Source organism: Nocardia sp. NPDC058058 (assembly GCF_042885355.1).
Classification (GTDB): domain Bacteria; phylum Actinomycetota; class Actinomycetes; order Mycobacteriales; family Mycobacteriaceae; genus Nocardia.
On the sequence record NZ_JBHVSA010000001.1, the window covers coordinates 978,824 to 1,034,232 of the forward strand.

60 protein-coding genes (2 of these 60 running past the window's edge) are annotated in these 55,409 nt (G+C 65.8%); 33 read left to right on the plus strand and 27 right to left on the minus strand.

Annotated elements, in window-relative coordinates; all coding sequences use genetic code 11:
- Positions 1-1,134, minus strand: the 5' portion of a protein-coding gene (locus ACFVUS_RS04415; protein WP_387761738.1) for an alkaline phosphatase. 369 nt of this gene lie to the left of the window's left edge; 1,134 of the gene's 1,503 nt are visible here — the first part of the coding sequence; it begins with the start codon at positions 1,132-1,134; its stop codon lies beyond the left edge, outside the window.
- A gap of 427 nt (positions 1,135-1,561) precedes the next feature.
- Here ACFVUS_RS04415 and ACFVUS_RS04420 point away from each other — a divergent pair, with 427 nt between their 5' ends.
- The 7 genes from ACFVUS_RS04420 (at position 1,562) to ACFVUS_RS04450 (ending at position 9,004) form a co-directional block, all read left to right on the plus strand.
- On the plus strand, positions 1,562-4,003 hold the full coding sequence (locus ACFVUS_RS04420; protein WP_387761739.1) for a nitrate- and nitrite sensing domain-containing protein: 2,442 nt from the start codon (positions 1,562-1,564) through the stop codon (positions 4,001-4,003).
- Positions 3,981-4,388, plus strand: coding sequence for a roadblock/LC7 domain-containing protein (locus ACFVUS_RS04425; protein ID WP_364634349.1), 408 nt, complete (start codon positions 3,981-3,983; stop codon positions 4,386-4,388). Before ACFVUS_RS04420 ends, ACFVUS_RS04425 begins: the two co-directional genes overlap by 23 nt.
- Positions 4,389-4,396: 8 nt before the next feature.
- The gene (locus ACFVUS_RS04430) at positions 4,397-4,969 is read left to right on the plus strand and encodes an ATP/GTP-binding protein (RefSeq protein WP_387761740.1); all 573 of its coding nucleotides are present in this window, start codon (positions 4,397-4,399) and stop codon (positions 4,967-4,969) included.
- Positions 4,970-5,070: 101 nt separating this feature from the next.
- Positions 5,071-7,653, plus strand: coding sequence for a nitrate- and nitrite sensing domain-containing protein (locus tag ACFVUS_RS04435; protein ID WP_387761741.1), 2,583 nt, complete (start codon positions 5,071-5,073; stop codon positions 7,651-7,653).
- A complete protein-coding gene (locus ACFVUS_RS04440; RefSeq protein ID WP_067563521.1) occupies positions 7,631-8,056 on the plus strand; it encodes a roadblock/LC7 domain-containing protein in 426 nt (141 codons plus the stop codon). Before ACFVUS_RS04435 ends, ACFVUS_RS04440 begins: the two co-directional genes overlap by 23 nt.
- Positions 8,056-8,430 (plus strand): DUF742 domain-containing protein, encoded by a 375-nt coding sequence (locus tag ACFVUS_RS04445; RefSeq protein ID WP_364634358.1) that lies wholly within the window; start codon positions 8,056-8,058, stop codon positions 8,428-8,430. The genes ACFVUS_RS04440 and ACFVUS_RS04445 overlap by 1 nt, the downstream gene beginning before the upstream one ends.
- Complete coding sequence (locus tag ACFVUS_RS04450) at positions 8,411-9,004, plus strand: ATP/GTP-binding protein (protein WP_364634361.1); 594 nt, start codon at positions 8,411-8,413, stop codon at positions 9,002-9,004. The genes ACFVUS_RS04445 and ACFVUS_RS04450 overlap by 20 nt, the downstream gene beginning before the upstream one ends.
- 69 nt (positions 9,005-9,073) lie before the next feature.
- Here the strand turns inward: ACFVUS_RS04450 and ACFVUS_RS04455 are convergent, their stop codons facing one another.
- Together ACFVUS_RS04455 and ACFVUS_RS04460 are read right to left on the minus strand one after the other, a co-directional pair.
- A complete protein-coding gene (locus tag ACFVUS_RS04455; RefSeq protein WP_387761742.1) occupies positions 9,074-9,829 on the minus strand; it encodes a phosphotransferase in 756 nt (251 codons plus the stop codon).
- 24 nt (positions 9,830-9,853) lie between these two features.
- Positions 9,854-10,420 carry a TetR/AcrR family transcriptional regulator gene (locus ACFVUS_RS04460; protein WP_387761743.1) on the minus strand — a complete coding sequence of 189 codons (567 nt, stop codon included), beginning with the start codon at positions 10,418-10,420 and terminating at the stop codon, positions 9,854-9,856.
- A 93-nt stretch (positions 10,421-10,513) separates the two neighbouring features.
- Between ACFVUS_RS04460 and ACFVUS_RS04465 the strand changes: the two genes are divergently transcribed.
- Positions 10,514-10,912: a nuclear transport factor 2 family protein gene (locus ACFVUS_RS04465; RefSeq protein ID WP_387761744.1), complete on the plus strand. Its 399-nt coding sequence runs from the start codon at positions 10,514-10,516 to the stop codon at positions 10,910-10,912.
- 17 nt (positions 10,913-10,929) lie between these two features.
- Here ACFVUS_RS04465 and ACFVUS_RS04470 read toward each other — a convergent pair whose 3' ends face one another.
- Complete coding sequence (locus tag ACFVUS_RS04470; RefSeq protein WP_387761745.1) at positions 10,930-11,517, minus strand: DinB family protein; 588 nt, start codon at positions 11,515-11,517, stop codon at positions 10,930-10,932.
- A gap of 63 nt (positions 11,518-11,580) precedes the next feature.
- Here ACFVUS_RS04470 and ACFVUS_RS04475 point away from each other — a divergent pair, with 63 nt between their 5' ends.
- From ACFVUS_RS04475 to ACFVUS_RS04485, 3 genes are all read left to right on the plus strand, one after another.
- Positions 11,581-12,597, plus strand: coding sequence for a helix-turn-helix transcriptional regulator (locus ACFVUS_RS04475; RefSeq protein WP_387761746.1), 1,017 nt, complete (start codon positions 11,581-11,583; stop codon positions 12,595-12,597).
- A gap of 145 nt (positions 12,598-12,742) precedes the next feature.
- Positions 12,743-13,927, plus strand: coding sequence for a 4-hydroxybenzoate 3-monooxygenase (locus ACFVUS_RS04480; RefSeq protein ID WP_387761747.1), 1,185 nt, complete (start codon positions 12,743-12,745; stop codon positions 13,925-13,927).
- A 14-nt stretch (positions 13,928-13,941) separates the two neighbouring features.
- Positions 13,942-15,618 (plus strand): methyltransferase, encoded by a 1,677-nt coding sequence (locus ACFVUS_RS04485; RefSeq protein WP_387761748.1) that lies wholly within the window; start codon positions 13,942-13,944, stop codon positions 15,616-15,618.
- A gap of 130 nt (positions 15,619-15,748) precedes the next feature.
- Here the strand turns inward: ACFVUS_RS04485 and mtnC are convergent, their stop codons facing one another.
- The 3 genes from mtnC to mtnA are packed head-to-tail and all read right to left on the minus strand — an operon-like array spanning position 15,749 to position 18,643.
- Positions 15,749-16,432: an acireductone synthase gene (gene mtnC / locus ACFVUS_RS04490; protein ID WP_387761749.1), complete on the minus strand. Its 684-nt coding sequence runs from the start codon at positions 16,430-16,432 to the stop codon at positions 15,749-15,751.
- Positions 16,429-17,004: an acireductone dioxygenase gene (locus tag ACFVUS_RS04495; protein WP_375967230.1), complete on the minus strand. Its 576-nt coding sequence runs from the start codon at positions 17,002-17,004 to the stop codon at positions 16,429-16,431. Before ACFVUS_RS04495 ends, mtnC begins: the two co-directional genes overlap by 4 nt.
- Before the next feature lie 19 nt (positions 17,005-17,023).
- Positions 17,024-18,643, minus strand: a complete 1,620-nt coding sequence (gene mtnA, locus ACFVUS_RS04500; RefSeq protein WP_387761750.1) for an S-methyl-5-thioribose-1-phosphate isomerase — start codon at positions 18,641-18,643, stop codon at positions 17,024-17,026.
- 210 nt (positions 18,644-18,853) lie between these two features.
- Between mtnA and ACFVUS_RS04505 the strand changes: the two genes are divergently transcribed.
- A complete protein-coding gene (locus ACFVUS_RS04505) occupies positions 18,854-19,135 on the plus strand; it encodes a hypothetical protein (protein WP_387761751.1) in 282 nt (93 codons plus the stop codon).
- Positions 19,132-19,545 (plus strand): hypothetical protein, encoded by a 414-nt coding sequence (locus ACFVUS_RS04510; RefSeq protein ID WP_387761752.1) that lies wholly within the window; start codon positions 19,132-19,134, stop codon positions 19,543-19,545. Before ACFVUS_RS04505 ends, ACFVUS_RS04510 begins: the two co-directional genes overlap by 4 nt.
- Position 19,546: 1 nt before the next feature.
- Here the strand turns inward: ACFVUS_RS04510 and ACFVUS_RS04515 are convergent, their stop codons facing one another.
- Positions 19,547-20,233, minus strand: coding sequence for a response regulator transcription factor (locus tag ACFVUS_RS04515; RefSeq protein WP_387761753.1), 687 nt, complete (start codon positions 20,231-20,233; stop codon positions 19,547-19,549).
- A 116-nt stretch (positions 20,234-20,349) separates the two neighbouring features.
- Between ACFVUS_RS04515 and ACFVUS_RS04520 the strand changes: the two genes are divergently transcribed.
- Complete coding sequence (locus tag ACFVUS_RS04520) at positions 20,350-21,036, plus strand: phosphatase PAP2 family protein (protein WP_387761754.1); 687 nt, start codon at positions 20,350-20,352, stop codon at positions 21,034-21,036.
- 9 nt (positions 21,037-21,045) lie between these two features.
- On the opposite strand, the gene ACFVUS_RS04525 is transcribed toward ACFVUS_RS04520, so the two are convergent.
- Entirely contained in the window at positions 21,046-22,287 is a 1,242-nt protein-coding gene (locus tag ACFVUS_RS04525) for a KasA/KasB family beta-ketoacyl-ACP synthase (RefSeq protein ID WP_387761755.1), read from the minus strand.
- A 39-nt stretch (positions 22,288-22,326) separates the two neighbouring features.
- Between ACFVUS_RS04525 and ACFVUS_RS04530 the strand changes: the two genes are divergently transcribed.
- The 5 genes from ACFVUS_RS04530 (at position 22,327) to ACFVUS_RS04550 (ending at position 25,877) form a co-directional block, all read left to right on the plus strand.
- A complete protein-coding gene (locus tag ACFVUS_RS04530; RefSeq protein WP_387761756.1) occupies positions 22,327-22,884 on the plus strand; it encodes a TetR/AcrR family transcriptional regulator in 558 nt (185 codons plus the stop codon).
- 14 nt (positions 22,885-22,898) lie between these two features.
- On the plus strand, positions 22,899-23,318 hold the full coding sequence (locus ACFVUS_RS04535; protein WP_387761757.1) for an NUDIX domain-containing protein: 420 nt from the start codon (positions 22,899-22,901) through the stop codon (positions 23,316-23,318).
- A 119-nt stretch (positions 23,319-23,437) separates the two neighbouring features.
- Entirely contained in the window at positions 23,438-24,559 is a 1,122-nt protein-coding gene (locus ACFVUS_RS04540) for an NAD(P)H-dependent flavin oxidoreductase (RefSeq protein ID WP_375967217.1), read from the plus strand.
- A gap of 269 nt (positions 24,560-24,828) precedes the next feature.
- Positions 24,829-25,617, plus strand: a complete 789-nt coding sequence (locus ACFVUS_RS04545) for an HNH endonuclease family protein (RefSeq protein WP_387761758.1) — start codon at positions 24,829-24,831, stop codon at positions 25,615-25,617.
- Positions 25,618-25,652: 35 nt separating this feature from the next.
- On the plus strand, positions 25,653-25,877 hold the full coding sequence (locus ACFVUS_RS04550; protein WP_387761759.1) for a hypothetical protein: 225 nt from the start codon (positions 25,653-25,655) through the stop codon (positions 25,875-25,877).
- 29 nt (positions 25,878-25,906) lie between these two features.
- Here the strand turns inward: ACFVUS_RS04550 and ACFVUS_RS04555 are convergent, their stop codons facing one another.
- Positions 25,907-26,356 (minus strand): SRPBCC family protein, encoded by a 450-nt coding sequence (locus ACFVUS_RS04555; RefSeq protein WP_387761760.1) that lies wholly within the window; start codon positions 26,354-26,356, stop codon positions 25,907-25,909.
- A 115-nt stretch (positions 26,357-26,471) separates the two neighbouring features.
- On the opposite strand from ACFVUS_RS04555, the gene ACFVUS_RS04560 reads away from it, so the two are divergent.
- A complete protein-coding gene (locus ACFVUS_RS04560) occupies positions 26,472-27,599 on the plus strand; it encodes a DUF418 domain-containing protein (protein ID WP_387761761.1) in 1,128 nt (375 codons plus the stop codon).
- Here ACFVUS_RS04560 and ACFVUS_RS04565 read toward each other — a convergent pair.
- Together ACFVUS_RS04565 and ACFVUS_RS04570 are read right to left on the minus strand one after the other, a co-directional pair.
- The gene (locus ACFVUS_RS04565) at positions 27,565-28,704 is read right to left on the minus strand and encodes a serine hydrolase domain-containing protein (RefSeq protein WP_387761762.1); all 1,140 of its coding nucleotides are present in this window, start codon (positions 28,702-28,704) and stop codon (positions 27,565-27,567) included. The genes ACFVUS_RS04560 and ACFVUS_RS04565 overlap by 35 nt on opposite strands.
- Positions 28,705-28,832: 128 nt before the next feature.
- Positions 28,833-30,227, minus strand: coding sequence for an MFS transporter (locus tag ACFVUS_RS04570; protein ID WP_387761763.1), 1,395 nt, complete (start codon positions 30,225-30,227; stop codon positions 28,833-28,835).
- 100 nt (positions 30,228-30,327) lie between these two features.
- Here ACFVUS_RS04570 and ACFVUS_RS04575 point away from each other — a divergent pair, with 100 nt between their 5' ends.
- Complete coding sequence (locus ACFVUS_RS04575) at positions 30,328-30,807, plus strand: winged helix-turn-helix transcriptional regulator (RefSeq protein ID WP_387761764.1); 480 nt, start codon at positions 30,328-30,330, stop codon at positions 30,805-30,807.
- A gap of 8 nt (positions 30,808-30,815) precedes the next feature.
- Here the strand turns inward: ACFVUS_RS04575 and ACFVUS_RS04580 are convergent, their stop codons facing one another.
- Both ACFVUS_RS04580 and ACFVUS_RS04585 read right to left on the minus strand, forming a co-directional pair.
- Positions 30,816-31,925, minus strand: coding sequence for a winged helix DNA-binding domain-containing protein (locus tag ACFVUS_RS04580; RefSeq protein ID WP_387761765.1), 1,110 nt, complete (start codon positions 31,923-31,925; stop codon positions 30,816-30,818).
- 81 nt (positions 31,926-32,006) lie between these two features.
- Positions 32,007-33,173 (minus strand): thiolase family protein, encoded by a 1,167-nt coding sequence (locus ACFVUS_RS04585; protein WP_387761766.1) that lies wholly within the window; start codon positions 33,171-33,173, stop codon positions 32,007-32,009.
- A gap of 137 nt (positions 33,174-33,310) precedes the next feature.
- Between ACFVUS_RS04585 and ACFVUS_RS04590 the strand changes: the two genes are divergently transcribed.
- Both ACFVUS_RS04590 and ACFVUS_RS04595 read left to right on the plus strand, forming a co-directional pair.
- Positions 33,311-34,078 carry a YoaK family protein gene (locus ACFVUS_RS04590; protein WP_387761767.1) on the plus strand — a complete coding sequence of 256 codons (768 nt, stop codon included), beginning with the start codon at positions 33,311-33,313 and terminating at the stop codon, positions 34,076-34,078.
- A gap of 25 nt (positions 34,079-34,103) precedes the next feature.
- Complete coding sequence (locus ACFVUS_RS04595; RefSeq protein ID WP_387761768.1) at positions 34,104-34,706, plus strand: HdeD family acid-resistance protein; 603 nt, start codon at positions 34,104-34,106, stop codon at positions 34,704-34,706.
- 74 nt (positions 34,707-34,780) lie between these two features.
- Here the strand turns inward: ACFVUS_RS04595 and ACFVUS_RS04600 are convergent, their stop codons facing one another.
- The 5 genes from ACFVUS_RS04600 to ACFVUS_RS04620 are packed head-to-tail and all read right to left on the minus strand — an operon-like array spanning position 34,781 to position 39,765.
- Positions 34,781-35,659 (minus strand): phosphoribulokinase, encoded by an 879-nt coding sequence (locus ACFVUS_RS04600; RefSeq protein WP_387761769.1) that lies wholly within the window; start codon positions 35,657-35,659, stop codon positions 34,781-34,783.
- Between the two features lie 36 nt (positions 35,660-35,695).
- Complete coding sequence (locus ACFVUS_RS04605; RefSeq protein WP_387761770.1) at positions 35,696-36,769, minus strand: class 1 fructose-bisphosphatase; 1,074 nt, start codon at positions 36,767-36,769, stop codon at positions 35,696-35,698.
- A gap of 16 nt (positions 36,770-36,785) precedes the next feature.
- A complete protein-coding gene (locus ACFVUS_RS04610; protein ID WP_387761771.1) occupies positions 36,786-37,844 on the minus strand; it encodes an AAA family ATPase in 1,059 nt (352 codons plus the stop codon).
- A gap of 27 nt (positions 37,845-37,871) precedes the next feature.
- Positions 37,872-38,294, minus strand: coding sequence for a ribulose bisphosphate carboxylase small subunit (locus tag ACFVUS_RS04615; protein WP_387761772.1), 423 nt, complete (start codon positions 38,292-38,294; stop codon positions 37,872-37,874).
- A gap of 16 nt (positions 38,295-38,310) precedes the next feature.
- Positions 38,311-39,765 carry a form I ribulose bisphosphate carboxylase large subunit gene (locus tag ACFVUS_RS04620; RefSeq protein WP_387761773.1) on the minus strand — a complete coding sequence of 485 codons (1,455 nt, stop codon included), beginning with the start codon at positions 39,763-39,765 and terminating at the stop codon, positions 38,311-38,313.
- Positions 39,766-39,889: 124 nt separating this feature from the next.
- Here ACFVUS_RS04620 and ACFVUS_RS04625 point away from each other — a divergent pair, with 124 nt between their 5' ends.
- The gene (locus ACFVUS_RS04625) at positions 39,890-40,765 is read left to right on the plus strand and encodes a LysR family transcriptional regulator (RefSeq protein WP_387761774.1); all 876 of its coding nucleotides are present in this window, start codon (positions 39,890-39,892) and stop codon (positions 40,763-40,765) included.
- On the opposite strand, the gene ACFVUS_RS04630 is transcribed toward ACFVUS_RS04625, so the two are convergent.
- Positions 40,766-41,575 carry an amidohydrolase family protein gene (locus ACFVUS_RS04630; RefSeq protein ID WP_387761775.1) on the minus strand — a complete coding sequence of 270 codons (810 nt, stop codon included), beginning with the start codon at positions 41,573-41,575 and terminating at the stop codon, positions 40,766-40,768.
- 127 nt (positions 41,576-41,702) lie between these two features.
- On the opposite strand from ACFVUS_RS04630, the gene ACFVUS_RS04635 reads away from it, so the two are divergent.
- Positions 41,703-42,110 (plus strand): DUF1707 domain-containing protein, encoded by a 408-nt coding sequence (locus tag ACFVUS_RS04635; protein WP_387761776.1) that lies wholly within the window; start codon positions 41,703-41,705, stop codon positions 42,108-42,110.
- Here the strand turns inward: ACFVUS_RS04635 and ACFVUS_RS04640 are convergent.
- Positions 42,085-42,435 carry a winged helix-turn-helix transcriptional regulator gene (locus ACFVUS_RS04640; RefSeq protein WP_387761777.1) on the minus strand — a complete coding sequence of 117 codons (351 nt, stop codon included), beginning with the start codon at positions 42,433-42,435 and terminating at the stop codon, positions 42,085-42,087. The genes ACFVUS_RS04635 and ACFVUS_RS04640 overlap by 26 nt on opposite strands.
- Before the next feature lie 104 nt (positions 42,436-42,539).
- On the opposite strand from ACFVUS_RS04640, the gene ACFVUS_RS04645 reads away from it, so the two are divergent.
- Positions 42,540-43,379, plus strand: a complete 840-nt coding sequence (locus ACFVUS_RS04645) for an SDR family NAD(P)-dependent oxidoreductase (RefSeq protein ID WP_387761778.1) — start codon at positions 42,540-42,542, stop codon at positions 43,377-43,379.
- Positions 43,380-43,403: 24 nt separating this feature from the next.
- Here the strand turns inward: ACFVUS_RS04645 and ACFVUS_RS04650 are convergent, their stop codons facing one another.
- The gene (locus ACFVUS_RS04650) at positions 43,404-43,853 is read right to left on the minus strand and encodes a hypothetical protein (RefSeq protein WP_387761779.1); all 450 of its coding nucleotides are present in this window, start codon (positions 43,851-43,853) and stop codon (positions 43,404-43,406) included.
- 534 nt (positions 43,854-44,387) lie between these two features.
- Between ACFVUS_RS04650 and ACFVUS_RS04655 the strand changes: the two genes are divergently transcribed.
- On the plus strand, positions 44,388-45,653 hold the full coding sequence (locus ACFVUS_RS04655; protein WP_387761780.1) for a hypothetical protein: 1,266 nt from the start codon (positions 44,388-44,390) through the stop codon (positions 45,651-45,653).
- Here the strand turns inward: ACFVUS_RS04655 and ACFVUS_RS04660 are convergent.
- The 4 genes from ACFVUS_RS04660 to ACFVUS_RS04675 form a co-directional block, all read right to left on the minus strand.
- On the minus strand, positions 45,639-46,304 hold the full coding sequence (locus ACFVUS_RS04660; RefSeq protein ID WP_387761781.1) for an HAD family hydrolase: 666 nt from the start codon (positions 46,302-46,304) through the stop codon (positions 45,639-45,641). The genes ACFVUS_RS04655 and ACFVUS_RS04660 overlap by 15 nt on opposite strands.
- A gap of 47 nt (positions 46,305-46,351) precedes the next feature.
- Positions 46,352-46,738 (minus strand): Imm49 family immunity protein, encoded by a 387-nt coding sequence (locus tag ACFVUS_RS04665; RefSeq protein WP_387765398.1) that lies wholly within the window; start codon positions 46,736-46,738, stop codon positions 46,352-46,354.
- 169 nt (positions 46,739-46,907) lie between these two features.
- Positions 46,908-47,774 (minus strand): Imm49 family immunity protein, encoded by an 867-nt coding sequence (locus ACFVUS_RS04670; protein WP_387761782.1) that lies wholly within the window; start codon positions 47,772-47,774, stop codon positions 46,908-46,910.
- Positions 47,775-47,865: 91 nt separating this feature from the next.
- Positions 47,866-49,599 (minus strand): Imm49 family immunity protein, encoded by a 1,734-nt coding sequence (locus tag ACFVUS_RS04675; protein ID WP_387761783.1) that lies wholly within the window; start codon positions 49,597-49,599, stop codon positions 47,866-47,868.
- A gap of 122 nt (positions 49,600-49,721) precedes the next feature.
- On the opposite strand from ACFVUS_RS04675, the gene tsaA reads away from it, so the two are divergent.
- The 6 genes from tsaA to ACFVUS_RS04705 all read left to right on the plus strand — a co-directional run bounded on the left by tsaA (position 49,722) and on the right by ACFVUS_RS04705 (position 54,930).
- Positions 49,722-50,132: a tRNA (N6-threonylcarbamoyladenosine(37)-N6)-methyltransferase TrmO gene (gene tsaA, locus ACFVUS_RS04680; RefSeq protein ID WP_387761784.1), complete on the plus strand. Its 411-nt coding sequence runs from the start codon at positions 49,722-49,724 to the stop codon at positions 50,130-50,132.
- Between the two features lie 58 nt (positions 50,133-50,190).
- Positions 50,191-50,499 carry a hypothetical protein gene (locus tag ACFVUS_RS04685; protein WP_387761785.1) on the plus strand — a complete coding sequence of 103 codons (309 nt, stop codon included), beginning with the start codon at positions 50,191-50,193 and terminating at the stop codon, positions 50,497-50,499.
- Positions 50,500-50,649: 150 nt separating this feature from the next.
- On the plus strand, positions 50,650-52,413 hold the full coding sequence (locus ACFVUS_RS04690; RefSeq protein WP_387761786.1) for an MFS transporter: 1,764 nt from the start codon (positions 50,650-50,652) through the stop codon (positions 52,411-52,413).
- A 3-nt stretch (positions 52,414-52,416) separates the two neighbouring features.
- On the plus strand, positions 52,417-52,896 hold the full coding sequence (locus tag ACFVUS_RS04695) for a MarR family winged helix-turn-helix transcriptional regulator (protein WP_387761787.1): 480 nt from the start codon (positions 52,417-52,419) through the stop codon (positions 52,894-52,896).
- A gap of 115 nt (positions 52,897-53,011) precedes the next feature.
- Positions 53,012-54,196, plus strand: coding sequence for an MFS transporter (locus ACFVUS_RS04700; protein WP_387761788.1), 1,185 nt, complete (start codon positions 53,012-53,014; stop codon positions 54,194-54,196).
- Positions 54,197-54,537: 341 nt separating this feature from the next.
- The gene (locus ACFVUS_RS04705) at positions 54,538-54,930 is read left to right on the plus strand and encodes a DUF4352 domain-containing protein (RefSeq protein WP_387761789.1); all 393 of its coding nucleotides are present in this window, start codon (positions 54,538-54,540) and stop codon (positions 54,928-54,930) included.
- A gap of 60 nt (positions 54,931-54,990) precedes the next feature.
- Here ACFVUS_RS04705 and ACFVUS_RS04710 read toward each other — a convergent pair whose 3' ends face one another.
- Positions 54,991-55,409: the 3' portion of a VOC family protein gene (locus ACFVUS_RS04710; RefSeq protein WP_387761790.1), read on the minus strand. The gene runs 40 nt beyond the window's last position; 419 of the gene's 459 nt are visible here — the last part of the coding sequence; its start codon lies beyond the right edge, outside the window; the stop codon is at positions 54,991-54,993.

The following is a 55,409-nucleotide window of genomic DNA, read 5'->3' on the forward strand; positions in this document are numbered from 1 at the left end:
GTTCTTCTCGATGATGTTGAAGCCCGCGCACTCGTGGTCGGCGGTGACGATGACCAGGGTGTGCTTATCCTTCTTGGCGAAGTCCATGGCCGCGGCGACGGCGTCGTCGAACGCCTTCATCTCGTCGAGGGTCTGGGCCGCGTCATTGGCGTGCGAGCGCTTGTCGATCTGCGCGCCCTCGATCTGCAGCAGGAAGCCCTTGCTGTCCTTGCGGTTCGACAGCAGGTCGATGGCCTTGGTCGCCATGGCGGCCAGGGTCGGCTCCTGCTTCTGCGGCGCGGAGTCCGGCAGCAGGTTGCGGGCCGCGGTGACGGTCAGGTTGCTGCGGTTGAACAGGCCGATCACCTTGTCGCTCTTGGTCGCGGTCAGGTCCGCGGCGGTGGCGACCTTCTGGCTGTCGGCGGTCTGCGCCTTGAGCGCGGGATCGCCCATGCTGCCCAGCACCTGATAACCCTTGTCGGTCAAGGACTTCTGGTCATCGGGCTCGAAACGGGCCAGGCCGCCGCCGAAGATGACGTCGGCGGTGCCGTTGCGCGCGATCTGCTCCGCGATCGGGGTCACCAGCGTCTTGTCCGCGGGCGCGGCTTCGAAGCTGCCGTCCGACTTCTTGGGCAGGCAGGTGGCCTCGGTGAACGTCGGTCCCTGGCAGCCGCGCAGCAGTGCGTGGCTGAACATGCCCGCCGGGGTGGCGTCGGTGATCTCGGCGGTGCTCACATTGCCGGTGGCGAAACCGGCCGCCTTGGCCTGTTCCATCAGCGTGGGCACGGATTTGCCGTAGGCGTCGACGCCGATGGCGGCGTTGTAGGTCTTGACGCCCGATGCCCAGGCGGTGGCCGCGGACGCGGAGTCCGTCACCAGCGCGGGCTTATCGCTGTTCGGCTCCACCGCGTAGGTGGCGACCGCGCCCACGTACGGCAGCTGCTCCATGTTCAGGCGCCCGTTGGCCCCGACGAAGCGCTCGCGGGCCGCGGTGATGTGGCTGCGCCCCATACCGTCGCCGAGCAGGTAGATGATGTTGTGCACTTCGTTGTCGGCTTTTTTGTCCGAGCCACAACCCGCGACCAGGGTCGAGCCCACGAACGCGGCGGTGATGGCCGCGACCGCGCCGAGCCAGGCGCGCTTCTTGTGCTGCACTTCGTTCCCTCCAACCTTCGCGACACGGGGTCTCCGTGCGCGACCCGCTGTACCCCGGGCGCGGCGAACGTATCTCTGGACGGTTGCCCGAATCCGACGCGGAGCTGTCGATCCGGTGAACGTATGTCATGACAACTGACACGGGGTGCATGACACGGGCACTATTTCCGGGTCCCGCGAACCGGCTACACGCGCGGGAATGCGGGGCTATTCTCTGGTCACCAGGCTCAGAACGCATAGCGCAGGTGGTGATCCGGGAGTGGCCGGACCGTGGGCGAGAAATACTCTCGCACAACGGATTCAACGATTGTTCCGGCGTCTCCGCGCCCGCGATCGCATACCGGACGGCCGGTCTTCGAGTCAAATCCCGTCCCGCTCAAAAGGACTCGCGTGGGTGTTCCGGCCACCGGATGGCTACCCTCGGGCAATGCTCACCAGGCGGCTCGGGGTGCGGACCCGGATTCTGGCCATCGCACTCGTGCCCAGTCTGGCGCTGGTGGTGATCGGCGTCGGCGCGACCGGATACCTCGTGGACCGCTCCAATACCGCCCAGAATTGGGCCGATGAGATGCGCGACGGCGTCGCACCCACCCGCGAACTCATCGAGGCGCTCGAATCCGAACGCCGAATCACGTTCTGGCGCATCGCCGGAACCGATACCGATCTGCACGCTCTGGCCGCCGCGCGCCAGCGCCTGGATATCGCGCTGACCCAGCTCGCTCCCGCGCAATCGCGGTTGAGCAGCATCGGGCCCCGGGCCATGGGCGACACCACTTCCGCCCTCACCGATCTGGGCAAGCGGCTCACGCTGATTCGCGCCGGATTGGACGCGGGCACCCTCGCCCTCGGTGACGCGGACGCCTTCTACAGCTCCATGCCCCAGCTCGTGCTGGCCGGGGTGCGGATCGCCCAGCAGACCGCACCCGATGCGCCCACCGCCATCGAACTCGCCTCCGCCAGTGAGGTATTGCAGAGCCTCGAGGCCATGAGCCGCGCGAACGCGCTGGGCGCGACGCTGCTGGACGGCGGCGGCGGGCTCACCCCCGACCTGGCCAACGAGTATCTGCGCCTGCTCGGCTTCTATCACAATCGCGTCGATCGGCTCATCGGCGACGGCGACCCGCGACAGGCGACCGCAGCGAAAGCCCTTGTCTCCGGGGCGGCCTGGCAGCGACTGGGTGCCATGGAGGTCTCGCTGTCGCAGCGCGCGGTGCCGCGCGCCGAGGGCGCGACATTCAAACCCGCCCCGCTGCCGCTGACCATCGCCGAATGGGAACGCGCCGCCGACGAGGTCAACAAGGCGCTCGCCGATCTGTGGCAGGCGCAGAATATCGAGGCGCAGCGGCTCGCCGGTGACGCCGCCGCCGACACCACCCGCAATTCCCTGCTCACCGGTGCGGCCATGGTGGTCACCGCGCTCGGCGCGATCCTGGTGGCGCTGGCGCTGGCCAATCGAATCATCGGGCGGCTGCGGCGACTTCGCGACGAGACCATCGCCCTCGCGGACGAACAACTACCCGAGACCATGCGGCGGCTCGCGGACGGCGAACAGGTCGATATCGATACCGCCTCCCCCGCACTGAAATTCGGCGGCGATGAAATCGGCCAGGTGGCAGACGCTTTCAGCCACGCGCACACCGCCGCCATCTCGGCCGCGGTCACCGAATCGCGCACCCGCGAGGGCGTCAAGGCGGTCTTCCTCAATATCGCGCACCGCAGCCAGATCGTGGTGCACCGTCAGCTGGAGCTACTGGACGAGGCCGAATCCAAACAGGAGGATCCGGTACTGCTGGAAACCTTCTTCCTGCTCGACCATCTGGCCACGCGTGAGCGCCGCAATGCCGAGAACCTGGTCATCCTGGCCGGTGGCCGCCCGGGTCGCCAATGGCGCAATCCGGTGCCGCTGATGGAGCTGGTGCGCAGCGCGGTCGGCGAGACCGTCGACTACAAACGGGTCCGAACCGCCAAGCTGCCCAACACCTTCCTGGTCGGCGTCGCGGTGGGCGACCTCATCCACCTGCTGGCCGAACTCATCGACAATGCCGCGCATTTCTCGCCGCCGCAGTCGCACGTGCAGATCTCCGGCAACGCGGTCGGCCGCGGTGTCGCCCTGGAGATCATCGACCAGGGCGTCGGCGTCACCGAGGAAGAGCTCGAGCGCATCAACGCCCTGCTCGCCACCGCCGCGGACATCGGCCTCACCACCTTCTCCGGCGACTCCCGCCTGGGCCTGTTCGTGGTCTCGCAACTCGCTGCCCGCCACGGCATTTCGGTTCGCCTCTCCGAATCCGACTACGGCGGTCTGCGCGCCATCGTGCTCATCCCGGCCGCCCTCATCGCCGGTGAGACCCCCTCCCCGGAATACAGCTCGGGCCAGCTCCCGATCCCACGCCGCGCCGAATTCCGCCCGGACACCGGCGAACTCCCGGTGCTGGACGCTGCCCCGGGGCGCGACGGCGGCCGATCGCGACCGGATCAGCACAGCGCCATCGGTCGCGATACGAGCCACGGACCCCGAGGTGCGAATGGGGTGCGACCGGGCGACACCGGCCGTCACGCCGCGCATCCCGTCTCCCGCCGCCCCGACGACGCCCGCCCGTCGCTGCCCAAGCGCCGCCGACAGGAAAGCCTCGCACCGGAATTGGCGCACGATCCCGTGCCGGAGACATCCGGCACCGGATGGGACGCCATCGGCCCCGGTGCGGGCGCGCCGCCCGCGCTGCCCGAGCGCAGTCCCGAACAGGCCCGAGACCTCATGTCCGCCATCGAGAACGGCACCCGGCAGGGTCGTCGCTCCGATCCGGGCATCCTCCCCCCATCCGACAACAATCGACAGGAAGGCGACGGTGAGTACTTCTCCCGCCGGTGACCTCGACTGGCTGCTCGACGATCTCGTCGACAAACTCGCCGGTGTGCGTCACGCCGTTGTTCATTCGACCGACGGTCTGCTGCTCGGCCGCTCCACCCGCATGCTGCGCGAGGATGCCGAACATTTCTCCGCCATGTCCTCCACGCTGTACGGGCTCTCCCGCAGTGCCGGACACCGTTTCGACGGCGGCGGCGTGCGCCAGGCGGTGATCGAACTCGATCGCGCGGTCTTATTCGTGACCGCCGCGGGCGCGAACGCGTGCCTCGCGCTGCAGGCGGGCGCGGACGCGAATCTGGGCATGGTGGCCTATGAGATGAACCTGACCGTGCAGCGGGTGGGTTCGTTCCTGTCGACCGCCGCCCGGCGTTCCGGCGAATTCGGCTGAGCCCCCGCATGACCGGGTTCGAGACGGACACCCCGCTCGCGCAGTCGGTGAAGATCCTGATCGCGGGCGGTTTCGGCGTCGGCAAGACCACCATGGTCGGATCGATCAGCGAGATCACCCCGCTGCGCACCGAGGAGATCATCACCGAACGCTCCGCGGGCATAGACGATCTCACCGGTGTGGAGGGTAAGACCACCACCACGGTGGGCCTGGATTTCGGCCGCATCACCATCGACGCCGGACTGGTGCTGTACCTGTTCGGCACCCCCGGCCAGGACCGATTCTGGTTCCTGTGGGACGAATTGGCGCGCGGGGCGCTGGGCGCGGTGATCCTGGTCGACACCCGCAGACTGGAGAATTCGTTCGCCGCGATCGACTTCTTCGAGCGTCGCGGCATCGGATTCACCATCGGCGTCAACTGTTTCGAGGGTGCGCCGGTATATGCGCCCGAGGAGATTCGCGATGCCTTGGACCTGGACGAACACGTGCCGATCCTGCTCTGCGACGCCCGCGACCGCAGCTCCTGCAAACAGGTGCTGACCACCCTCGCCGAATATCTCATCACCCGCGCCCTGGCGTGAGGGTTTCATACCGGTGCATGCATGAGAACCTGTGTCAATCCTGTTCCCGCTCAATGAGATCAGCTTGACGAATGTGACGTTCATCCCGTTACGTTGCGCAGATGTTCAGAGCGAGACTCGGGGTCCGGACCCGTGTTCTCGCCATCGCATTGGTTCCGAGCCTCGCGCTGCTCGTTATCGGTGTGGGTGGCGCGGGATACTTGGTGGTGGAAGGCAAGAACGCGCGAGAGTGGGCGGACGCACTCACCGCCGCCACTCCGCTTTCCAAGGAGCTGGTCAGCTCGGTGCAGCTGGAACGCCAGCTCACCATGGCCCAGCTGGCCGGTGACGAACCCAATCCGAAGGCGCTGACCCAGGCCAGGACTCGCCTCGACAACGCGCTGCGCGGAATGTCGGGCACCACCAAGGATATGGAGGCGCTCGGCCCGCAGGAGGTCACCGGCGATGTCGGCGGCTTCCTCACCCTGACCCGCTCGCTCGCGGCCGTGCGCACCCAGATCGACGGCAACGCACTGCCGTTGACCGACGCCTACAACTTCTACGGGCATCTGCTCGACCTCATCTCCGTCGGCACCCGCGCCGTGGAGACCACCGCGCCCAATCCGGAAGTCGCGATCGAGACCGGCGTGACCCTGGAGATCGTCTCCGCGTCCGAAATGCTCTCGCGGGCAAACTCATTGGCCGAGGTACTGCTGCGGGACGGCACCCTCGCACCGGATCTGGCGATCGAATTCTCGCGCGTGCTCGGCGCGTACCGCGTCAATATCGGCGTGCTCTCGGGAGCGGACGGCAGCAAGGGCAAGCCCGCCTTCCAGGCCGTGGTCAATGACCCGAACTGGCAGAAGCTGATCATGATGGAGAATGTGCTGCTGTCCCGCGCACTCGATCCCATGACCGCCGCGCCCGTCAAAGCCGGTGCCACACCGGCGATCGCCCCGTTGACCTTCACCCCGCAGGAATGGCGCGATACCGTCGCCGCGGTCAACAAGGCGCTGCTGGACATGTGGGACGCGCAGAGCCGGTACGCCCTCGGCAAGGCCGGTGAGGCCGCCGACAAGAATGCCCGCAACTCGGCCATCGCCGGTGGCGCGATGCTGCTGGTATCGCTGTCCGCGTTCCTGGTGGCGCTGCTGCTCGCGAACCGAATCATCGGGCGGCTCAAGCGACTTCGCAATCAGACCTTCCTGCTCGCCGATGAGCGACTACCCGAGATCATGTCGCAGCTGCGCGACGGCAAGACCGTCGAAGTCTCCACCGAGACAACGGAAATGGACTTCGGCTCCGATGAGATCGGCCAGGTGGCAAAGGCTTTCGGTCACGCGCACAGCGCCGCCGTCGCCGCCGCGGTCACCGAGGCGCGCACCCGCGAGGGTGTGAAGGCCGTGTTCCTCAATATCGCGCACCGCAGCCAGGTCGTGGTGCACCGCCAGCTCGAGGTGCTCGACGAGGCCGAGGCCAAGCAGGAGGATCCGGCGCTGCTGGAGATCTTCTTCCGCCTGGACCACCTCGCCACCCGCGAACGCCGCAACGCCGAGAACCTGATCATTCTCGCGGGCGGTCAGCCCGGGCGGCAGTGGCGAAATCCGGTGCAGCTCATCGAGGTCGTGCGAAGCGGCGTCGGCGAGGCGCTGGACTACACCCGCGTCAAGATCACTCGACTGCCCGAGGTCGCGGTCGCCGGCAGCGCCGTGGCCGACCTCGTGCACCTGCTCGCCGAACTCGTCGACAACGCCGCGCACTTCTCCCCGCCGCAGTCGCAGGTCGAGGTACGCGGCAATGTGGTCGGCAAGGGCATCGCCATCGAGATCGTCGATCAGGGCATGGGCATGCAGGAGGCCGAGCTTGCCCGCATCAACGACATGCTGCGCAACCCACCGGATTTCGGCGTCAACACGCTTTCGGAGGATTCCCGCCTCGGCATGTTCGTGGTGGCGCAGCTGGCGGTCCGCAACGGCATCTCGGTGCGGCTGGCCGAATCCGATTACGGCGGCGTGCGCGCCATCGTGCTGGTGCCGTCCGCGCTCACCGTCGACGGCGGCCGCCGGACCGGTGAGATCCCGGCCGTACCAGCGGCATTCGATACCGGGCAGTTCCACGCGGCGCTGGCCGCCGAGACCGCCAAACAGCTCGAGGCGCAGCAGCAGTTCGAGGCGTCCAAGGCGCCCAAACAGATCGACACCCCACCGGCGTTCGATGCGCCCCGGCAGCTCGATCCGCCTTCCAGCCTGCCGTCCTTCTCCAACCAAGCCCTTCCGGCCCGCCCTGAACCCCGCGCACCGGAGCGTCAGATGTCCTTCGATACCCCGCGGCCGTTCGAGCCGCCGACCGAGCCGAACTCGGGTCGCCCGCAATCGTTTTCCCGGCCCGCCCCGCAGCCGCAGCCGGAAAACGATTTCCGCTCTCGCGATTTCGACCGATCCCAGTACACTGGCTCGGACGTCCGGCCCGAGCTCCCGCGAAGGCGCCGGCAGGCAAGTCTCGCACCGGAATTGGCGCAGGAGACGGCGGCTACCGAAGCGCCCGATCAGCCCACCCGCACGGCCGAGCAGGCCCGAGACCTTTTCTCCGCCATCGAAAACGGAACCAGGCAGGGCCGCCGGGCCGATCCCGGCGCGGCCGAGCCTGTGTCCAAGCAATTCCAGGACCGACAGGAAGGCGACGGTGACCACCTCAAACGCTGGTGATCTCAACTGGCTACTCGATGATCTGGTGGATCGGCTCGCGGGCGTCCGGCACGCGGTGGTGCATTCCACCGACGGCCTGCTGCTCGGGCGCTCCTCCGCGATGAGCAGGGAGGACGCCGAGCACTTCGGGGCCATGTCCTCCACCCTCTACGGACTCGCACGCAGCGCGGGCAGCCGATTCGACGGCGGCGGCGTGCGCCAGGCGGTCATCGAGCTGGATCGCGCCGTACTGTTCGTCACCGCGGCGGGCAGCCACGCCTGCCTCGCGCTACAGGCCAATGAGCAGGCCAATCTCGGCATGGTCGCCTATGAGATGAACCTGACCGTGCAGCGCGTCGGTACCTATCTGTCCACCACGCCGCGCCATCATCTGGCCGGACAGGTTAACCCCAGGCTGTCATGATGGCGCGGCCGGGGGATCACTGGTTCGATGATGCGGCAGGTCCATTGGTGCGCCCATACGCCAGGACCGGCGGTCGAACCATGGGCGCTGGGCATGATTTGGACATGCTCACGGTAGTGGTGGTGCCGAACGCGGCCCCACCGCTGCGCCGGGTGGAACCGGAATACGGCGACATCGTGCGCTTGTGCAGGCTTCCGCTGTCCGTCGCCGAAGTATCGGCGGCCCTGCGATTGCCTCTTGCAGTGACCAAGATCCTCGTCGGCGATCTCATCTCCGACGGCATCCTCAAGTTCCGTGCGCCCGTCTCTCCGGACGCGGCGCCCGGTGACCTCAACATTTTGCGAGCTGTACTCGATGGCATCCGAAAACTTTGACCAATCCCAGCCCATGGCCGCGTCGGTGAAGATCCTCATCGCGGGCGGTTTCGGCGTGGGCAAGACGACTATGGTGGGGGCGCTCAGCGAAATCACGCCGCTGAGAACCGAAGAACTCATCACCGAACTCTCCGCCGGGGTCGACGACCTGCGCGGCGTGGAGGGCAAGACCACCACCACGGTGGCGCTGGACTTCGGCCGCATCACCATCGACCGAAACCTGGTGCTGTACCTGTTCGGCACCCCCGGACAGGACCGATTCTGGTTCCTGTGGGACGAATTGGCGCGTGGCGCGCTCGGCGCGGTGGTGCTGGCCGACACCCGCCGCCTCGAAAGCTCCTTCGCCGCAATCGATTTCTTCGAACGCCGCGGTGTGGCGTTCACGGTCGCGGTGAACTGCTTCGAGAACGCGCCCCTGTACACCCCGGTGGAAGTCCGCGACGCGCTGGACCTCGACGAGCAGATCCCCGTCCTGCTCTGCGACGCCCGCGACCGCGCCTCCGCCAAGAACGTGCTGATGACGCTGGTGGAGTACCTCATCACCCGCGCCGCGGCCGCCCCCGTGGCCACCTGAACAACCCTCGTCGCGAGAACAGCGTCCGCCCTTGCCAGTTCAGGGACGGGCGCTGTTCTCGTCTCGCGGTCAGCACAGCCGGGCGAGTACTCCGGCCAGACCGTCCTCGATCACGGCGGGATCGTCGATATCCAAGCCGTGGATGACTTCGTGCCAGGGGCCGAGCCGATGCCAGATCAGCGCGCGGGCACGCAATCGCGCTGTCACGCCGTAGGTTCGCGCGACGGCATCGGCGAATTCCGGGGGCGTGCCGAACAGTGCCCAGGCCAGATCGATGGCGGCGTCGCCCACTTGGGCATCACCGAAATCGATGATGCCGCTGAGGGTTTCCTCGTCGGCCAGTACGTGTTCGGGGCCGAGATCGCCGTGCACGACCGTGTCGGTGGGCAGTTCGGCGGCCGCGTCCAGCAGCGTTCGTGCCGAATCGCGGTGCGCCGCGGGCAATAGCGGCACGACCTCGGTTCGGAAGCGGTGGATATCCGCCGCACGCTCGCTTCTGGTGTGCGCCTGCGGCGGTAGACCGTGCAGCACCGCATCGGTTGCCGAAACGCCGTGCAGTGCGCGCAGGAACTCCCCCAGCGCGCGGCCGTGATGCGACGCCGGTTCGGTCAGTTCGGATCCGGGAACGAGTCGATGGCGCACTATCAGCGGCTCATCGCTCACCACGCCGGTGACGGGTACCGGCAGCGGCAATTGCGGTGCCAGCCAGGGCATCAGCCGCGCCTCGCGACGCAGCTGCGCACCCACCTCCGGTCTGCGCGGTCGTCGTTCCACCCAGCCGTCGACCAGGACCGCTCGACTATCCCAGCCGCCGTCGAATTCCATCCCACCACTGTGCCAGGGCCCGGGTCAGCGCAGCAGCCCACCCGCGACCAGGGCGATCAACGCGTCCGCGCGCCGCGTCGGTTCGGGGAGGGATTCGGTGGCCAGGGCGATGCCGTTGGCCAGCTGCAGCAGATCCTCGACGGTGACCGTCCGGTCGACGACGCCTTCGCGATGCGCGCGCTCGAGGAGGGGGCGGATCGCCTGCCGAATCATGGTGTGCGGCTCGAACTCCGGGGCGGACCGGTATCCGGTCAGGGCGGGGCCGAGGCCGCGGGCGGTGGCGGCGTGCGTGACCACATCGCGAATCCAGACGACGAGGGCTTGACCGGCGTCGGGCGCGGTGAGCAGGTCCGCCGAGCGATCGCAGAGCGCCTGCACGCGGGTGTGCAGCACCTCACCCAAAAGCGCTGCCCGACTCGGGAAATGGCGGTGCAGGGTGGCGGAGCCGACACCGGCGCGACGGGCGATCTCCTCGAGTGACGCCTCGGCTCCGGCCTCGCCGATGACCTCGCTCGCGGCCGCGAGCAGGCGGTCGCGATTGCGCTGTGCGTCGGCGCGCAGCCGCACGGGGGAATCGGGTTTCGCACCCATGGTCGCGATACCTTCTTGCTAAGTGGGGTGGGTCCACCGTATCGTACCGAACTGTAACTGGGGTACCCCCTCCACTTAGTTCGAGGAAGTCTCATGTCGAGCATCACCACCGCTGACCGCATAGCGATTCACGAGGTCATAGCCCTGCACGGGCATCTGATCGACGACGGCGAATGGGACCGTCTGGGCGAGGTTTTCACCGCCGACATCGTTTTCGACATCACCGACTACGGCTTCGGCACCCTGCGCGGACTCGACGCCATGCTGGATCTGGTGCGCGGGGTGCACGGTGACGAGAACCAGGCGCTGGGCCATCACGTCACCAATACCGTCGTGGTCGGCCAGGCGGGCGATACGGTGTCGGCCCGCTCCAAGGGGCTGGGCATCGCATCCGATGGAGGGGCCGGAACCGCGATCTACGAGGACACGCTGCGACGGGAACCGCAGGGCTGGCGGATCAGCTACCGCAAAGCCATTGCCCGCCGCGCCTGAAGCCGAACCGGCGCAGCCTATTCGGTGCTGCCGGACCCGGCCGTATGGGTGTGGACATAGAGATCGCGCAGTAGCGAGACCTCCGAAAGATGATGGATCAGTTCACGATTGATGTGCAGCACCAGCGCCGCCATCGGCAGTTCGGGGAAGGGCTCCTTCGAGCCGACCGGGGTGCGCAGCTCTGCCTCGCTGAGACCTCGCACTCCCGCCAGCCAGACATCGATCTGAGTCTCCAACTGCTTCAACGCATCCGCCGCACTCCCGGCGTACTCCCACTCGTCATAGGAGGCCGCGGGTGCCCCGAAATGTACGGCGTTGCGTGCGGCGAGCACACCGACGATCACGTGCCCGAGCCGCCAGGCAATGGTGGTGAACGGCGCGGGCGTCGGGGTGGGGATCGCGTAGTCGATGGTGAAGTCGCCCGATCCCGCCTGCACCGGTGCGGTGGAACTTCCCCGCGGCCGCACGCTCCACGCCTGCGGTACCGGCGACCAGAAGTACTCGTCATCGGTGAGCCCGGTCAGCCGGGCACGAATCTGATTCTCCCAATGCCACTCCCATTGCTCCCGCAATGTCTGATTCCAGTCGAATTCATTGGTATCCATGGCAGCCACCCTCGCACCGATAGCGGACAGATCCGGTCCGCTATCTTAGGCACGATGGGCGGTATGAACGAGGGATCCTCGGGTGAGCGCGGCACCACCGAGCGCGTCCTGACCCTGCTCGGCCTGCTGCAGCAGCGTCAGGTGTGGACCGGTCCCGAGTTGGCGGACCGGCTCGCCGTCACCCCGCGCACGGTCCGCCGCGATATCGACCGGCTACGAGCGCTGGGCTACCCGGTGCACGCGAGCCAGGGTGTCGGCGGCGGCTACCAACTGGGCCGCGGTCAAGACCTGCCGCCGCTGCTGCTCGATGACGAGGAGGCGATCGTCACCGCCGTCGCCCTGCTGCTCGGGGCGGGCGGAGCGCTCACGGGGTCGGCCGACACCGCGCTGCGCGCCCTCGCCAAACTGGATCGGGTGCTGCCCGTCCGCCTGCGGCAACAGGTCCAAACCCTTACCGGCGCAATCGATTCCTTCGACGGCGGGCGGACCCCGATAGATCCCGATGTGCTGATGACGCTCGCGCGAGCATGCCGCGATCACGTCGAAGCCGTATTCGACTACCCGTCGTCCACCGCCACCGCCACCGGCACCCGCCGGGTCGAGCCGTACCGTCTCGTCGCCTCCGACCGCCGCTGGTACCTGCTCGCCTACGATCTCGATCGCGCGGATTGGCGCACCTTCCGGGTGGACCGAATGACGGCGGTCGCCGCCCGGACCTGGCACTTCGACCCGCGTCCGGCCCCCGATCCGGCCCCATACGTCCAGGACGGCGTGACGACCCGGGTCTACCCCGAGCAAGCGGGATTTCTGATTCGTGCCGCCGCCGACACCGTTCGCGCTCAGGTCCCGCCCTCGGCGGCATCTGTGCACGCCCGCGATGCCGATACCTGCGAACTCCGCAGCGGTGCAGCCAATCTCGATGCCGTCCTCATGCATGTGGCACTGCTCGGTCACGATTTCGAGGTGCTGTATCCGCCCGAGCTCATCGCTCGCCGCCGTTCCCTCGCGATCGCGCTCGGTTCGGCGGCGAGCGGCAATGTGCCATCCGAGCCTATGTCCGAATTGCCCGAAGATAGCTGAAACCAATGTTGTCTGTTGGATTTTCAGTCTGCTGTCCCAATTGACCCGCAAATATGTTGCGAGTGAGGACATTTGAAATCGGCTTCGTCACGACACGCGGTCGCAGTGGGGTTGCGAGGCGTCGGGTGCTCTAATCTCCGATCCCGTGCATGTGGGCAGAGATGATCGCATCGCCGAGGTCCTGATCCTCGGAGCCGGACCGGCCGGTCTGGTACTCGGCAATATTCTGCAGGGCGCGGGGATCGATTCGGTGATCCTCGAGCGCGGCAGCCGCGCGCATATCGAACAGCGGGCGCGCGCCGGATTCCTGGCGCCGGAAAGTGTCGCGGTGCTCGGCGAGTACGGGCTCGACGGTGGGCTGCGGACGCGCGGGCGCACCCACGACTCCTGTGAATTCCGCACTGCCGCTGGACGATTCGAGCTGTCCTACGGCGGCCTCGGACGGCGCGAAGTGCATACGGTGTATCCGCAGCAGGATCTGGTGACCGATCTGGTCGCCGAATACCTGCGCCGCGGTGGTGAGCTGCGCTGCGAGACCACCGCGCTGCGGCTCGGCGACCTGCACGGGGATCGGCCGTGGGTACTGTCGCGCACGCTGGAAGGCGTCGAAAACCCGCTCGGCGCAAGCTATGTCGCGGGCTGTGACGGCGCGCGCGGCCTCGCCCGCAAGACCTTCGCCGCGCCGAGTTCGACCTGCGAATACGACATCACCTGGCTGGCACTGCTGGTCCAGGCCCCGCCGACCACGGATACCGTCGTCTACGGCGTGCACCGGGACGGTTTCGCCGGGCAGATGCCGCGCGGACCCGAGGTGACCCGCTACTACCTGCAATGCGATCCGCACGACGATCCGCTGCACTGGAGTGAACAGCGGATCTGGAACTCGCTCGCCACGCGATTGGACGCGGGCCGGTACGGCTCGCTGCGTGCGGGCCCCATCTTCGAACGCGGTCTGGTGCGGCTGCGCTCGGAGATCCTGGACCCGATCCAGCAGGGACGGCTGTTCCTGGCCGGTGACGCGGCGTCCTCGATCAGCCCGTCGGCCGCCAAGGGGGCCAACCTCGCCATCCTGGGCGCACGCAGCCTGGCGCGAGCGCTGATAGCAGCGCTGCGGGGCGGCGATACCACTGCGCTGCAACGCTATTCGGCCGAATGCGTGCCGCGCATCCGCCGGGCGCACGAGTTCTCGCACTGGATGATCAACCTGCTGCATCCGCCCGCCGGGCCGAATCACGCGTTCGAGCGCGATATGCAGCAGGCCCGCCTGCACAGCCTCGCCACCTCACGCACCCATCAGGACTTCTTCGCGGAGAACTACGTCGGCATCTGAATACAGGAGGACGCGTGACCCGTTCGCTGGCAGTACCCCTTCGTATCGAAACCACCGACCGCGAAAGAATCACGGAGGCAGTCGAGTTCGTCAGAAGCCATGACACCGGCCGGGTGCTCGCCGCCATGCTGCCCGATCTGACCGTGGCCGAACACGCCGCGATCGCCGCGCACTGCCGGTTCGCCCACACCGCCGTGCTGATCTTCCCGGAGGAGCCGGAGGCGATCGACGCGCTGTTCGCCGAACACGACCTCGCGGTGGTGTCGGCCGGTCCCAGTACCGTGGTGCGCCGCCGCCTGGCGATCCGGCACGGCATACCGGACGAGCGGATGCCCGTCCGCATCTATCGTTCGGCGGTGCCCGCTCTCGATGGATCACCTTGCGAGATAGAGGTTTTCGCACTCGAGAACGCGCCGGACGAGGTGGCGGCCGCCGAACGCGTCACCGGGGCCGAATCCCACCTGGCGATGGCCACCGGCCCCATCGACGAGATCACCCTGACCGGTCTGCGCGCACTGTTCACCGGTCGCGGACGGATGCGGGCCGATGGCGGCGGCTACAACCCGCACGAGGACACCACCATCCTCTACTTCGCGTGCACCGGTGCGCGCACCCAGCCGTACCGGCGACTGGAATTACATGTCGCCGGGCATCAACCGCAGGTGCTGAGCACCCACACCCTCGAATCCGAGGGCCCGGCACAGCGATTGCTGCGACAGCTGACCGGCGCGTGGGCCACCCAGGCGCTGGCGGTCGCCGCCGAACACGGCATCGCGGACCACATCGCCGCCGCCCCCGGCGTCCCGATCGCCGAGTTGGCCACCCGCACCGGCACCGATTGCGGCGCGCTGACCCGGCTCATGCGCTACCTCCTCGACCTCGAGGTGGTGGAACCCGCGGGCGCGGGCTACGCCCTCACCGATACCGGCGCACTACTGGCCCACGGCCACGACCACTCCCTCAATTCCCTTGCGCGCCTGTACGGTGGCGCGTTCTACGAATCCTTCGGCGCGCTCGACTACGCCATCCGCACCGGGCGGACGGCATTCGACGAGCATTTCGGTCAGCACCATTTCGACTACTTCACCGCCGATCCGGACCGCGCCGAACTCTTCGACAGCGCCATGGCCGCCAGCGCCGCGATCTTCGGCCACGTCGGCCACCTGATCGACACCTCCACCGCTGACACGGTCATCGACGTGGGCGGCGGCAACGGCGAACTCCTGGCCCGAGTCCTGTCCGCGAACCCCCGCCTGCGCGGCACCCTCTTCGAACGCGCCACCACCCTCGACCGCGCCCGCCCCACCCTCCTCCGGGAAAACTGCCTCGACCGCTGTCACCTGGTCCCCGGCGACTTCTTCACCACCCCTTTGCCCCCCGCCGCCGACATCTACCTGCTCTCCAGAGTCCTGCACGACTGGAACGACACCGACTGCCGCACCATCCTGCACAACTGCGCCACCGCCATGACCCCCACCTCCCACCTCTACATCATCGAAAGACTCCTCCCCGAAGACAATTCCCCCTCCCTCGTCCCAGCCTGGGACATCCACATGCTCTGCAACGTAGGCGGCCGCGAACGCACCCCCACCCACTACCGAGATCTGGCGGCATCGGTCAACCTCGAAGTGACCGAACGCCATGACCTCCCCCTGGGTTTCGCGCTCCTGAAGGTGCGCAAGCGGCCCTAGAACAACCCCACGATGCGCCGGTGCCAACGGGAACCCCGTTGGCACCGGCGCATGCCGTTTCAGGCCGAATGTTCATGTCACGTGGCGTTATCGGCCTCCGGAATGATCCGGCATCTGTCCCGGGTCGGGATTAGTTGGGTTCGACGTCGGCGAAGTCGTTGATCCAGCGGTGCGGGGGGCGGGGTGGGTTCGGTTCGCCGGGGCGGGATACGCCGATGGCTTGCCAGCCCGCTGCAACCGCGGCGTCGAGTTCGTCCGGGTGGTCGGAGAGGAACAGGATGCTGTCGGCGGGGACTCCGATTGCGCCCGCGATCTTCTCGTAGGAGGAGGCTTCGCGTTTGGGGCCCGCGGTGGTGAGGTCGAAGTGACCGGTGATCAGGGGTGAGAGGTCGCCGGGGCGGGCGTAGGCGAACCAATCCTTTTGGTTGCGGACCGAACCCGAGGAGTAGATGTAGAGCTCTAGGCCGGATTCGCGCCAGGCGCGGAGCATGGGCGGGACGTCGGGGAAGAATTCGCCGTAGAGGGAACCGTTGCGGAAACCCTCGGCGCAGATGATGCCCTGGGCCGCTTTCAGCGGTTCGGCTTTCACGTCCGTGTTGAGCCAGTTGATCAGGATCGCGGCCACGTCGGCGATTGATGCGTCCGGTTGGTCGGCGAGTGCGCGGGTGTCGGCGATGATCGAATCCGCCGCTCCCCCGGTATTTTCCGCGAGCCAGCCGGGCAGGCGGTCACGGGTGTAGCCGTACAGCTCCTCGCGGACCGAACTCGTCGGGCTGGTGGTTCCCTCGATATCGAGGACGATGACATTGATCATGCCGGAAGCAATTCGTCGAGGGTCGGAAAGCCGCCGGAGATCTTGTCGCCGGTGAAATCGCCGATCCAGCCGTCCTCCTCCTCGAAGAACCGCACGGCCACGAATTCGGGTTCGGTGCCCATATCGAACCAGTGCAGCGTGCCCGCCGGAACCGAGACCAGATCGCCCGCGGTGCATACGGTCGCGAGCACCTCATCGCCGAGATGCAGGTAGAAGCAGCCCTGTCCGGCGGCGAAGAAACGCACCTCGTCCTCGGCGTGCCGATGCTCGTCCAGGAATTTGGTGCGCGCGGCCACGGCCTTGGCGGGCCATTCCGGATCGTTCGCATCGGGGTGAATGCGCGCCACATCGATGAACTTGAAGCGGCCGTCCGCGTTCAATTCCTCGATGCGCGACTGGTATTCGGCCAGCAGGTCCTCGGTCGAGGTGGCGGCGTCGAAACCGTCGAACAGTGACCAGCGCTCGAAGGTGATGCCGCGCTTACCGAGTTCGGCGGCGATCACCGCGTCATCGGTGGTGCGCAGCTTGACATCGGCGGAGTCCTGATCGGACATGATCTGCAGCAGAGTCATCGGTATTCCTTCCTCGGAACTAATTCTCGCGCACCGGCAGCTTGCGGAGCCCGGTCAAGGTGACCAGCTCGCACATGGCCTCGAGGCATTCGGCGCGGTCGCGGGCCTGCGCCAGCGTCGCACCCCATGCCGTAATGCCATGTCCGGCAATGAACAACACCGGCGGAGCGTCGGGATGTTCGTTCAAATACTTCTCGATATCCGCGCCGATCTGCGGGACATCGGCGTGATTCGGGAAAACCGGAATGTCGATGAGATCGGGACGGGGGCTGCCCAATCCCTTGATCAACTCGTAGCCGCTGAAACGCACGGGCTGCACATCCGCACCGGATGCAACGATCGACAGTGCGGTGGCGTGCGGCGGATGCACATGCACGACCGCGGCCGACGCGGTGGTGCGATAGACGGCGGTGTGAATCGTGGTCTCGGCGGACGGCTTTCGCCCGGTCGCGGACAGCGGCGCGGAATCCGCGACCGCCACGCTCACGGTGTCGGTCTCATCCAGCTCACCCTTGGACAACCCACTCGCGGTCACGATGGCCGTATCACCCTGGCGCACCGAGATATTGCCCGCCGTCCCCGGCATCCACCCGTTGGCGTAGAGCCCGCGCGCGATACCCGCGATCTCCCGCCCGGCATCGAGTGCGGGATTGCCGAGCACGCCATTTTCGGTGACAACGGCGGTCACCAGATCCGGCGGCGTCACATCGAACGCGGGATTGAACGTCGGCGTCCCCTCGGGAGCCGTTGTCACACCACCGAATCCGGTGACCTCACCCGAGGCCCGCTGCTCCACCACGATGTCGCTGCCGCGCGCGGTCGCCACATCCCGGGTGGATTCCGGCGCGACCACGATGAACGGAATCCCGTGCCGCTTGGCCGCGATGGCCAGCATGTAGGTGCCGATCTTGTTCGCCACCGACCCGTCCGCCGTGATGCGGTCCGCGCCGACCATGACCGCGTCCACACCCTCGGTCGCCATCGCCCACGCGGCGGCGGAATCGATGGTGAGCCGATGCGGAATCCCGGCCTCGGCCATCTCCCACGCGGTCAACCGCGCACCCTGCAACAGCGGACGCGTCTCGTCCACAATCACTTCCGCGAGCGCACCGCGCTGATGCAGCACGTTCAACGCGCCGATGGCGGTGCCCACCGCGGTGGTCGCGAGCCGTCCGGTATTGCAGTGCGTGAGAATCCGCAGCGGCCGATCCGCGCACAGCCGCTGCACCAGATCGGCGGCATGCGTGGCGGCGGCCAGATTCACCCGGCCGTCCTCGGCCAGCATTTCCAGTGCCTCATCCAGCACGGCTTGCGCACCATTCGGCAGCTGAGCCAGCGCGCGATTCACACCCCACGCGAGATTCACGGCCGTCGGCCGAGCATCGGCGACCCGAGCCGATTCCGCTTCGACGAGTTCGATATTCACCACGCCGTCGACGGTCGCGGCCCGCGCCGCGAGCACCACGCCGAACGCTCCCGACACGCCGATGGCCGGAGCGCCTCGAATCGCCAGCGATTTGATGGCGTCGATGAGATCGTCGACCGTGGTGATCCGCAATTCCCGCAGCTCCTGCGGAAGTGCGCGCTGATCGATGGTGACCAGGGCACCGTCGACCCACTCGATCGAGCTCTCAGCCATCTATCGTCTGTCCTCTCGCTGACTCCGGCGCGACCCGCGACCGGCATACGCCCACCGTATCGAACACGGATCGCCGCGTGACCGGCAGGTTTCAGATCACCGGAATCCGAATCACCCGCGCGCCGAGCGCCGAGATCACCGAGTCCTGCCAGGTGGGATCACACCGTTACCTTCTCGTGTTCTTCGCACATACCGCGCTACCATTGCGGTATGGCGAGAGAACGTCGCACCCGAAAGATCACCGTGACGGTGCCGGAAGAGATCGCCGCGACCCTGGACGATTGGCGCAGTCGGGGTCGTATCGAATCGATTTCGGCCTTCGTGGCGGAGTCCGTGAAGAACCGCGTCGACCGTGCCGAATCCCTGGCCCGCATCGAGCAGGTCTTCGGCGGCCGCCCACCCCTGGATCTGATCAATCGCGCTCGCGCCGTGCAGGGCCTGCCGCCATTACCCGAGGAGGATGTCGACGGCGACCACGCCGGCGCGGCATGACCTCCCCCGGCGCCACCCTCGGCGGCGTCGTCTTCGATACCGCCGCGCTGACCGCGTGGGCGCATCGGGTCGCCTATGTGCAATCGGTGGTGTGGGCCACCGCCGACGCCGGGCACACCATCGTCATACCGGCCACCGCGCTGGCCGCCGCCCGCGCGCTGATTCCGCCGGGGCGACATGACATTCTGACCGTCCTGCTGGACCTGCCGAATACGGTCATCCAGCCGTTGGACCGCCCGGCCAGTGATCAACTCGGCGCTGCCCTGGCCGATCGTTTCGACGCCGATTCCCTCATCCCCGCCGGTCACGCGACAATCGAAGCGGTGAGCCGGGATTGGCCCTGTCTCACCGATCGCCCCGAAACCCTCCGCAAACTCGACCCGCGCATTCAGACAGACACCCTGCCCTGAGCTACCCGTCGCCGGTGCCGGGATCGATCAGCCGATAACCGACGCCCCGCAATGTCTCGATACTGCTGCGCCCGAACGGCGCGTCGATCTTCTTGCGCAGATAGCCGATATACACCTCGACCACGTTTTCCGGCCCCGCATAGTGCGCATCCCACACATTGCGCAGGATCTCGGCCTTGGTCAGCGCGATTCCCTTGTGTCGCAACAGGAATTCGAGTAATCCGAATTCCCGCGGGGTGAGCGTCAAGTCCGCCCCGGCGTGCCGCACCAGCCGCCGCGCCGGATCGAGCGTCAACTCCCCCGCCGTCAAGATCGCCGGTTGCTGCGGCGCGCGCCTGCGCAGCAGGGCGCGCAATCGCGCGATCAGCACCACGAAGGAGAACGGCTTGGTCAGGTAGTCGTCCGCGCCCAGATCGAGGGCATCGGCCTGTTCGTAGTCACCGTCCTTGGCGGTGAGCATCAGCACCGGCGTGGCCACATCGCGCTGTCGCAGGCGTCGCAGTACCTCGTATCCGCTCAATCCCGGCAACATGATGTCGAGCACGATCACATCGAAGGTGTCCTCGGCCGCCCACCACAATCCATCGGTCCCGGTATGCGCGAGCTGCACCACGAAACCTTCGAGCTCGAGCCCACGCGCGATGGTCCGCGCCAGCCGCTCCTCGTCCTCCACCACCAGCACTCGCACCGCCCAAGCATGCACCAGCGGACGCGGGCGGCCGGAATTCGGCCCGGGTTCTCAACATCCTCTCAGCGGGTTCGTGACATGGTCGAAGGATGTCGTCCGCAGCTACCCACAAGCAAATGGAGTCTCCGGCCGTATCGGCGCGCCCCAATCCGCCGCGTCCCGCCGTACTCGGCATCCTCGCGGCGCTGGGCCTGGGCATGCTCGTGCTCACCATCGCGGTGGTCGCGCATCCGGATCCGCTCGGGCCGGACGCGAGCTGGATGCGGTGGTTCGTCGAGCATCGCAATGGCACGGCGACCGCGTTCGCCAAGGGCATCAGCGCGGTCGGCGACACCGCGACGATGACCATGCTCGGCGTGGTCACCTGTGTGCTGCTGGCATGGCGAAGGCATTGGGAGACCGCGGTTTTCGTGGCGTTCACCGCGCTGGGCTCGGGTGCGATCGTATTCTTCGGCAAACTGCTGATCGGGCGGCCCCGGCCGCCGCTGGTCGATCGGCTGGTGGTGGAGACCAATCACTCCTATCCGTCGGGACACGCGCTGGGTTCGACCGTCGTGGTGGGTGTGGTTGTCGCGCTGCTGGTTCCGCTGCTGCACGGGCTGTGGCGCTACCTGCTGGTGACCCTCACCGTGCTGTTCGTGCTCGGCGTTGGCGTGTCCCGGCTGTATCTCGGCGTGCACTGGCCGACCGATGTACTGGCCGGGTGGGTCTTCGGCATCCTGTGGCTGAGCCTGTGCTTCACCTATCGCCCCGTGCTCGCCGAGCGCAGCCGGGCAGTGCTGGCGCGGGCTACCCGCGACTGAACTCGCCGGTCAGGCGCGCCCCAGCGCCAGGGTGACATTGTGCCCGCCGAATCCGAACGAATTGCTGAGTGCGTAATCGACGCTCTGCGCACGCGGCGCACCGGCGACGATATCGAGCGAGGTGTCCGGATCGCCCTGCTCGAAATTCAGTGTGGGCGGGACGATCCGCTCTTCCAGCGTGCGCAGCGTGAGGATCGCCTCCAGCGCGCCGACCGCCCCGATGGAATGCCCGAGCGCCGACTTCGGCGCGTACACCGAAGCATCCGGGGTGACCGCGGTGATGGCATTGGCCTCGGACGCGTCACCGATCGGGGTCGAGGTGGCGTGTGCGTTGACATGCCGGATATCGGCGGCGGCCAGTCCCGCGGTGCTGATCGCCTTGCGCATGGCCCGCGCGGCCCCGTCACCGTCCGGCGCGGTACCGGTGATGTGATAGCCGTCCGAGGTGATGCCCGCCCCGAGCACCCGTCCGAGTATCCGTGCGCCCCTGGCTCGCGCGTGCGCCTCGGACTCCAGCACCAGCAGCGCCCCGCCTTCGCCGAAGACGAACCCGTCGCGAGACCGGTCGAAAGGCCGTGAGGCGCGCGCCGGTTCGTCATTGCGGGTGCTCATGGCCCGCATCATGGCGAAACTGGCGATCGGCACCGCGTCGATATGTCCTTCCACGCCACCGGCGACCACCACATCGGCCTCGCCCGTCGCAATCAGCCGCCAGCCGTGAGCGATTGCCTCGGCCCCGGACGCGCACGCCGAAACCGGTGCGTACACACCACCTTTCGCGCCGATCTCCAATCCGACGGTGGCGGCCGAACCGTTCGGCATCACCATGGGCACCGTCATGGGCGGTACCTTGCGATATCCCCCGGCGCGCATGGCGTCGACCGCGTAGACCAGCGATTCACCTCCGCCCAGCCCGGTTCCGACCGCTACCGCGAGCCGTTCGGCCTCGACCTCGGGCGTTCCGGCCTCCTGCCAGACCTGCCGCGCCAGTACCAGCGCGAGCTGCTGCACGAACGACATCCGCCGCTGTTCGATCCGGGTCAGGTGTTCGCCCGGCTGATTGGTCAATCGCCCGCCGATCCGCACCGGCAGCTGATTCTCGGTCACGAAATCATCTGTGAGCGTGGTGATTCCGCTCTCGCCCGCCAGCAGTCGCCGCCAGGTCGTATCCAGATCCGGTCCGAGGCAGGTGGTGGCCGCCATTGCGGTAACCACGACATTCCGAGTTTCTGTACCACTTGCTACACCCATGCCGACATGGATACCTGTACCGTCCGCTACAGTCAACCCGTGCCGCGACCCCTCGACCACGCCCGCCGCGCCGAACTGCTGGCCGGCGTCATCGCCTATATCGCCGAGCGCGGCCTGGCCGAACTCTCGCTGCGGCCCCTCGCGGAATACCTGGGCACCAGCTCGCGGATGCTCATCCACTACTTCGGCACCAAAGAGCAGATGTTGATCGCCGCACTGGAAACCCAGCGCCCGGATATTCCGGCGCTCTTCGCGGGCATCGACGATCCGGACGTCCTGAAATCCCGTCTGGGGAAGTCTTTTACGGTCAATACGACGGGACAGGCCGCTGTCAGCATCCGAGTCCTGCTCCAGGTCCTCGGCGCGGCAACCGTGCCCGGCAGCCCCTTCACCGCGTACGCCACCGATGCCGTGCGAGTCCTGGTATCCGCCATGACAGACACACTCACCCGCATCGATCCCACCATCGCGGATCCCGAAGCCGCCGCGACCCTGCTCATCTCCGGTATGCGCGGGGTGATCACCGACTGGTGGATCACCGGCGACACCGATCGCATCACCCGCTCGGTGGACCTCCTGGTGAATCAGGCCATCTGACCTAGGCTGCGGGGATGCGGACGGAGCGGCGACTGATCGACACGGTGGCGTGGGTGCGGATCGAGAACGGGCGGATTCTCTGCGCTCGCCCCACGGGTAAGGACGTCTTCTATATCCCGGGCGGCAAGCGGGAGGGCGCGGAGACCGACGAGCAGACCCTGCTGCGCGAGATCGAGGAAGAGCTCACGGTGGCCCTGCTGCCGGAATCCGTTGTGCACGTTGGTACTTACGAGGCCGAGATTCCCGATGCCGTCGTGCGAATGGCCTGTTATACCGCCGACTACACCGGTACCCTCGCCGTCAGTAGCGAGATAGAGGAGACGGCCTGGTTCACCTACGCCGATCGCCCGCATGTTCCGCCGGTCGACCAGTTGTTATTCGACGATCTGCTGGCCGATGGCCTGCTCGCCGCACATCCCGATTCCACTAACTAGAACATGTTCTTGACATGTGGCAGTGGGCGGTCGTCCGGAGACTGGTCTGAATGTAGAACATGTTCTAGTGTGATGGGCAGAACATTCCAGTGCCGGGAAGTTAGAGGAGCCCCCACCACATGCGTACCGAGATCTGCGACCGCCTGGGCATCGATGTCCCCATCTTCGCGTTCACCCACTGCCGCGATGTGGCCGCCGCGGTCAGCAATGCGGGTGGGCTGGGCGTGCTCGGCGCGGTCGGCTTCACCGCCGAACAGCTCGAGGTCGAACTGGCCTGGCTCGATGAGCATGTCACCGGCGTGTACGGCGTCGACCTGGTCATCCCCTCCAAGTACGAGGGCAAGGGCGTCGAGGGTCTGAGCCCGGAGGAGCTGGAAGCCCAACTGGCCAAGCTGGTTCCGCAGGGCCACCGCGATTTCGCCGAGAAGATCCTCGAGGATCACGGCGTCCCGCATCTGCCCGAGGACGAGCGGCACAACCAGCTGCTGGGCTGGACCGCCACCACCGTCGCGCCGCAGATCGAGGTAATCCTCAAGCACCCCAAGGCCAAGCTGGTCGCCAACGCGCTGGGCACCCCGCCCGATGACGTGATCAAGACGATCCAGGACTCCGGCCGCCTGATCGGCGCGCTGTGCGGTTCGGTCAAGCACGCGCTCAACCACAAGAACGCCGGACTCGACTTCGTCGTCATGCAGGGCACCGAGGGTGGCGGGCACTGCGGCGAGATCGCCTCGATGGTGCTGTGGCCGCAGGTCGTCGACGCGATCGGCGATATGCCCGCACTCGCCGCCGGTGGTATCGGCAATGGCCGTCAGGTCGCGGCCGCGCTGGCCATGGGCGCGCAGGGCGCGTGGACCGGTTCGCTGTGGCTGACCGTGGAGGAGGCCAATGTGCCGCCCGCGCAGATGCAGACCTACGTCGATGCCACCAGTTCGGACACCGTGCGTTCGCGGTCCTGGACCGGTAAGCCGTGCCGCATGCTCAAGAACGACTGGACCGAGGCGTGGGACCGCGAGGACACCCCGAACCCGCTCGGCATGCCGCTGCAGATGATGGTCGCGCTCGATGGCGTCAAGCGCGGGCACCGTTACCCCGAGGCCGCCAAGGACGTGAACTTCAACCCGGTGGGCCAGGTTGTCGGTCAGCTCAACAAGATCGAGCGTTCCACCGATGTGGTGCAGCGCCTGATCCAGGAGTACCTGGAGGCCTGTGAGCGTCTGAACAAGCTCAACAACGCCTAGCGGCACCCGAATTCGCCGCGTCGACCTCGTTGTCGGCGCGGCTTTTTCGTGCGCGTGAGAAGCGCCGCGCGACAGCGCTTCCGCGAGTCGCCCCGGCGTGTCGCCTGAAACCCGCTGCAACCGCGTTGTTCTCGGCCCCCGGCTACCCCACTATGTAGGTAGCGCCGGGTTCGCCGACGGCCGCTGTTCGCGCAGCGGTGTGACACGCGTCTCCGAACCGCCGGTGCGACTTGCTGTTTCGGGTCCAGGATTGCGACGGTGTTCGAATCATGCTGAAAAAGAAGCCTTCGCGCCGAATCCTCGGGACCGTCGTGTCCGTCGGCATCGTTCTCGTGCTCATCATCGCCGCCGCGCTGCTCGAGAATATGGGCGGTTCGAAGAGCTCCACCACCTCCACGCCGCCCGCGCCGCCGCGCGGCGGGCCGGTGGCCTCGGCGGCCGAAATCAACGGCCTGCTACCGAAACTCAAGGTGTCCAACGAGTTGCCGATGACCGGATACGACCGGGATCGGTTCCCGCACTGGGATACCGAGAAGCCCGAACACGGTTTCGGCGACGCGTTCGCCAAGTACAGCCGCTGCACCACCCGCGAGGTCATGCTGCTGCGCGATGCGGTCGGCACGGTCACCCTTGATCCCGCGACGTGCAAGTTCACCATCGGCAAGGATTCGGGCTGGCGCGATCAGTACGGCGTGCCGGACAAGAAGACCAACGGCCTCAAGCCGTACAAGTTCATCACCGATTCCGCGGGCGTGGATATCGATCACATTGTCGCGCTGGCCGAAGCGTGGCGTTCGGGCGCGTCCAAGTGGGATGACAACCACCGCCGCGATATCGCCAACGACGCCTTGAACCTGGCCCCCTCGGACCCGACGGCCAACCGCTCCAAGGGTGATCAGGACCCGTCGACCTATATCCCGCCCGGCAATTTCCGGTGTGGCTATATCGCCCGCTATATCCAGGTCAAGATAAAGTACGACCTGAACGTCGATTCCAAGGAGCAAACCGCGATCCAGACAGCGGTCAAGGACTGTATCGACAAAGGAGAGTTCAAATAGTCGACATCGTCGAAATTCGCACCGAGGCAGCCGTCATGACCCAGGAAGAGGGCACGGTTTCCGGGGATCTCGATGTGACGCTGGACTATTCGGGTAAAGGCCTGGTCCGCTATCGCGGCACCGCCACCTGGTACACCATCGGCAACCTCGAGGACACCCCACCCCGATCCTGGTCCGCGGTAGAGGATTTGGCCGGCGCCATCGAACAGGAAGCCGACGGCCGCGACTCCTACGGAAACGTCATTCCGTTCGAAGCCTGACGACCGCCGCCCTTTGCGAACCGCGTGAACTAACCCTGTACCGACGCCAGCGCTTCGGCGCGCTGCTTGAGCCCATCGGTCATCCCGCCGAAGCCCTTGCGCATGGCGCCGCCCAGCACCGCGCTCACCAGAATGCTCAGCGGACCATTCAGCTCGAAATGCGAGGTGTACCGCGTGCGGCCGTCCTCGAGCGGAATGACATTGTGCTGCCGCAGGCTGTTCAGCAATCCCGGCACGGGCTTCATGTTGTAGCTGAATTCCTTGCCCGGGGTGTGGGTTCGGATGTATTCGCGCTGCTGGCGGGGTTTGGAGCCGAGCAGTTGCACCTGCATATCGATCGGGGTGCCGGGTTCGAGGGTGGTCTGGCAGGACGAGACGAAGGGGTTCCACTCGCCGTATTTGGCCACATCGGTGAGCACCTGCCACACCAGGTCGGCGGGTGCGTCGATCTCCACGCTGTTGTCGATGACAAGGGTCATGGGGGAACCATACTGAAACGCGTTCCAGTACTCGGGGTGAGTACCCCCGTAGAGGTAGGCGGGGGTCATTCTCACAGACGATTCGGCATCGGGCGGGCGACTCTAAGGTCGAGCGATGACGGAACGGCCGGCGGTCCCGCGCCTGATCGAGCTGGACGCGCTACGCGGATTCGCCCTCGGCGGAATCCTTTTGGTGAATATCACGGTGATGTCCGATCCCGGCGGCTTCGGTGACGGCTCCGCCATCACGGTCCTGGAAGCGTTCTTCCACAACAAGTTCTACGTCCTGTTCTCCTTCCTGTTCGGCTACTCGCTGACAATGCAGTTCCGATCCGCCGAGCGGGCGGGGGTCAGCGCCAGGGTGCGCACGATCCGGCGCTGCCTGGCATTGATGGCCATCGGCGCACTGCACGCGATCTTCTTCTTCACCGGCGATGTGCTCTTCGGCTACGGTGCGATCGGCCTGGTGTTGTTGCTGCTCAGCGGATTGCGGCCGCGCAGAGCGTTGCAGGTCGCGGGCGCGATATTCGCCATCTGCGTCGCGGTGATGACCGTGCTGGGTCTGCTGGCCTCCGGCGGCTCGTCCGAAATCGATCCCGCCGAACATGATCGGCTTGTGGGCATCATGCGCGAGGGCTGGGGCGCGGCCGCCCGGCTGCGCTGGGAGGAGTTCAGTGGCAATCTGCCGCTGTTCGTCGTCTACGGACTGATCAATATCCTCCCCCTTTTCCTGGTCGGACTCGCCGCGGGAAAGGCCAGGGTTCTCGAGGATCCGCAGCGCTACCTCCCCTACCTGCCCCTCATCCAATGGATCGGTTTCGGTGTGGGACTTCCGGTCTCGATCCTCGCGGCCCTCACCCACTGGCCTGCGCTGGCGGGCCCGGTAACAGTCGCCGATCCACTGCTGACCGCCGCGTACGCGGCGACGCTCCTGAGAATCCTGTCCGCGCACCCCCGGGTGGCCGAGATTTTCGCCCCCGCGGGCAAGATCGCCGCCACCACCTACATCAGCCAATCGATCATCACCTCGGTGATCTTCACCGGCTACGGTCTCGCCCTGGCGGGCAAACTCTCCGACTGGATGGTCCTGGCCATAGCGCTCGCCATCTACCTCACCCAGCTCGCCATCGCGCGAATCTGGGTGCGTCACCACCGATATGGCCCCCTGGAATGGCTACTGCGGGAGGCCACCTACGGCCCGGCCTCGGTCAGGGACAGAGGGCGTGGGATATCAGGGCGGTGATGTCGGGCTTGGTCTCGGGGGCGGCGGTCATGGCGATGGTGAAGGCTCGGCCTTCCTTGGTGCCGCCGGTGATGGTGATGTAGCCGGCGATGCCGCCGGTGTGGCCGAAGTATTCAGCGCCGCAAGGCAGTTGGGTGTGGCCGATGCCGAGGGCGTAGCGCATGTTGCCGTCGTCGGGCATGGGCGAATCGCTGGTCAGCATCTGAGTGAGTTCGGGGGCGGCCACGATGCGCCCCGCGAGCAGGGCCAGGTAGAAGCGGTTGAGGTCCGCGCCGGTGGAGACGAGCGCGCCCGCGACCCAGGGTACCGAGGGTTCAGAGCGCGTCGCATCGGTCAGGACGCCGTCGATGGTGGCGTAGCCGTGCGGATGCGGGCCGCGAATATCGAGTTCGCCGGTGGCGGGGAGATAGGTGTCGGTGAGCTGGTTCGGCGCGGTGATACGGCCGGCCAGCTCATCGGAATAGGCTCTGCCGGTGACCTTTTCGACGAGCATTCCGGCGACGATGTAGTTCGTGTTGGTGTACTTGTATTGCGCGCCCGGCGCGAATTGCGCGGGCATGCGCAGGGCGATCGCGATTTCCTGCGCCGGTGTGTAGGTGCGTCCGTCGAGCCCGGCGCGGTATTCGTCGATCTGCGGATCGTCGGTGAGTTCCGGTAGACCGCTGCGATGTTGGAGCAATTGGCGCACGGTGATATTGCGACCGTCCACACCCTGACCGGTGAGCAGTCCGGGCAGGTAGGTGTCGATCGGTTCGTCGAGCCGAATCTTCCCCTCGCCGACCAGCTGCATGATGATCGCCGACACAAAGGTTTTGGAGATGCTGCCGACCCGGGTCTGCTGCGGCGGGGTCATGGGAATCGGCGCGCCGGTGGTCCGATCGGCGACGCCGGAGGTGAGCGTCACCGTCTGCCCGCCCTCGGTGAGCGTGGCGATCGCACCGGGGACGCCGCCGTGCACGAGCGCGTCGATATCCTTGCGCACCTGGTCGACTCGATTCGGCGACACCTCGATCGGTGTGGTGGTCACGACCTTGGGCGAGCTGTCGTTGTTCACACTGGAGCAACCCGCCACCGCAAGGAGTCCGAAAGCGGTCACGATCGGCATGATTCGCATAGTTCGACCGTAGGGACCGGGGCAGGCGCTGACCATCGGGACAACCCCTGAGTCCGGCCCTGAGAAGTCCGGGGGCGACACCCGCCTCCGGTTGGATGCGCGGGTGCCGCCGATTCCGGTCAGGCAGCCGGGCGCGGCAGTCGCGCGGCCAGACCGACCACTCCGGCCGCGACCGCCGCACCGGCGATGACGTACCAGCCGCGCTGGAACGCCTCCAGGGTCGCGTCCGGTCCGGCCGGGGTGCCCAGCACCGCGACCAGAACCGCTACGCCAATGGCCAATCCGAGTTGGCGGGCCATGCTCAATACCGCCGAGCCTGTGGCGAAACGCTGCGGCGGCAAACCCGCGGTGCCCGTGGCGAAGCTTGTCGGCAGGGTGAAGCCGACGCCCAATCCGGTCAGCAGCATGCCGCCGAGCAGACCGCCCGCGAAGTTCGGTGTCAGCATGACCGACACTGTCCACCACAGGATTCCGGCCGCGAACAGCACACCGCCGAGCAGGATCACCGGCCCCGCGCCGACCTTCGCGATGACCTTTCCTGCCAGCACCGCCACGATCGGCACCACCAGCGGCCCGGGCGCGATGGCGAGCCCGGTTTGCAGCGCCGACCAGCCCCACACGTTCTGCGCCCACAGCACCACCGAGAGCAGCATGCCCGCGAAGGCGATATTGAACAGCATCGAATTGCCCACCATCAGAGCGAAATTCGGCAGCCGCAGCAGCGCGGGATCCACCACCGGACTGTGATGCCGTCGCGACGACAGCACGAAGGCGAGCCCGAATACGAACGCCGCGACCAGTCCCCCGACGACCCCGGCCGAACCCCACCCCCAATCCTCGCCCTTCACCAGCGCCAGAATCAGCGCGGCCACCGAGGCGACCAGCATGAGCGCCCCGAACCCGTCGGGCAGCGCACCACCGTCACCGGTCGGATTCGGCAGCAGCCGCCAGCCGATCACCAGCGCCGCGATCCCGATCGGCACATTCACCAGAAACACCCAGCGCCAATCGATTTCGACGAGCAGCCCACCGAGTACCGGTCCCAGCGCCGCGCCGAGACCACCGAATGCGACCCACAGCCGCACCGCCATGGCGCGACGTTCGGGCGGGGTCGCCGCCAGCACCAACCCGAGCGAGGCCGGGGTGAGCATCGCGCCGCCGACCGCCTGTAGGACCCGGAAGCCCACCAGTGATCCGGTATTCCAGGCCACCGCGCACAGTGCCGAACCGAGAATGAACAGCCCCAGCCCGAGCAGGAAGGTGGTGCGATTCCCGCCGCGATCACCGAGCCGCCCGGCGGGCACCAGCAGCGCCGCGAACACGATGGCATAGGCGTTCAGCACCCAGGACAGCCCGGAGATCTTCGAACCGCTGAAGTCCGCGGCGATCTCGGGCAGCGCCACGTTCACGATGAACAGGTCCAGGCTGGACAGCAGTACGCCGATGGCGACGATGCCCAGCACCAGCCGCGAATCGACGGTCTTGCGGTCCGGCTCGGCCACAACGGTATTCACGATCTATCCCCCATCATTCGCCCGGGCGGGCCAGTGAGTTGCATCATGAAACGCACCATAGCCGGGTGAGTTCTTTCAAGCAACCGACTAGGGTGTGGGCATGCGCCGAACCAGCTTCGAGGACATGAACTGCTCCATCGCCCAGTGCCTGGAAGTCGTGGGCGAATGGTGGACGCTGCTGATCGTTCGCGACGCGCTCTTCGGCGTCACCCGCTTCGACGACTTCCGCTCCCGCCTCGGCATCGCCCGCAACGTCTTGACCCAGCGCCTGGAATACCTTGTGGCGCAAGACATCATGACCCGCGAGCCGTACCAGGAGAATCCACCCCGCTACGACTACCGGCTCACCGAGAAGGGCCGTGCGCTCTGGACGGTCATCGCCGCCATGCGCCAGTGGGGCGACACCTTCGCCGCCCCCGACGGCCCCCCGATCGAGACCGTGCACAAGAGCTGCGGCCACACCATGACCGTCGAACCGGTCTGCTCATCCTGCGGCGAGCACGTGCATCGCCGGGACCTCCGGCTACAGCTCGGCCCCGGCGCACACAGCCCGGACCTGCTGCCGACCGCCGGTCACTGAGTCGAGACCTATTTCGCGGAGACCGTGAGATCCGGGATGCCGAGGGCACGGGCAACATGCGCGGCTTCGGCGGATAGCTCGGAGAGAGGCGCGGGGGCATCGTCGAACATCGAGACTATGAGGTCGGTGCCGGTGACCTCCCAGGTTCCGGCGATGGCTCCGTCGATCAGCACGAGCGGTGAGATCCAGCCCGCCGTGCGGCTCACCTTGGCACGGTGTTCGGCGGAAAGCAGTGCGGCATCGGCGGTTCCGGGGCCGAGGACGTATTGATCGAACGCGCCCAGCAGCCGCACGGAGTGTGCGGGTTCGGTGGTGGCCAGAGCGTCGGCGTGTTCGGTGAGGATGTATCCCTTGCGCCCCTCGACCTCTACTTCGGTGATCCGGTCGCCCAATTCGGCGAACCAGCGGCGCAGCACCGGCTTTTTGATATTGCCGCGCGAGAGCCAGGCGTCGAAGGTCTCCGGTGCGGCCGGTCCGTATGCCCCGAGGTACGCCGCGATGATTTCGGGCGCGGCCGCATCGGGTTCGGGAATTCCCTTCCAGTCGGGGACCAGGTGCGCCGGGCTGGTGAAGGTGATCGAATTGCCGTCCGCGGGACCGTGACACAGCGCGCCCTGCCAGGCCAGCGGTTTGAGCACCGAGCCCCAGCCGGAGCGCAATTGCTCGCCGAGCGGATGGAATCGGGGTTCGGCGACGATCGCGGACACCAACTCGTCGCGCGACAGGATCGCTCCGTCGAGGATCTCCCCCACCGCGTCGACCAGTGCCGCGACATCCGCTGGGGTCGCACCGTAAACCTTTGTCCAGGAAGGCTTTTCCCAGGTGCGGGCCGAACCCATCAGGGACAGCACCCCGGCCGCGATGTCGGGGGTGAGTGCGTGCAGGGTGCCCCGCATGGCCCAGGTCTTGACCAGTTTCCCATCCCCCAGCGCCTTGACCACCGCGCCGGGCTCACCCTTCGTGGTGCGGATGGCCACGGCGGTTTCGGCCGCCGAGGTCACCTGCGCCTGCACCCCGGCCAGGCGGCCCACCACCGCGACCGCGTTCGCTCCATCGCGCGCGGCGATGAACTGCCGACCCATCCGCCAGGTGAACACCTGATCCCAGGAAACCCGCACCGCACCCACCTCTCGACGACACCGAAGCCGAGATCACCGTACGACCCCGCGCTGTGCGAGTGCGGATTTCCCGGTGTGAAATCAGAGGCGTTCGATAATCGTGGCGTTGGCCAGGCCGCCCGCCTCGCACATGGTCATCAGCCCGTACCGGCCACCGGTCTGCTCGAGATGGTTGAGCATGGTCGCCAGGATGCGCACCCCGGACGCGCCGAGCGGATGCCCGAGCGCGATCGCACCGCCGCGCGGGTTCAACTTGGCGAGATCCGCGCCGAGTTCATGCGCCCACACCAGCGGCACCGGCGCGAACGCCTCATTGACCTCGTAGGCGTCGATGTCGTCGATGCTCAATCCCGCCCGCGCGAGCACCTTGCGGGTGGCGGGTACGACCGCGGTCAGCATGAGCAGCGGATCATCGCCGACCACCGCGAACGAGTGAAACCGCGCCCGCGCCTTCAGCCCGAGCTGCTTCGCCTTCTCCTGGCTCATGATCAGCGCGGCGGACGCGCCGTCGGTGAGCGGAGAGGAATTGCCCGGGGTGATCGACCATTCGATCTCCGGGAACCGGGCCTTGAATTCGGCGTCGGTGAACGCGGGCTTCAACCCGGCCAGCCCTTCCACCGAGGTGGTCGGCCGAATCGTCTCATCGGCGGTCAGCGTGCCCGCGGCGACGATCTCATGGTCGAATCCGCCGGAAGCCGCGGTGGCAGCGGCCAATTGGTGCGACCGCGCGGCGAAGTCGTCGAGCGCGCCCCGATCGAACTTCCAGCGCGCGGCGATGATCTCGGCCGCGATGCCCTGCTGCACAAGCCCATTGGGGAACCGCTGCGCCAGCGGTCCACGATTGGCGTCCTTACCCTGCGCGTTGGAGAACATCGGCGCGCGCGACATGGATTCCACGCCACCGGCGATGGCGATGTCGTACGCCCCGGCGATCACGCCCTGCGCGGCGAAGTGCGCCGCCTGCTGGCTCGAACCGCACTGCCGATCGACTGTGGTGGCCGGCACAGTTTCCGGGAATCCGGCCGCCAGTGCCGCCGTTCGCGAGATATTGAACGCCTGCTCGCCCGATTGCGTGACGCAACCGCCGATCACATCATCGATGAGCGCAGGATCTATTCCGGTGCGTTCCACGAGCGTCTCCAGCACGCCCGCGAAGAGCGTCGCGGGATGCACTTCCGATAGTCCACCACCGGCTTTCCCTTTGCCGGAGGGCGTGCGGACGACGTCGACTATGACGGCGGAAGTCATGGCTTCTCCTTGTTCGTACCTGCCTACCGGATGTGAATTCCGGTTAACATCAGTACTGTACCCCACCGTCCAGCCGACGCGTTCGCACCGATTCGAACATCCAGGAAGACCTCAGAATTGGTTGCTAGCCTGTTGCCATGACTGCCAGCCAGGGCGTCTCACCGGGCCCTTTTTGGGACCTAGAGACCCGACTGTCCTCTGTCCTGTCGATGCTCGCCGGATATATCGGCGCGGCCGCCTACGCCCACTCCGCGGGCTACTTCGTCACCTTCATGACCGGCAATACCGAGCGCGCCATCATCGGTAATTTCGTCGGCGACCACACCCTGGCCGCGGGTGCGGGCCTGCTCATCGGCTGCTTCGTACTGGGTGTTTTCGTGGCCTCGATGTGCCGCCGGTACTGGTGGCGCAATCATCCGCACGGTGCGACCATGCTGGCTACCGCCGCGCTGATGGTCGCGGCCGTCGGCGATCACATTCTCGGCGAACGCGGTATCGGCCTGACACCGATTCTCGCCGTCGCCTTCGGAATGGGCGCGCTGAACACCTCTTTCGTGAAGAACGGCGAGGTGTCCATTCCGGTCAGTTATGTCACCGGCACGCTGGTGAAACTCGCGCAGGGTATCGAACGGCATTTGGCGGGTGGCGGTTCGGTGCGCGACTGGGCCGGATATGCCGTTCAATACGGCTCTTTCGCGCTCGGCGCGCTCATCGGCGGACTGGTCAGTATTCCGGTGTCCGGTGAATACATGCTGGATGCGGCGGTCGTCGGCTCGATGCTGGTCGCGATCTACACCTGGCGAGCCGATGTGCGCTACTGCCGGAACGAGGAGAAACGCCGAACCGACGTGGCATGCACCGCATCACAACCTGACACCACACCGGGCAACTTAACCGCAAAGTGACTTAGCTGGGCCTATTCTCCGAAATATGACAACCAGCAAAGAGGAAGTTAACGAAGGGCCGGTGCACGCTCTGGCCCGGAGCGCCTGGCAGTCGATCCTGGTCACCGGCATCCTCTCGGTGGTGCTGGGCATCCTGATCCTCGCCTGGCCCGGCAAAACCATTCTGGTGGCGGGCGTTCTCTTCGGCGTCTATCTGATTGTGTCCGGACTCTTCCAACTCATCGCGGCCTTCGGTGCGCATCTCAGCGCCGGAATGAGAATCCTGTCCTTCATCAGCGCCATTCTGTCGCTGATCCTGGGCTTCCTATGCTTCCACAATTGGCGGGACAAGGGTGAGGCCACCGCGGTGCTGCTGCTTGCCATCTGGATCGGCATCAGCTGGATCTTCCGCGGCGTCGCTTCACTGATCGCGGGTCTGGACGCGGACGGTATGCCGGGCCGCGGCTGGGCGATCTTCTTCGGCATCATGCTGGTCATCGGTGGTGGCTGGCTGATCGCGGTGCCGTTCACCTCGATCCTGACCCTGACCCTGGTGGCGGGCTGGTGGTTGATCTTCATCGGCATCATGGAGATCTTCAGCGCGTTCACCGTCAAGAGCGGTGCGAAGGACGTACCGAAGGCGTTCTGACGCAATAGAATTCGCCTGCCGGCGGTCGCCCTCCTCGGAGCGCGGCCGCCGGATTCTTTTGTCCGGAGGCGGTGTCAGCGCAATCGCTTGGGCCGTTTATCCATCAGCCGCAGGATCAGCGGCGTGAAGATCAGCTGCATGGCGAGATCCATTTTCCCGCCCGGCACCACAATACTGTTGGGCCGCGACATGAACGAATCGTGCAGCATGGACAGCAGATACGGGAAGTCGATCACCTTCGGATCGGCGAACCGGATGACCACGAAACTCTCGTCCGCGGTGGGAATCGAGCGAGTGGTGAACGGATTCGAGGTATCAACCGTCGGCACGCGCTGGAAGTTCACATAGGTCCGGGAGAACTGCGGGCAAATGTGTTTCACGTAGTCCGGCATGCGGCGCAGGATCGTATCGATGATCGCCTCGCTGGAGTAACCGCGTTCGGTCTTGTCGCGGTGTACCTTCTGAATCCACTCCAGATTGATGATGGGCACCACCCCGACCAATAGGTCGGTGTACTGCGCGACATCGATGCCGTCCGTAGTGGCGGCCCCGTGCAATCCCTCGTAGAACAGCAGATCGCTACCCGGGGACAGTTCCTCCCACGGGGTGAACGTACCGGGCGGCTGCCCATAGGGTTTGGCCTCGCCCTCGTTGTGCAGATAGCGCCGGACCGCGCCGACCCCGGTCTCGCCGTAGTCGCTGAAGAGCCGTTCCAATTCGCCGAGCAGGTTCGCCTCCGGGCCGAAATGCGAGAATCCCAGATTGCGATTCTGCTCCGCTTCCGCCATGGCCAACTGCATTTCATTGCGGTCGAAGCGGTGGAACGAATCCCCTTCCACCAGGACCGCGTTGATTCCCTCGCGGCGGAATATCTCCTGAAAGGTCCGCGTGACGCTGGTCGTTCCCGCACCGGAAGACCCGGTGATCGCGACCACGGGATGTTTGACCGACATGGCACCTCCTGGATTGCCGGACAGCTGATTTCGCCGCTAACGGGCCGGGCGGAACAGGGAACGCGATCCGAACAGTGAGGCGTCGAAACTCGGCCCCTCATCGGGTTCGGAGTGATAGCGCTCGATGCGCTCGACCTCGTTGCGGGAGCCGAAGATGAACGGAATCCGCTGATGCAACTCGTTCGGCCGCACCTGCAGGATTCGTTCGTGTCCGGTGGTGGCCGCGCCGCCCGCCTGTTCGACGATGAAGGCGATGGGGCTGGCGCCGTAGAGCAGTGAGACGCGGCCGGGGCGGTCGGGATTGCGGGTGTCGCGGGGGTACATGTAGAGCCCGCCGCGCGTGAGGATGTGGAAGGTGTCCGCGACCAGGGAGGCGACCCAGCGCATATTGAAATCGCGTCCGCGCGGGCCTTCGTCACCCTGGAGGCATTCGTGGACGTAGCGGCGCACCGGCCGCTCCCAGAACCGCTCATTGGCGGCGTTGATGGCGAAACCCGATGTGTCGTCCGGGATTCGCATGCGCGGATGGGTGAGCACGAACGCACCCACCTCGCGATCGAGGGTGAAGCCGTCCACCCCGTTGCCGGTGGTGAGCACCAGCATGGTGGCGGGTCCGTACAGCGTGAACCCGGCGCACACCTGCTGTACACCGGGTTGCAGGAAGTCCGTGGCGATCGCCGCCCGCCCGTCCTCCGGGGCGCGCAGCACACTGAATATCGTTCCCACGGGCAGGTTCACATCGATATTGCTGGACCCGTCCAGGGCGTCGAAGGCGAGCAGGTATTTTCCGCGCCGCACTTCCGAGGGCACCGCGTGGAACTCACGCATCTGCTCGGACACCAGCGCCGAAAGCGGTCCGCTCCACTGGCTTTCGGCGACCATGACGTCGTGCGCGATGGCATCCATCTTGCGGTGCACGGTGACCGGGAGGTTATCCGGTTCGTACGCGCCGAGGGATCCGACGATCGCGCCCCGCGTCACCTGATTCGCGATGATCTTGGTGGCGGTCGCCAATACGTTCAGGAGCGCCGAGAACTCCCCCGATGATCCGGGGTGCCGGTGCTCCTGCTCGATGGTGTAGCGGGTGAGGGTTTTCAGACCTTCAGGCATACCCCTGCTCAATTCCTCACGTGGTGGCCACCTCCGGTGCGGTGGCGTCCGCGAACACGCTGCTGCCGTAGACGTCGTTGTCGGTCAACGTGATCAGATCGGTCCGGCTCAATGGCCGGTGCAGTTCGACGAGCCGCTTGGCCTGACGCAGTCGGCAGCGGTCCAGGGCATTGCGCACGCTGCGGGCATTGGCGAAGCGCGGGCGGGTCATGCGCAGTTCCAGATATCGCGAGAACGCCTGCGTCGCGGCGGTATCGAAGTGGAAGTTCTCCTGGGCCACCATGAGCTCGGCGATGGCCAGCAGTTCCGCGTGCGTGTAATCCGGGAACTCGATGTGGTGCGCAACCCGCGAGGACAGGCCCGGATTCGCGGAGAAGAAGGTGTCCATGCGATCCGGGTAGCCCGCGAAAATGACCACGAGCGAAGTGCGTTCGTTCTCCATCTCCTGCAGCAGGATCTCGATCACCTCCTGGCCGTAATCGCGTTCGTTCTCCGGCCGGAACAGGTAGTACGCCTCATCGATGAACAGGACGCCCCCGGCGGCTTTGGCGAGGGCTTCCTTGGTCTTGGGTGCGGTGTGCCCGATGAACTGGCCGACCAGATCGTCACGGGTAACGGTGTGCACCTTGGGTTTACGGATATAGCCGAGCGAATGCAGCATCTCGGCCATGCGCAGGGCCACCGTGGTCTTACCGGTGCCCGGCCCGCCGGTGAAGCTCATATGCATGGTGGGCCGGGTGGCCTGCAATCCGAAGCGCTGGCGGGCGCGGTCGATCAGCAGCAGTGCCGCGATCTCCCGCACCCGGCGCTTCACATTGGCCAATCCGATGAGCTCGGCGTCCAGGCGGGTGAGGGTGTCCTCGACATCCTTGCCCGCGATATCGGTCGAGAGGTCCAGCAGCGCGTCATCGGCTAGGTGGTCGGCCGCCGCGTCCTCCGGTGACGAGGGGTCGGCGGCCGATCCGCGCAGCGGTGCGGAGTTCGTGGCCCCGGGCCGATGCATCTGGAACCCGTTGCCCGGACGGCCGGCTGCAGGTGCCCGATCGCCCGGAACCGCGGGATGCGCTGTACTCACGATAGGTCCTCCCGATCCGAATTATGTTCAGCCGCCGTAACGTTGGCCGGGACGGTCATCCAGGGCGTAGGCGTGATAGCCGTAGCGCTGACTGCGATCGGCAGCGTCGGTGCGTTCCAATCGGAAGCCCGGCTCTTCGGCCGGACGCTGCACCAGGAAGCTCAGTGCCGTGCTCTGCCGCCCGTAGGTGGCGTCGTAGGCGTTGATCCGGATGTAGTGCCGGGGGAAGGTCGACCGGCAGGCGTTGATCTCGGCGAGTACGCCGTCGGGCTCATCCAGGTCGAACAGGGGCAGGCCCCACATCTCCCAGTAGACATTGCGCGGGTGCGGATCATCGGTGTATTCGATGGAGACCGGCCAATTGTTGAGCAGGGCGTAGCGGACCTGGGCGGCGATTTCCTCATCCGTGAAATCGGGCAGGTGCGCGAAGGTGCCATGGCGCAGTTGCATTGTGGTTCAACGCCTTTCAGCGAGTCGCGGTCGGAATGGCGTCGGGGGCGTCGGTGGAGGTGTAGTCGAAGGTGACATCACCCCACGTCTTCAGCGCGACTTCGAGGGGCCGATTGGTCTCGGAAGCACGGCGCAGAATATCCGGGCCCTCCTTGAGCAGATCGCGACCTTCGTTGCGCGCCTTCACCATTACTTCCAGCGCGATGCGATTGGCCTCCGCGCCCGCGGCGATGCCCATGGGATGGCCGATGGTGCCGCCGCCGAATTGCAGGCAGACGTCATCGCCGAACAGATCGAGCAGCTGATGCATCTGCCCGGCGTGAATACCGCCCGACGCCACCGGCATCACGCCGGGCAGGCTCGCCCAGTCCTGATCGAAGAAGATGCCATTGGCCGGATTGGTGGGAACGTGGTTGTCCCGCATCGTGTCATAGAAGCCCTTGACGGTGTGCGGATCGCCTTCCAGCTTGCCCACGACCGTGCCCGCGTGCAGGTGATCCACGCCGATCAGACGGCACCACTTGGCCAGTACGCGGAAGCTCACACCGTGCGTCTTCTGCCTGGTGTAGGTGGAGTGCCCGGCGCGGTGCAGGTGCAGCAGCATGCCATTGCGCCTGGCCCACTTGGACATCGACTGCATGGCGGTGTAGCCGACAGTCAGATCCATCATGATGATGACGCTGCCGAGGGATTTCGCGAATTCCGCGCGCTCGTACATGTCTTCCATATCGGCGGCGGTGACATTGAGGTAATGCCCTTTGAGCTCACCGGTATCGGCGATGGCGCGATTGACGCCCTCCATGGCGTACAGGTAGCGATCACGCCAGCGCATGAACGGCTGCGAGTTGATGTTCTCGTCGTCCTTGGTGAAATCCAGTCCGCCTCTACAGGCTTCATAGACCACGCGGCCGTAGTTGCGGGCCGAGAGACCGAGTTTCGGCTTCACTGTCGCGCCCAGCAGCGGGCGGCCGTACTTATTCAGGTATTCCCGTTCCATAACGATTCCGTGCGGCGGACCCTGAAAGGTCTTCACGTATGCAACGGGAATTCGCATGTCCTCCAGGCGCAATGCCGCCAGCGGTTTGAAACCGAATACATTGCCGATCACCGAGGAGGTCAGATTGGTGATCGAACCCTCTTCGAAGAGGTCGAGATCGTATGCCACATAGGCGAAGTACTCGCCCGGACGGCCCGGCACCTCGTCGACGCGGTAGCACTTGGCCTGGTAGCGGCTGTGCGCGGTGAGGCGGTCGGTCCACACGACAGTCCATGTGGCGGTGGAGGATTCGCCCGCGACGGCGGCCGAGGCCTCGATCGGGTCGACGCCCTTCTGCGGGGTCACCCGGAAGACGGCCAGGACATCGGTGTCCTTGGGCTCGTAGTCGGGGTTGTAGTATCCCATCGACGCGTAGGACTGTACGCCCGGATCCCACCGGCCGCGGGTGCCATCCTGATCATCGGTTACGGCCATCATTCCTCCTGCGAACCGGGTTGGGCGACTTGCGATTCCCAGGATGACGGCAGTGTTATCGACAAACAATTCGATTGTTTCTCGTCTCCCTCAACCATTTTGTCGTGTTTGCTACCGTTTGTGGATGGGTACGGTGAGCGCTGTCCGCATGGAAACGTTTCTCGCCGTGGCACGGCACAGCAGTATCCGGCGGGCCGCCGCGCAGTTGCACATCACCGAAGCCGCCGCGTCGGCGGCGGTTGCGCACATCGAGAAACAGTTGGGCGCCAAACTGATTGCGAAATCGGGGCGCGGTATCGCGCTCACCGAGGCCGGAAGAGTGTACGCCGACTATTGCCGCAGCATCCTGGGACTGATGAAGGAGGCGCATGCGGCGGTGCGCGAGGCGGAGACGGGGCGGCTGCGAATCGGGGTCGTCGCGACGGCCGGGGAGTACGTGCTGCTGCGGCTGCTGGCCTCGTTCCGGAACCGGTATCCCGATATCGAGCTGGGGTTGTCCATTCAGCCCCGGGACGTGCTGTTCGTCGAATTGACGCACCACGAAACCGATCTCGTGGTCGCGGGGCGGCCGCCGCGCGAGGCCGGGCTGGTGACACGCGCCCGAAGACCCTGTCAGTTGGTCGTAGTGGGCGCGCCCGGGCGGTGGCCGGATCCGTCCGAGGCGACGTGGCTGCTCCGGGGTGCGGGGTCGGGTACCCGGGATACCACGCTCGCCCTGTTCGATCGGCTCCAGATACGGCCTCCCACACTGACTCTCGGCACGCACGGGGCGGCGCTGGCGGCGGCTCGGGAAGGGTTGGGCATCACCCTGATTCACTCCGACGCCATCGAGAACGATTTGGCGGATCGGCATCTGGAGGTGCTGCCGATCGAGGGGACGCCGCTCAATCGGCCCTGGCACGCGGTCACCACGCGCACGCCGACGCCGGCGGCGCGGTTGTTCCTGACGCACATCACCGATCCGGAGCGGGTGGGCGAGAAGGCGTTTCGCGCCGCGTGATCAGAGCTGGAAGACGCGCCGGGCGTTGCCGGCGAGATACAGTTCGCGCACCTCCACATCCAGGCTCAGGTCGTCGAGGCCCTGCAGGGCGTGGCCGGGCAGGATCATCGGATAGTTCGTCCCGAAGAGCACCTTGTGGCGTCCGGAATTCGACCGCATGTACGAGATCAATTCCGCCGGAAGGCGTTTCGTGGTGTACGCGGAGGTGTCGATATACACGTTCTCGTGTTTGCGCGCGACCGCGATCATCTCCTCGGTCCACGGGTAGCCGATATGTCCGCAGACGATGGTCAGCTCCGGGAAGTCCAAAGCCACCTGATCGATGTACGGGATCGGCCGTCCCGGTTCCGACGGCCGCAGCGGTCCGGTGTGCCCGACCTGCGTGCAGAACGGGATTCCGGCTTCGACACAGGCCGCGTAGATGGGATAGAACCGCCGATCGGTGGGCGGGGTTTCCCACAGCCACGGCAGCACCCGGACACCCTTGAATCCGAGCTCGGCGCACCGCCTTATCTCGCGCACGGCCTCCATCGGCCGGCGCAATCCCACCGACGCGACACCGGTCAAACGATCCGGTGCCTCCCCCACCCAGGCCGCCACCTCGTCATTGGAGATGAGCACCCCCTCGGGCCCATGCCACGCCGAGATCAGCGCCCGTTCGATGCCCGAGGCGTCCATCACCCCGAGCGTCACCGAGAGCGGAATCGCCTCGCTCGGGATGGTTCCGCCGGTCCACCGTCGCAATGACTCGAACATGTCGTGTTCGAGAAACCGCAGTGTCGGATGCTGAGCCCAGACATCGATCGTCACCGTTGCAGTGTCCTCCCGTACGTCCCCGGTCGTACCCCGAAATACGCCCGTGGTCGCAAGCCGCCCCCCGAATTTCGGCCTACTGTGGTGGACAGCGAACTTGATTCCCCCGGTGAGGTGGTTGGACATGACCGATTTCAGCCCCGCGGTATTCGGACCGCCCGCCCTGCGCGTGGGCACGGCCGAACGCGAGCAGGCCGCCGAATCCCTCGGCAAACATTTCACCGCAGGCCGCCTGGACGTCGACGAATACGACGACCGAGTAGCCCGCGCCTACGCCGCCAAAACCACAGCCGACCTCTCGGCCCTCTTCACCGACCTCCCCCAGCCCACCCCGATCCGCCCGGCTGCACCCCCGCCTGCCCCGCGCCCACCCCGCGCCTTCGTCCCGGTCGCACTGATCTCAATGCTCATCCTCGCCGTAGTGCTGGCCGCCACCACCCACATCTTCCCCTTCTTCATCTTCCCCCTGTTCTTCTTCCTCTTCGTCCGCTCCCGCCGCCGCGGTTTCAACCCCGGCTACCGCCGCTACTGACGGCCCAATCCGCCAGCGCCGACAGCGGAATCAGCAGCGACTCACCACGCGGCGAAAGCCGATATTCGACGCTCGGCGGCGAGGTGGGCAATACGGTGCGCTCGACGAGCCCATCCGATTCCAGCGCCCGCAAGGTCCGCGTCAACATCCGCTGACTGATGCCCTCGATGGCGCGCTGCAACTCGTTGAAGTGATAGGCGCGCCCGCCCAACAGCGCCAGCACCACCATCGTCCACTTATCGCCGATCCGCCGCGCCACCTCGGTAACCGGGCACGCTTCGTACTCCCCGACCGGCACCCGATCGGGCAACCGGGTTGCCACCATAGAGGGCACATTCGTGTGCGTATCAGCCATTAGAGTGCCTTCTTTCGCCATCACCGTGCCTCCCTCAGGATCGAGGTATCCACCCCGAGCCTAATGGAGGACCAGTGCCGAAAACCGTTGTGATCAGCGGAGGTACCGACGGAATGGGCCGCGCCTTCGCCCTGGCCCGCCTATCGCGCGGCGACCGCGTAATCGCCATCGGCAGCAACCCCGCCAAGGGCGAATCGCTGATCGCGGCAGCCGCCGCGACCGCGCGAAACCTGACGTTCCTACGCGCCGACCTCAGCTCGACCGTCGAAGTGAACCGGGTAATCGACCAGGTGACTGTCACCACCCCCACCGTCGACGCCCTCCTACTGTTCGCCAATCGCGTTCTCCCCCAACGCGTCCTAACCCCCGAAGGCTTCGAACACACCTTCGCCCTCTACTACCTGAGCCGACATCTCCTATCCCACGGCCTAACCCCCCTCCTCGACCGCAGCCCCACCCCCACAATCATCAGCATCGCGGGCGTAGGCGTAACCAAAGGCTCCATCAACTGGACCGACCCCCAACTCTCCCGCCGCTACACCCCCATAACCGCCCAACTCCAAGCCGGCCGAGCCAACGACCTCCTAGCCGTCTACTACGCCGAAACCTCGCACTCCCCAATCCCTTTCATCCTCTACCACCCCGGCTTCACCCGCAGCGGCGACCACTCACCCCTGAACCCACCCACCCGCCTCCTCCTACGCACCCTCTCCCGCCTCGCAGCCCAACCGATAACCACCGCGATCGCCCCCCTGCACGATTTCGTCGATACCCCACCCGCAGCACCCCTGACCGCGATCGACCGAGGCCGCCCTGTCCCCCTCGACTTCCCCACCCTCAACCCAGTCACCGCCCGCCGCCTCGCCGACCTGACCGCCACAATGCTCGCCGCGCAGCAACCGAACTCGCTCTGACACAGCCGTTTCGACCGCGAGTAGCTATCCCTTGCGCCCGAAACCTGAATCTGTATCGATCGCACTGACACAGGACTCATACTTCAGCTCGTAGTCGCGACGTGCTTCGGCGATGGCGTCGAGGCAGGCATCGACGGCTGGTTCGGTTGAGGTCATGGTCTGATGGAACGCGCGGACGCACGTGGCGAGATGGTCCACCGCTGCGGCGAACCCGGTGTCACCACCGACCTCGTCAGCGATCCGATTGAGCAGCTGCTGCCGAGTCACGTCCTGGCGATCGAGACCGAGGGACTGAATCACGGTCACACCAGTTTCGCGGAATGTCGTGGAGTGGGTGCCGCACTCGCTCAATTGCAGATTGAAAGATGATCCGGAGGTGAATTCGGAGTCCAGGCGTGTCAGTACCCATGCGGCGCGGAGTACCTGGATGTAGGGATCCGTTCGGTCCCAGTTGCCCGACATCGCGGAAAGCAACTGTCTCGCAGTCGGTTTCGTCAAGGCGATCAGGTCCTCGGCCTGATTGTCCCGGACCCCACGAGGACGTCGAAAGCGGCGGCCTTCCGGGCGCAGAAACTAGTCCGGCATCGGAGGTGGCTCTGCATGATCCGGTGCGCTTCGATACGGCTCGGCAGTTGATCGGGTGCGTCGTGCAGCCACTCGAACGGTCGAACACTGGCTGCGGTGAGTCGATGTTTTGCGGGCTGCCGGTTGGTTCGCTGCACGGCGGCAAGGTGTTTCGGCTCCGAAAGAGGTAAGCGCCACGCGCAGAGAGTGAAGACGGTCAGGCTTGTGATCAGGCCGAACAAGATCGATGTCGTCAGCATCGTGTCCTCGTAGGGTTGGCTGTTCCGAATTGGAGGTAGAGCTGCCGCGCCGTTCCGGCGTCGGGATCTGATATCAGAGTCTCACCCGACTGTGTCCTAAAGAAGGTCATTGATGAGGACTTCGATGGGACATTAAATGTCCCAAGCAGGACATGAAAAGGCTTGGGGGCGTTAGACTCTTGCCATGACGCATCCGGCACATGCGCTTCGTTCCGCGCGATTGGCCCTCGGATACCGTTCGCAGAAAGACTTGGCAGACGGACTCAACAAGATCGCGCGGGAAATCGGCCTACGCATCGCAGTCAACTCGAGGACGGTCCGTCGCTGGGAATCGGAGGAGCCACCCTGGCCGCAGGCGGAGCACGCCGCAGCGTTGGAGGCGCTCTTCGGGAGGCCGCTCACGGAACTGGGCTTCACCCCGTCACGAGGTGCGGGCGCGGAGCTGTCGTCCCGGACGTCCAGAAACAGGTATACGGAGACTTGGGCATCTCGTCACTCCGGCGTGGACTCGGCGCCCTTGCCACCTTCGGTGGCATCCGACTTCATGGCCTCTACGTCCGCGTACCGCCGGATGTACTGGTCGGTCCCCGCCGCCCGGCTGGAGCGTCTTGTGGCAGAGCACGCAGCTTTCGGCTGGGACTTGCATCCGCAGCTGCCTGGTCCAGCGAAATCGCTGATGGCGCGCGCGGTTTCGGAATCCAGCCTGCTGGCGGGACGGCTCGAATTCTTCGACCTTCAGCAGCCTGAATTGGCGAAGCCGAGCTTCCTTCTCGCATTGCAGGCTGCCAGCGCGGCCGAGGATGAACTGCTCGGAGCCGCAGCGCTCGCGCATATGGCTTTCGCTCCGGCGTTTTCCGGCGAGGCGGAGCGAGCAGAAGAAGCACGCGACAAACTTCGGGCGTCGCGCGCGTTCGCAGTCCGCGGGAATGCCAGCCCGGAATTGGTGGCGTGGCTCGATGCAGTGGAAGCCGAGGTCGAAACCCGATTCGGTGATACCGGGCGGGCTCTTCGCCTGATCGAACATGCAGAGGAGTCCTATCGGAATTACAACTCCGAAGAGAACCCAAGTCCGGCATGGCTGGACTGGTTCTCGCCAGTTCGGCTCGCTGGATTCAAAGGAAATACGCTGCTCGCTGCCGGACGGGGTCGGGATGCCCGTGAGGCGCTCGAAGGCGCGATCGCCGTACTTCCCGAGGATGCGAAGAAGCAGCGCGCCGTCTTCCTTGCGGATCTTGCCGCCGCGTCCGTGCTCGAGCGCGATCCTGAGCAGGCTTGCGGATATCTGGACGAGACGTTGACCGTGCTCGGAGAACACTGGTACGCCACAGCGATGGACCGAGTCAAAGCGGTTCGTCATTCTTTGCGTGAATGGGACTCACTGCCAAGGGTTCGTGCGCTCGATGGAAAGCTCTACAACTGGCACACTACGATCAAGTCATTGGCTACGTAGCGAATCTTGCTCCTCTGCAACGATATCTGCCAAAGTGTTGAGGTCCGTGATCTTCCAGTCGGCAAGCTCCGCCACCTGCGGGCTATCGCGTTGGATCCATCCCCACGGACCACGCTGGATGAATGCCGTACGCATACCTGCCGTCTTCGCGGGGGCTATATCGTTGTCGAGTCGGTCGCCCACGTAAACGATCTGGTCGGCTTCGCACGGCGCGACTTCGACGATCTTCTCGAAGAAGCCCAGAGCGGGCTTCTGGATTCCCCAATCATCTGATGTCGCAATGAAATCGGTGGGCAAATCGAGGCTACGTAGAATGCCGCCGGATCGAACCGTTTGATTGCCGACGATCCCAACCCACACGCCCATATCGCGAAGCTTGGATAGGGCGGGTCGTACGTCCGAGTAGAGATCTTCTTCGCCGTAGGTCTCGGGATGTCCGGCCGCAGCACGCGCTTCGCGCTGTTGGGACAGATCGAATCCGGGGCGGAAGATCTGGAAGGCCTCGCGATAGTCCTGGCCGAGCGCGATCACCGCACCGAAAACGGAGACGAAGGTATGTCGCGGCACGCCAAGCCAATCCGCCCAAGTCCCGTACTCGCGCGTCTCATCGACCAACGTCTCCCCGACGTCGAACACAACAGCCTGGATCATGTGCCACACGGTACCGTTCCAGCGAAATCACCTCGGTCGCCTACCCTCTAGATCAAGGAGTGGGGTGGGTGATTTCGTCGTTCGCTGGCCAGTCTCGCTGTAGCAGGCTGAGTGGGAGGTAGTCGGATCCCACCTCGATCGCGTGGCCGCAATCCTGGGCTAGGCGGACCAGGGCCAGCGGGCCGAGGGCCGAGGTGGCCTTCTATGCCTGTGGCGCGTCGGGAATCGGCGGTCCAGTAGTCGCGGTGGTGCCGTAGTGCAACGGCGAGTGTGTCGTTGAACGCGCGTTCGTCCATGCGGTGCAGGGTGTGGAAGAGGCTGATCGGCTGGTAGGCGATTTGGTCGAGGTAGTCGCGCGGGATGGTTGTCACGATGTCGGGAACGGAAGTGAAACTCTTCCGCGGTGACCTCCGGGGAACGCAGCGTCTCGGCAGGGATCAGGGAAAGCCGTTGTAGCCGTTGTTGATCCGAGCAAATGAGCCCGGGATAGAACGTGGTGATCCAATCCTGGACGGTACATTCGGTACGGGGCCCGAGACTTCCTGTTTCAGGAGCCGCGCGAGCCCGAGTCTGCTCGCCCTTCATCCTGATGCGCCGGTACTGTCACGACCAAATGGTGGAGACGCCATCGACCTCAACGGGTAGCCCAGCTGGAAGCCACCCGGATGCGGCTTGTCCCTGCCAACCGTGCGCGTGCACGGCCAGGGCCGTCAATCCGATCACCGGCAGTGGCAGCAGTACGCTCGGCTCCGGGCTGCCGCTGATCTGATCCCTGTACCAGCCCAACCATGCGCGCCGCTCGACTTCGAAACCGGATTCATCCTCTTCCAACAACGCCCGCAGCATCCCGGCGGGTGAGCCGGCGCCAATGGGTGTTGCGGCCAAGAGCCTCCGATAGTGCTGTCGATTCTCGTCCGATGGCCGGCACAGTCGAGATGCCGGATACTCACCGCCGATATAGTCGGACAGCGCGTTCATGACAATTCCCTCGAGGCTGTCACCGCACACATCGAAGATCTCCGGTGCGGAGTTTTCCGCGAGCACACCGCCCTGGACGGACACCAATCCGCCCATGATCATCAGCCAGTACGCGTCCAGCCAACGGGACACCGGCGGGACCGTCTCCGACAAGTAGTGGAAATCCTGCTCCTGTGAGGAGATGCCTTCGCCGATCATGAGCAATCGGATGTCCTGGTCGCCGAGCGGCCACATCTCCAACTCGATCGCACCGAAGGCTGCTTCCGCGGCGGTGCGCATCGCGGTGCGCGCGGACTTCGAACTCAGGCCGGGATCCGCAATCGAACAGGCCCCGAGATAGTCCCGAAGCCTATCGACCATCCCCCACAACTCCGTGACCGGATCGTCGGACGCGTATCGAATCTCGTACCAGGACTTCCAGATACTGTGCTCGATATCGGCCAGTGCGGCCTCGACGCGGTCATCAGCGACGTCGGATAGCGGGAGCTGCACGCTCGATCTCCTTTGTGTGGCGATACAGCGTAGCGTCCGATGCGATGTTCGAAGATGCTGTGCACCTTCGTGATCGGTGGATTCTCGAATTTCATTGCCCCGCAGTCCCGATTCCGTAGTCGTGCGGCCAGTCTCGCTGTAGCAGAACGGGTGGGAGGTAGTCGGATTTCACGGTGATGGTGTGGCCGCAGTCCTGGGCGAGGCAGGCGATGGCGAGTAGGCCCAGGGCGAGGTCGGGGTCCATGGTTTCGGGGGGTTCTTTGTCGGACCAGTAGTCGCGGTGTAGGCGTAGGGCGCGGGTCAGGGTGTCGTTGAAGGCGCGTTCGTCTTTGCGGTGCAGGGCGTGGAAGAGGTTGATGGGCTGGTAGAGGATGAGGTTGAGGTAGTCGGGTGGGATGGTTGTCGCGATTTCGGGTTTGGATTGGGTGATCGCCTCGCCCAGTTTCACGGCCCATTCGGGGTCATCTTCGAACCAGGTTTGCAGCGCTCGTACCCAGCGGAAGTAGAACTCCTCCTCGAAGGCGCGTGGTGAGCGCAGGGAGTCGACCGGGATGTATGAAAGGTGGTGCAACCGTAGCGGATCCGTGCAGATCAGCCCGAGATAGAACGTGGTGATCCAGTGCTGGACCGTTTGTTCCGAGGACGGACCGAGTGCGGGAATGAGGTGGATTTGTCCGGCTATCTCGCATTCGACGACGCCGTCGGTGTGTGCGGTGAGTTCGAACATCGCGCAGCCCAGTTGCAACGCGTGCACGGCCGCCAGTCGCGCGTCGTGCGGGCTGTCACCGGGTGAGTAGGCAGCGCACTGTGCTCGAAGCGAAAGCTCCGCCAACTCGAATGCCGAGAAGATGGAACGGGGTGATCGCGCCAGATTCGAGATGGCGTCGGCGACAAGATGTTTCAGGGTTCGTGCGAGCTCGGACGTACTCCGTCGTTCGCCCGGATGCGCCGGAACCGAGACGGTCAGTACGGTGGGGACGCCATCGATCTCGATGGGAAGTCCGGCAGGCAGCCAGCCGGAGTCCGCCTGTGCGCGCCAGCCGTGTGCGTGCACGGCCAGCGCGGTCAACCCCAGCACGGGCAGTGGCAGCAGGTCGCGGGGCTCCGGATCGGCGCCGAACTCCGCGCGATGCCAGGCCAGCCAGCTCTCTCGCTCATGTTCGAAAGCCGCTTCGTCATCGGCCAAGAGCGCCCGCAGCATCCCGGCTTCCGACCCCGCGGTGATCGGTGCGGCGGCCAGGCGATCGAGGTGATGTGCGCGGACAGCGGCCGGTGGGAGGCCTATATAGGACTCCGGAAACGGTCCGCCGATGTACTCGGACAGCGCCGTCACGATCAGCCCATTGACGCTCTCACCGCAGGCGTCGGCCACCTCCGGCGCGTGATCCTCGACGAGCACCGCGCCCTGATGCGATACCACTCCGCCCAGGATCATCAACCAGAAAGCCTCCATCCACCGGGACACCGGCGGGATGCTGTCACTCAGATAGTGGAAATCCCGACTCTCCGAGGAGATCGCCTCATTGATCATCAGCAATCGAATGTCCTGGTCGCCGCTGGGCCACCGCTCCAAACAGATTGCACCGAAAGCGGCTTCGGCGGCGGTGCGCATCGCGACGCGCGCGGATTCGGCGCGCAGATCGCGATCTCTGGTCGATCCGGCTCCGACGTAATCCAGCAGTGCGTCGACCATCCCCCACCACTCCGTGACCGGATCCCGGGCGTCATATCGAATCGTGTACCAGGACTGCCAGATTCGGCGATCAATATCGGTCAGTGCGGCGTCGACGCGATCATCGGCGACGCCGTACAGGGGGAACTCCACGCTCCATCTCCTTTGTGCGGCGACACAGCCTAGCGCTCGCCGCGAATCTTCGAAGATGTTGCGCTGCTTCGTGATCGGTGGTGACAAGATCGAGATCGGAAACCGAACGAGAGGTATCGACCATGACGGATCCGGTAGTGCGTCCCATCGGCCGGGTGGAGTCCCCGCTGACCGATCTCGACGCGGCGCCACGCCAGGGCGATGAAGGCGCACCCGACTGCGATCTGGCGCTGGCGGACGAATTCGCCCCGGCGCTGACCGGCCTGAGCGCCGGTGCGGAAATCATCGTCCTCACCTGGCTCGACCGCGCCGCGCGCGACCAATTGGTCGTATACCCGCGCGGCGACCGCACCCGCTCCGAAACCGGCGTCTTCGCGACGCGGTCGCCGCATCGCCCCAACCCGATCGGATTGCACACCGTCACGATCGTGTCGATCGACGGCACCCGGGTGCGAGTCCGCGATCTGGAAGCGGTCGACGGCACCCCGGTGCTGGATATCAAGCCCGTCCTGGGTCCGATAGACCAGCGATAGCGCGTCCCCACGGCGAAGTTGTCGTAGTTTGTCGTAGGGCGTCCGTATGGTCCTGGTCATGACCGATATCGCCCCCTTGGCCGCAACCGCACGGGCGAAATTCGGCGACCCCGGAGTCCACGCCATCGTCCGCAACGGCCGCACCGTGCACGCGGTCGGCCTGGGAACCTGGTTCGGCACCGAAGAAGTCCCGGAACTGTTGTGCCACACCGGAGTCGCCGGTTGGTCCCCCTCGGCATTGCAGCCCACCCGAGCCGCCGTCACCTGCGTCCGCTGCCTACGCAGCCTCAACACCGACGCCGAGTCCGCCTCACCCCAGCTGTCGCTGTTCGGCCGCGACTGGCAATCCGAACAACTCACGCTCTGACATCGTCGAGCTCCTAGCGCGGTGCCGTCACCGCGCTATTCACCCATGTCCCGGGGACGATCCGGCCAGTGGGACACGTCACCATTTCGTTAGTTAGCCTTATGCAACTATATTGGACGAGTTCGTTCGATACAGTTTTGGAGGCTCTGCATGGGTGCGCCGACCACCGACCTCGACAGCGGTGATGTCCAGACCATTCGGAGGCGGCTCCGGGTGGATCGCGATCATCCGCATTACAAGTGGGTGGCGTTGTCGAACACCACCCTGGGCATGTTGATGGTGACCATCAACTCCTCGATCGTCATCATCTCGCTGCCGGCGATCTTCCGTGGCATCGATCTGAATCCGCTGGAACCCGGGAATGTCAGCTATCTGCTGTGGCTGCTCATGGGCTTCCTGCTCACCTCGGCCGTGCTGGTGGTGCTGTTCGGGCGGCTCGGCGACATGTTCGGGCGAGTGAAGATCTACAACCTCGGGTTCGTGGTGTTCACGATCTGCGCTGTCGCGCTGTCATTCGATCCGTTCACGCATGGGGCGGGGGCCATCTGGCTGATCGGCTGGCGAGTGGTGCAGGGTGTCGGCGGAGCCATGTTGATGGCGAACTCGGCGGCGATCCTCACCGACGCGTTTCCCGCCAATCGGCGTGGTGTGGCGCTGGGCATCAATCAGGTTGCGGCCGTTGCCGGTTCGTTCCTGGGCCTGCTGATCGGCGGCATCCTGTCGGAGTGGGATTGGAAGGCGATCTTCTGGGTCACCATTCCGTTCGGCATCCTGGGCACCGTCTGGTCGTACCGGTCGCTGCACGACAACGGCATGCGCACCGCCGGATCGCTGGATCTGCCGGGCACCATCACCTTCGCGCTGGGCTTGACCGCACTGCTCACCGGCATCACGTATGGCATTCAGCCGCACGGTGATTCGAAGACCGGCTGGGACAACCCGCTGGTGCTGGCCGCGGTGTTCGGCGGTATCGCACTGCTGGTCCTGTTCTGCTACATCGAATCCCGCGTCGCACAGCCGATGTTCCAATTGACGCTGTTCAAGAATCGCGCGTTCGGACTCGGCAATCTCGCGGGCCTGATGGCCTCGGTCGGCCGCGGCGGCATGCAGTTCATGCTGATCATCTGGTTGCAGGGCATCTGGTTGCCGTTGCACGGGTACGACTTCGAATCCACTCCGCTGTGGGCCGGTATCTACATGCTGCCGTTGACCGCCGGATTCCTGGTGGCGGGCCCGATCTCGGGCTGGCTCAGCGATAAATACGGCGCACGCTATTTCGCGGCCGGTGGTCTGCTGCTGGCGGCGGTCACGTTCGTGCTGCTCGTGGTGATTCCGGTGGACTTCAATTACTGGCTGTTCGCGCTGATCATCCTGCTGAACGGCCTCGGCACCGGCATCTTCACCTCGCCGAACACCGCCGAGATCATGTCCTCGGTTCCGGCATCGCAGCGCGGTGTGGCATCGGGTATGCGCGGCACGCTCATGAACGGCGGTATGGCGCTCTCGATCGGCGTGTTCTTCTCGCTCATGATCGTCGGTCTGTCCGGAACCTTGCCCGGTGCAATGGATTCCGGCTTGCGTGAGCAGGGCGTCTCCCCCGCCGTGGCGGGTCAGATCGCGGATATGCCGCCCGTCGGCAGCCTCTTCGCGACGTTCCTGGGCTACAACCCGTTCAAGGAACTGCTCGGCCCGAGCGGCACGCTCGACAAGCCCGGCGTCAACTCCGAGGTGCTGACCGGCCAGGAGTTCTTCCCGCACTTGATTTCCGGCCCCTTCCACTCGGGTCTGGTGGTCGTGTTCCTCGCGGCCGCACTTATGATGCTGATCGGTGCGGTGGCATCCTGGTTCGCAGGCAGCGGGAAGGCTCCCGACGAAGCCGAAGAACTCATCGAAGCCGACCGCGCGGGAATCTGACCCTTGATCGAGGAGGCCGCACTGCATCAGCACACGAGTGTCGCCGACCCCGATCAGCTGACCGAGGCGGCCGAGCTCTACCACACCATCGGCCGCCTGCTCCGGCTGCTGCGCCACTCGGGTGACCTGGGTTCGCTCAGCCCCGGCGCGGCGTCGGCGCTGGCCTCGGTGGCGCGCGGCGGGCCGATGCGGCTCAGCGATCTGGCCAATATCGAAAGGGTCAGCGCGCCAACCATGTCCCGCATGGTGACGGGTCTGGAGAAGGCGGGCTATATCGTCCGCGAAGCTGATCCGGAGGACGGTCGCGCCCAACTGCTGAGCGCGACCGATCAGGCCCACAATCTGGTCACCGGCCTCACCTCGGCTCGCATCCAGCGCTTCGCCGCCGCGATGGGCAACCTGGATCAGCCGCAGCGCGAGGCGCTCATGTCATCGCTCGGCACCCTGATCGAAGCACTGGATCAGCAGCCCGACTCACCCTGACCACTCGATCACCGTGAACCGGGGGCCGCGAGTCGCCGCCTCCCCGGTGAACCTGCGAACCATGGTGGCCGGGAACCGCCGGTGATCGGACCATCGGGTTGGTGAAGTGGACTGCGTGTCCATACTTCTCGCACCCACTCCCGTGGCCAAGCCGGGATTCGTCAGCTGGCTCGGTGTCATCGCGGTAATGCTCGGAATCTTCGCGATCGTCACCACCGAGATTCTGCCGATCGGCTTGCTGACCTCGATCGGCGCGGACTTCACCGTGTCCGACGGCATGGCCGGGCTGATGATGACCATGCCAGGCCTGCTCGCCGCCATCTCGGCCCCGGTGGTCAGCGTCGCGGGAGCACGGGTCGACCGCAAACGCCTGCTCATCGTCTGCACCCTCCTGTTGGTGGCGGCCAATCTGATCGCGGCCATCGCCCCGGCGTTCTGGATGGTGCTGGCTTCCCGGGTGCTGCTCGGAATCACCATCGGCGGATACTGGTCCATCGCAGCGGGATTGGCGAGCAGGCTGGTGCCGCCGGAAGCCGCGGCGCGAGCGACGACGGTGATCTTCGCCGCGGTGCCGCTGGGTTCGGTGCTGGGTGTCCCGGTAGGGACGTTCGTCGGAGATATCGCCGGATGGCGAGCCGCGTTCGTGGTGCTGGGCGTCCTGTCGGCAGCGGTGCTGGCACTGCTCGCCCTCGCCGTCCCCGCACTACCCGCGCATCAGGATCTCGGCTGGTCGACACTGCGCACGGGCCTGACCGCCCCCGGCGCCCGGTTCGCCTTGCTCGCAACGGTTCTCATCGTCACGGCCCAATTCGGGACCTACACCTACGTGACACCATTTCTCGAACAGGTCACCGGCGTCGGCAGCGTCACCGCCCTACTGCTGATCTACGGAATCGCAGGCATCGCCGGAAACTTCTTGGGCGGCAACCTCATTGCCCGCAGTCCGCGCGGCGCCCTCGGCGCAGCCGCGGCCCTCATGGCGCTCGCCCTACTGCTGCTTCCGGTGCTCGGCCGCTGGGAATCCGGCGCGGCCGCCCTACTGATCATCTGGGGCATCGGATACGGCGGCATCCCGGTCATTCTGCAAACCTGGTTCGCCGCGGCATCCCCGAACAGCGGCGAAGTGTCCTCGGTCCTGTTCACCGCCTCGTTCCAAGCCACTTTCTGCGCCGGCGCCCTGGCAGGCGGCGTACTACTCGACCGCACCTCCCCATCAACCGTCCTGATCTCCGGCGGTGCCATCGCAATCGCAGTACTGGTCATTTGCTTATGCGATTTGTCCGAAAAGTTGGCCTATTAGCGACGATTCGTGCCACAAAGATCACCCAATTTACCGAATGCGAGTTGGAGTTCATGTGCCGGTTCATAATTGGCACCATTGATCGATCCCACTGCAAGGGAGGGTCGGCCCTTGCCGGATAGTGAATCGAGGGTGCCATGTCGAATCCTCAACAACCCCCGCCCCCGCCTCCGGGTGGCCAGCCCATGTATGGGCAGGGGTATCCCGCACCGCCGCCGCGGAAACGAAAGATATGGCCGTGGGTGCTACTCGGGGTAATCGTCCTGTTCTTCGGCGGGTGCGTCGCGATTTTCAGCACCGCGGCGCACGAGGTGTCGAAGAGTGAGGATAAGCGCACGTCGGTGGCCGCGGCGGGCTCGGAAGTGCGGGACGGCAAGTTCGCCTTCATCGTCACCGCGGTGGATCCCGCCGTTGCGACGTTGGGCGACAATGAGATTCTGCGCAAGACCGCGCAGGGCGAGTACGTCGTCGTGCACGTCGATATCACCAATACCGGAGACAAAGCGCAAAGCTACTTCGGCGATAATCAGAAACTGATCGACGATCAGGGAAAGCAGTACAGCAATGACACGGCCGCGGAGTTGGCCGTGAATACGAGCCTCACTGCCGAAATCAACCCGGGGAACAAGTTATCGGTGTCGATCCCGTTCGATGTCCCGAAGGGAACGGTTCCGGCGGCGATCGAGTTGCACGACTCGGCATTCTCGGGCGGTGCGCGGGTGGCGCTCAAATAGGTTGGTGTACAACGCTTCGGCCGGATCCAAGGGGAACCGGCCGAATTGCGTTGGTTTGCGTCAGGCGTTGTCGTACGCGTCCTGCAGGGTCTTGAGGTCGATCTTGGTCATGGTCCGCATCGCGGCGTTTACGGCCATCATGCGGGACGGTTCGGCTCCGCTCAGCAGGGCGGGGAGGCCGGAGGGGACGATCTGCCAGGAGAAGCCGTACTTGTCGGTGAGCCAGCCGCATGGGCCGGGCTCGCCTTCGGTGGTGAAGGCGGCCCACAGCCGATCGACCTCGTCCTGGCCGTCGACGACGACCTGCAGTGAGGCGGCATCGGTGAAGGTGTGGCCGGGGCCGCCGTTGAGCAGGGTCAGCGCGTGCCCGGCGAGTTCGAGGGTGACGACGAATGCCGTGCCGTCGGGGCCGCGGGAGATATCGAGGATGCGGGAGTCCGAGACGAGGCCGGTGTAGAACTCGGCGGCCTCCTCGGCCT

Coding starts and splice junctions, on each gene's coding strand:
- ACFVUS_RS04420 (WP_387761739.1), top strand. CDS start 1,562: ATGCTCACCAGGCGGCTCGGGGTGCGGACCCGGATTCTGGCCATCGCA.
- ACFVUS_RS04430 (WP_387761740.1), top strand. CDS start 4,397: ATGACCGGGTTCGAGACGGACACCCCGCTCGCGCAGTCGGTGAAGATC.
- ACFVUS_RS04435 (WP_387761741.1), top strand. CDS start 5,071: ATGTTCAGAGCGAGACTCGGGGTCCGGACCCGTGTTCTCGCCATCGCA.
- ACFVUS_RS04445 (WP_364634358.1), top strand. CDS start 8,056: ATGGCGCGGCCGGGGGATCACTGGTTCGATGATGCGGCAGGTCCATTG.
- ACFVUS_RS04450 (WP_364634361.1), top strand. CDS start 8,411: ATGGCATCCGAAAACTTTGACCAATCCCAGCCCATGGCCGCGTCGGTG.
- ACFVUS_RS04455 (WP_387761742.1), bottom strand. CDS start 9,829: ATGGAATTCGACGGCGGCTGGGATAGTCGAGCGGTCCTGGTCGACGGC.
- ACFVUS_RS04460 (WP_387761743.1), bottom strand. CDS start 10,420: ATGGGTGCGAAACCCGATTCCCCCGTGCGGCTGCGCGCCGACGCACAG.
- ACFVUS_RS04465 (WP_387761744.1), top strand. CDS start 10,514: ATGTCGAGCATCACCACCGCTGACCGCATAGCGATTCACGAGGTCATA.
- ACFVUS_RS04470 (WP_387761745.1), bottom strand. CDS start 11,517: ATGGATACCAATGAATTCGACTGGAATCAGACATTGCGGGAGCAATGG.
- ACFVUS_RS04475 (WP_387761746.1), top strand. CDS start 11,581: ATGAACGAGGGATCCTCGGGTGAGCGCGGCACCACCGAGCGCGTCCTG.
- mtnC (WP_387761749.1), bottom strand. CDS start 16,432: ATGATCAATGTCATCGTCCTCGATATCGAGGGAACCACCAGCCCGACG.
- ACFVUS_RS04495 (WP_375967230.1), bottom strand. CDS start 17,004: ATGACTCTGCTGCAGATCATGTCCGATCAGGACTCCGCCGATGTCAAG.
- mtnA (WP_387761750.1), bottom strand. CDS start 18,643: ATGGCTGAGAGCTCGATCGAGTGGGTCGACGGTGCCCTGGTCACCATC.
- ACFVUS_RS04505 (WP_387761751.1), top strand. CDS start 18,854: ATGGCGAGAGAACGTCGCACCCGAAAGATCACCGTGACGGTGCCGGAA.
- ACFVUS_RS04510 (WP_387761752.1), top strand. CDS start 19,132: ATGACCTCCCCCGGCGCCACCCTCGGCGGCGTCGTCTTCGATACCGCC.
- ACFVUS_RS04520 (WP_387761754.1), top strand. CDS start 20,350: ATGGAGTCTCCGGCCGTATCGGCGCGCCCCAATCCGCCGCGTCCCGCC.
- ACFVUS_RS04525 (WP_387761755.1), bottom strand. CDS start 22,287: ATGGGTGTAGCAAGTGGTACAGAAACTCGGAATGTCGTGGTTACCGCA.
- ACFVUS_RS04535 (WP_387761757.1), top strand. CDS start 22,899: ATGCGGACGGAGCGGCGACTGATCGACACGGTGGCGTGGGTGCGGATC.
- ACFVUS_RS04540 (WP_375967217.1), top strand. CDS start 23,438: ATGCGTACCGAGATCTGCGACCGCCTGGGCATCGATGTCCCCATCTTC.
- ACFVUS_RS04545 (WP_387761758.1), top strand. CDS start 24,829: ATGCTGAAAAAGAAGCCTTCGCGCCGAATCCTCGGGACCGTCGTGTCC.
- ACFVUS_RS04550 (WP_387761759.1), top strand. CDS start 25,653: ATGACCCAGGAAGAGGGCACGGTTTCCGGGGATCTCGATGTGACGCTG.
- ACFVUS_RS04555 (WP_387761760.1), bottom strand. CDS start 26,356: ATGACCCTTGTCATCGACAACAGCGTGGAGATCGACGCACCCGCCGAC.
- ACFVUS_RS04560 (WP_387761761.1), top strand. CDS start 26,472: ATGACGGAACGGCCGGCGGTCCCGCGCCTGATCGAGCTGGACGCGCTA.
- ACFVUS_RS04565 (WP_387761762.1), bottom strand. CDS start 28,704: ATGCCGATCGTGACCGCTTTCGGACTCCTTGCGGTGGCGGGTTGCTCC.
- ACFVUS_RS04575 (WP_387761764.1), top strand. CDS start 30,328: ATGCGCCGAACCAGCTTCGAGGACATGAACTGCTCCATCGCCCAGTGC.
- ACFVUS_RS04585 (WP_387761766.1), bottom strand. CDS start 33,173: ATGACTTCCGCCGTCATAGTCGACGTCGTCCGCACGCCCTCCGGCAAA.
- ACFVUS_RS04590 (WP_387761767.1), top strand. CDS start 33,311: ATGACTGCCAGCCAGGGCGTCTCACCGGGCCCTTTTTGGGACCTAGAG.
- ACFVUS_RS04595 (WP_387761768.1), top strand. CDS start 34,104: ATGACAACCAGCAAAGAGGAAGTTAACGAAGGGCCGGTGCACGCTCTG.
- ACFVUS_RS04600 (WP_387761769.1), bottom strand. CDS start 35,659: ATGTCGGTCAAACATCCCGTGGTCGCGATCACCGGGTCTTCCGGTGCG.
- ACFVUS_RS04605 (WP_387761770.1), bottom strand. CDS start 36,769: ATGCCTGAAGGTCTGAAAACCCTCACCCGCTACACCATCGAGCAGGAG.
- ACFVUS_RS04615 (WP_387761772.1), bottom strand. CDS start 38,294: ATGCAACTGCGCCATGGCACCTTCGCGCACCTGCCCGATTTCACGGAT.
- ACFVUS_RS04620 (WP_387761773.1), bottom strand. CDS start 39,765: ATGGCCGTAACCGATGATCAGGATGGCACCCGCGGCCGGTGGGATCCG.
- ACFVUS_RS04625 (WP_387761774.1), top strand. CDS start 39,890: ATGGGTACGGTGAGCGCTGTCCGCATGGAAACGTTTCTCGCCGTGGCA.
- ACFVUS_RS04635 (WP_387761776.1), top strand. CDS start 41,703: ATGACCGATTTCAGCCCCGCGGTATTCGGACCGCCCGCCCTGCGCGTG.
- ACFVUS_RS04640 (WP_387761777.1), bottom strand. CDS start 42,435: ATGGTGGCAACCCGGTTGCCCGATCGGGTGCCGGTCGGGGAGTACGAA.
- ACFVUS_RS04655 (WP_387761780.1), top strand. CDS start 44,388: ATGACGCATCCGGCACATGCGCTTCGTTCCGCGCGATTGGCCCTCGGA.
- ACFVUS_RS04660 (WP_387761781.1), bottom strand. CDS start 46,304: ATGATCCAGGCTGTTGTGTTCGACGTCGGGGAGACGTTGGTCGATGAG.
- tsaA (WP_387761784.1), top strand. CDS start 49,722: ATGACGGATCCGGTAGTGCGTCCCATCGGCCGGGTGGAGTCCCCGCTG.
- ACFVUS_RS04685 (WP_387761785.1), top strand. CDS start 50,191: ATGACCGATATCGCCCCCTTGGCCGCAACCGCACGGGCGAAATTCGGC.
- ACFVUS_RS04690 (WP_387761786.1), top strand. CDS start 50,650: ATGGGTGCGCCGACCACCGACCTCGACAGCGGTGATGTCCAGACCATT.